62 protein-coding genes, 1 other RNA gene and 1 riboswitch (2 of these 64 running past the window's edge) are annotated in these 55,457 nt (G+C 56.1%); of the genes, 24 read left to right on the top strand and 39 right to left on the bottom strand.

Annotated elements, in window-relative coordinates; translation table 11 throughout:
- The 8 genes from CKX93_RS02565 to rsmI all read right to left on the bottom strand — a co-directional run.
- Positions 1-296, bottom strand: the start of a protein-coding gene (locus CKX93_RS02565) for a UDP-N-acetylmuramoyl-tripeptide--D-alanyl-D-alanine ligase (protein ID WP_076754958.1). Its footprint begins 1,036 nt before the window's first position; the window shows 296 of its 1,332 coding nt (coding positions 1-296); it begins with the start codon at positions 294-296; its stop codon lies off the left edge, out of view.
- Positions 293-1,804, bottom strand: a complete 1,512-nt coding sequence (locus tag CKX93_RS02570) for a UDP-N-acetylmuramoyl-L-alanyl-D-glutamate--2,6-diaminopimelate ligase (RefSeq protein ID WP_076754959.1) — start codon at positions 1,802-1,804, stop codon at positions 293-295. The genes CKX93_RS02565 and CKX93_RS02570 overlap by 4 nt, the downstream gene beginning before the upstream one ends.
- Positions 1,801-3,513, bottom strand: coding sequence for a peptidoglycan D,D-transpeptidase FtsI family protein (locus CKX93_RS02575; protein WP_076754960.1), 1,713 nt, complete (start codon positions 3,511-3,513; stop codon positions 1,801-1,803). Before CKX93_RS02575 ends, CKX93_RS02570 begins: the two co-directional genes overlap by 4 nt.
- Entirely contained in the window at positions 3,510-3,785 is a 276-nt protein-coding gene (gene ftsL / locus CKX93_RS02580) for a cell division protein FtsL (protein ID WP_076754961.1), read from the bottom strand. Before ftsL ends, CKX93_RS02575 begins: the two co-directional genes overlap by 4 nt.
- Positions 3,782-4,720 (bottom strand): 16S rRNA (cytosine(1402)-N(4))-methyltransferase RsmH, encoded by a 939-nt coding sequence (rsmH, locus tag CKX93_RS02585; protein WP_076755232.1) that lies wholly within the window; start codon positions 4,718-4,720, stop codon positions 3,782-3,784. Before rsmH ends, ftsL begins: the two co-directional genes overlap by 4 nt.
- Before the next feature lie 4 nt (positions 4,721-4,724).
- Positions 4,725-5,177: a division/cell wall cluster transcriptional repressor MraZ gene (gene mraZ / locus CKX93_RS02590; protein ID WP_076755234.1), complete on the bottom strand. Its 453-nt coding sequence runs from the start codon at positions 5,175-5,177 to the stop codon at positions 4,725-4,727.
- Positions 5,178-5,427: 250 nt separating this feature from the next.
- Positions 5,428-5,778, bottom strand: an RNA gene (gene rnpB, locus CKX93_RS02595) — RNase P RNA component class A.
- Between the two features lie 29 nt (positions 5,779-5,807).
- On the bottom strand, positions 5,808-6,653 hold the full coding sequence (gene rsmI, locus CKX93_RS02600; RefSeq protein ID WP_234982783.1) for a 16S rRNA (cytidine(1402)-2'-O)-methyltransferase: 846 nt from the start codon (positions 6,651-6,653) through the stop codon (positions 5,808-5,810).
- 163 nt (positions 6,654-6,816) lie between these two features.
- Here rsmI and CKX93_RS02605 point away from each other — a divergent pair, with 163 nt between their 5' ends.
- Genes CKX93_RS02605 through CKX93_RS02615 form a run of 3 tightly spaced genes read left to right on the top strand, consistent with a single transcriptional unit; the run spans position 6,817 to position 9,943 of the window.
- On the top strand, positions 6,817-8,181 hold the full coding sequence (locus tag CKX93_RS02605; protein ID WP_240076662.1) for a penicillin-binding protein activator: 1,365 nt from the start codon (positions 6,817-6,819) through the stop codon (positions 8,179-8,181).
- Positions 8,178-8,528 (top strand): YraN family protein, encoded by a 351-nt coding sequence (locus CKX93_RS02610; RefSeq protein ID WP_076754963.1) that lies wholly within the window; start codon positions 8,178-8,180, stop codon positions 8,526-8,528. Before CKX93_RS02605 ends, CKX93_RS02610 begins: the two co-directional genes overlap by 4 nt.
- Positions 8,525-9,943 carry an FAD-binding oxidoreductase gene (locus CKX93_RS02615; RefSeq protein WP_076754964.1) on the top strand — a complete coding sequence of 473 codons (1,419 nt, stop codon included), beginning with the start codon at positions 8,525-8,527 and terminating at the stop codon, positions 9,941-9,943. The genes CKX93_RS02610 and CKX93_RS02615 overlap by 4 nt, the downstream gene beginning before the upstream one ends.
- Here the strand turns inward: CKX93_RS02615 and CKX93_RS02620 are convergent.
- The 6 genes from CKX93_RS02620 to CKX93_RS02645 all read right to left on the bottom strand — a co-directional run bounded on the left by CKX93_RS02620 (position 9,936) and on the right by CKX93_RS02645 (position 14,638).
- Positions 9,936-10,322 (bottom strand): ClpXP protease specificity-enhancing factor, encoded by a 387-nt coding sequence (locus CKX93_RS02620; protein WP_076754965.1) that lies wholly within the window; start codon positions 10,320-10,322, stop codon positions 9,936-9,938. The two genes, CKX93_RS02615 and CKX93_RS02620, sit on opposite strands and share 8 nt — an antisense overlap.
- Positions 10,323-10,339: 17 nt before the next feature.
- On the bottom strand, positions 10,340-10,963 hold the full coding sequence (locus tag CKX93_RS02625) for a glutathione S-transferase N-terminal domain-containing protein (protein WP_076754966.1): 624 nt from the start codon (positions 10,961-10,963) through the stop codon (positions 10,340-10,342).
- 94 nt (positions 10,964-11,057) lie between these two features.
- Positions 11,058-11,792 carry a cytochrome c1 gene (locus CKX93_RS02630; protein ID WP_076754968.1) on the bottom strand — a complete coding sequence of 245 codons (735 nt, stop codon included), beginning with the start codon at positions 11,790-11,792 and terminating at the stop codon, positions 11,058-11,060.
- On the bottom strand, positions 11,792-13,177 hold the full coding sequence (locus CKX93_RS02635; protein WP_076754969.1) for a cytochrome b: 1,386 nt from the start codon (positions 13,175-13,177) through the stop codon (positions 11,792-11,794). Before CKX93_RS02635 ends, CKX93_RS02630 begins: the two co-directional genes overlap by 1 nt.
- Positions 13,177-13,773 (bottom strand): ubiquinol-cytochrome c reductase iron-sulfur subunit, encoded by a 597-nt coding sequence (petA, locus tag CKX93_RS02640; protein ID WP_076754971.1) that lies wholly within the window; start codon positions 13,771-13,773, stop codon positions 13,177-13,179. Before petA ends, CKX93_RS02635 begins: the two co-directional genes overlap by 1 nt.
- Before the next feature lie 115 nt (positions 13,774-13,888).
- Positions 13,889-14,638, bottom strand: coding sequence for a Nif3-like dinuclear metal center hexameric protein (locus CKX93_RS02645; protein ID WP_076754973.1), 750 nt, complete (start codon positions 14,636-14,638; stop codon positions 13,889-13,891).
- 62 nt (positions 14,639-14,700) lie between these two features.
- Between CKX93_RS02645 and CKX93_RS02650 the strand changes: the two genes are divergently transcribed.
- The gene (locus CKX93_RS02650; protein ID WP_076754974.1) at positions 14,701-15,870 is read left to right on the top strand and encodes a Do family serine endopeptidase; all 1,170 of its coding nucleotides are present in this window, start codon (positions 14,701-14,703) and stop codon (positions 15,868-15,870) included.
- Positions 15,871-15,897: 27 nt separating this feature from the next.
- On the opposite strand, the gene hisC is transcribed toward CKX93_RS02650, so the two are convergent.
- The 11 genes from hisC to CKX93_RS02705 all read right to left on the bottom strand — a co-directional run bounded on the left by hisC (position 15,898) and on the right by CKX93_RS02705 (position 25,074).
- Positions 15,898-16,944, bottom strand: coding sequence for a histidinol-phosphate transaminase (gene hisC, locus CKX93_RS02655; protein ID WP_076754976.1), 1,047 nt, complete (start codon positions 16,942-16,944; stop codon positions 15,898-15,900).
- A 31-nt stretch (positions 16,945-16,975) separates the two neighbouring features.
- A complete protein-coding gene (gene hisD, locus CKX93_RS02660; protein WP_076754978.1) occupies positions 16,976-18,280 on the bottom strand; it encodes a histidinol dehydrogenase in 1,305 nt (434 codons plus the stop codon).
- A gap of 18 nt (positions 18,281-18,298) precedes the next feature.
- Positions 18,299-19,363: a 3-deoxy-7-phosphoheptulonate synthase gene (locus CKX93_RS02665; protein ID WP_076754980.1), complete on the bottom strand. Its 1,065-nt coding sequence runs from the start codon at positions 19,361-19,363 to the stop codon at positions 18,299-18,301.
- A gap of 22 nt (positions 19,364-19,385) precedes the next feature.
- Positions 19,386-20,036: an ATP phosphoribosyltransferase gene (hisG, locus tag CKX93_RS02670; protein ID WP_076754982.1), complete on the bottom strand. Its 651-nt coding sequence runs from the start codon at positions 20,034-20,036 to the stop codon at positions 19,386-19,388.
- Positions 20,037-20,040: 4 nt separating this feature from the next.
- Positions 20,041-21,300 carry a UDP-N-acetylglucosamine 1-carboxyvinyltransferase gene (gene murA, locus CKX93_RS02675; protein ID WP_076754983.1) on the bottom strand — a complete coding sequence of 420 codons (1,260 nt, stop codon included), beginning with the start codon at positions 21,298-21,300 and terminating at the stop codon, positions 20,041-20,043.
- 48 nt (positions 21,301-21,348) lie between these two features.
- Positions 21,349-21,651 (bottom strand): STAS domain-containing protein, encoded by a 303-nt coding sequence (locus CKX93_RS02680; protein ID WP_084178606.1) that lies wholly within the window; start codon positions 21,649-21,651, stop codon positions 21,349-21,351.
- Positions 21,648-22,280, bottom strand: coding sequence for an MlaC/ttg2D family ABC transporter substrate-binding protein (locus CKX93_RS02685; RefSeq protein WP_076755240.1), 633 nt, complete (start codon positions 22,278-22,280; stop codon positions 21,648-21,650). Before CKX93_RS02685 ends, CKX93_RS02680 begins: the two co-directional genes overlap by 4 nt.
- Positions 22,281-22,314: 34 nt before the next feature.
- A complete protein-coding gene (mlaD, locus tag CKX93_RS02690; RefSeq protein WP_076754985.1) occupies positions 22,315-22,773 on the bottom strand; it encodes an outer membrane lipid asymmetry maintenance protein MlaD in 459 nt (152 codons plus the stop codon).
- 12 nt (positions 22,774-22,785) lie between these two features.
- Positions 22,786-23,568 carry a lipid asymmetry maintenance ABC transporter permease subunit MlaE gene (gene mlaE / locus CKX93_RS02695; protein WP_076754986.1) on the bottom strand — a complete coding sequence of 261 codons (783 nt, stop codon included), beginning with the start codon at positions 23,566-23,568 and terminating at the stop codon, positions 22,786-22,788.
- Entirely contained in the window at positions 23,565-24,368 is an 804-nt protein-coding gene (locus CKX93_RS02700) for an ATP-binding cassette domain-containing protein (protein WP_076754988.1), read from the bottom strand. The genes mlaE and CKX93_RS02700 overlap by 4 nt, the downstream gene beginning before the upstream one ends.
- Before the next feature lie 121 nt (positions 24,369-24,489).
- Complete coding sequence (locus tag CKX93_RS02705) at positions 24,490-25,074, bottom strand: hypothetical protein (protein ID WP_076754990.1); 585 nt, start codon at positions 25,072-25,074, stop codon at positions 24,490-24,492.
- Positions 25,075-25,162: 88 nt separating this feature from the next.
- Between CKX93_RS02705 and CKX93_RS02710 the strand changes: the two genes are divergently transcribed.
- The 13 genes from CKX93_RS02710 to CKX93_RS02770 all read left to right on the top strand — a co-directional run bounded on the left by CKX93_RS02710 (position 25,163) and on the right by CKX93_RS02770 (position 33,563).
- Positions 25,163-26,140 carry a KpsF/GutQ family sugar-phosphate isomerase gene (locus tag CKX93_RS02710; protein ID WP_076755241.1) on the top strand — a complete coding sequence of 326 codons (978 nt, stop codon included), beginning with the start codon at positions 25,163-25,165 and terminating at the stop codon, positions 26,138-26,140.
- 3 nt (positions 26,141-26,143) lie between these two features.
- Positions 26,144-26,671: a KdsC family phosphatase gene (locus CKX93_RS02715; RefSeq protein ID WP_076754993.1), complete on the top strand. Its 528-nt coding sequence runs from the start codon at positions 26,144-26,146 to the stop codon at positions 26,669-26,671.
- On the top strand, positions 26,668-27,240 hold the full coding sequence (gene lptC, locus CKX93_RS02720; RefSeq protein ID WP_076754995.1) for an LPS export ABC transporter periplasmic protein LptC: 573 nt from the start codon (positions 26,668-26,670) through the stop codon (positions 27,238-27,240). The genes CKX93_RS02715 and lptC overlap by 4 nt, the downstream gene beginning before the upstream one ends.
- Entirely contained in the window at positions 27,227-27,742 is a 516-nt protein-coding gene (lptA, locus tag CKX93_RS02725) for a lipopolysaccharide transport periplasmic protein LptA (RefSeq protein ID WP_084178607.1), read from the top strand. The genes lptC and lptA overlap by 14 nt, the downstream gene beginning before the upstream one ends.
- Positions 27,739-28,464 (top strand): LPS export ABC transporter ATP-binding protein, encoded by a 726-nt coding sequence (lptB, locus tag CKX93_RS02730; protein ID WP_076754998.1) that lies wholly within the window; start codon positions 27,739-27,741, stop codon positions 28,462-28,464. The genes lptA and lptB overlap by 4 nt, the downstream gene beginning before the upstream one ends.
- A gap of 22 nt (positions 28,465-28,486) precedes the next feature.
- Entirely contained in the window at positions 28,487-29,965 is a 1,479-nt protein-coding gene (locus tag CKX93_RS02735; RefSeq protein WP_076755000.1) for an RNA polymerase factor sigma-54, read from the top strand.
- Between the two features lie 45 nt (positions 29,966-30,010).
- Positions 30,011-30,334: a ribosome hibernation-promoting factor, HPF/YfiA family gene (gene hpf / locus CKX93_RS02740; RefSeq protein ID WP_076755002.1), complete on the top strand. Its 324-nt coding sequence runs from the start codon at positions 30,011-30,013 to the stop codon at positions 30,332-30,334.
- Between the two features lie 2 nt (positions 30,335-30,336).
- Positions 30,337-30,801, top strand: coding sequence for a PTS IIA-like nitrogen regulatory protein PtsN (ptsN, locus tag CKX93_RS02745; RefSeq protein ID WP_076755004.1), 465 nt, complete (start codon positions 30,337-30,339; stop codon positions 30,799-30,801).
- Between the two features lie 3 nt (positions 30,802-30,804).
- Positions 30,805-31,350, top strand: coding sequence for a hypothetical protein (locus CKX93_RS02750; protein ID WP_076755005.1), 546 nt, complete (start codon positions 30,805-30,807; stop codon positions 31,348-31,350).
- The gene (rapZ, locus tag CKX93_RS02755; RefSeq protein ID WP_076755007.1) at positions 31,347-32,213 is read left to right on the top strand and encodes an RNase adapter RapZ; all 867 of its coding nucleotides are present in this window, start codon (positions 31,347-31,349) and stop codon (positions 32,211-32,213) included. Before CKX93_RS02750 ends, rapZ begins: the two co-directional genes overlap by 4 nt.
- An 18-nt stretch (positions 32,214-32,231) precedes the next feature.
- Positions 32,232-32,624, top strand: coding sequence for a PTS sugar transporter subunit IIA (locus CKX93_RS02760; protein WP_076755009.1), 393 nt, complete (start codon positions 32,232-32,234; stop codon positions 32,622-32,624).
- A gap of 358 nt (positions 32,625-32,982) precedes the next feature.
- The gene (locus CKX93_RS02765; protein ID WP_076755011.1) at positions 32,983-33,246 is read left to right on the top strand and encodes a type II toxin-antitoxin system CcdA family antitoxin; all 264 of its coding nucleotides are present in this window, start codon (positions 32,983-32,985) and stop codon (positions 33,244-33,246) included.
- On the top strand, positions 33,246-33,563 hold the full coding sequence (locus CKX93_RS02770; RefSeq protein ID WP_076755013.1) for a CcdB family protein: 318 nt from the start codon (positions 33,246-33,248) through the stop codon (positions 33,561-33,563). The genes CKX93_RS02765 and CKX93_RS02770 overlap by 1 nt, the downstream gene beginning before the upstream one ends.
- A gap of 53 nt (positions 33,564-33,616) precedes the next feature.
- On the opposite strand, the gene CKX93_RS02775 is transcribed toward CKX93_RS02770, so the two are convergent.
- The 3 genes from CKX93_RS02775 to thiC form a co-directional block, all read right to left on the bottom strand.
- Positions 33,617-33,865 carry an AbrB/MazE/SpoVT family DNA-binding domain-containing protein gene (locus tag CKX93_RS02775; protein WP_076755015.1) on the bottom strand — a complete coding sequence of 83 codons (249 nt, stop codon included), beginning with the start codon at positions 33,863-33,865 and terminating at the stop codon, positions 33,617-33,619.
- Positions 33,866-34,446: 581 nt separating this feature from the next.
- Complete coding sequence (locus CKX93_RS02780) at positions 34,447-34,716, bottom strand: HPr family phosphocarrier protein (RefSeq protein WP_076755017.1); 270 nt, start codon at positions 34,714-34,716, stop codon at positions 34,447-34,449.
- A gap of 1 nt (position 34,717) precedes the next feature.
- Complete coding sequence (gene thiC, locus CKX93_RS02785) at positions 34,718-36,580, bottom strand: phosphomethylpyrimidine synthase ThiC (RefSeq protein WP_076755019.1); 1,863 nt, start codon at positions 36,578-36,580, stop codon at positions 34,718-34,720.
- Between the two features lie 45 nt (positions 36,581-36,625).
- Positions 36,626-36,725: riboswitch (TPP riboswitch) on the bottom strand.
- A gap of 132 nt (positions 36,726-36,857) precedes the next feature.
- Here thiC and CKX93_RS02790 point away from each other — a divergent pair.
- From CKX93_RS02790 to CKX93_RS02800, 3 genes are read left to right on the top strand one after another with little or no spacing between them, the layout of a single operon-like run.
- Positions 36,858-37,514, top strand: coding sequence for a protein-L-isoaspartate O-methyltransferase family protein (locus tag CKX93_RS02790; RefSeq protein WP_076755021.1), 657 nt, complete (start codon positions 36,858-36,860; stop codon positions 37,512-37,514).
- A 21-nt stretch (positions 37,515-37,535) separates the two neighbouring features.
- Positions 37,536-37,856, top strand: coding sequence for a rhodanese-like domain-containing protein (locus CKX93_RS02795; protein WP_076755022.1), 321 nt, complete (start codon positions 37,536-37,538; stop codon positions 37,854-37,856).
- Positions 37,857-37,897: 41 nt separating this feature from the next.
- Entirely contained in the window at positions 37,898-39,229 is a 1,332-nt protein-coding gene (locus CKX93_RS02800) for a TolC family outer membrane protein (RefSeq protein WP_084178628.1), read from the top strand.
- Here the strand turns inward: CKX93_RS02800 and waaA are convergent.
- A complete protein-coding gene (waaA, locus tag CKX93_RS02805) occupies positions 39,226-40,491 on the bottom strand; it encodes a lipid IV(A) 3-deoxy-D-manno-octulosonic acid transferase (RefSeq protein WP_076755025.1) in 1,266 nt (421 codons plus the stop codon). The two genes, CKX93_RS02800 and waaA, sit on opposite strands and share 4 nt — an antisense overlap.
- Positions 40,492-40,600: 109 nt before the next feature.
- On the opposite strand from waaA, the gene lpxL reads away from it, so the two are divergent.
- Complete coding sequence (gene lpxL / locus CKX93_RS02810) at positions 40,601-41,506, top strand: LpxL/LpxP family Kdo(2)-lipid IV(A) lauroyl/palmitoleoyl acyltransferase (protein WP_076755027.1); 906 nt, start codon at positions 40,601-40,603, stop codon at positions 41,504-41,506.
- 21 nt (positions 41,507-41,527) lie between these two features.
- Here lpxL and CKX93_RS02815 read toward each other — a convergent pair whose 3' ends face one another.
- Positions 41,528-42,208, bottom strand: coding sequence for a hypothetical protein (locus CKX93_RS02815; protein ID WP_143339908.1), 681 nt, complete (start codon positions 42,206-42,208; stop codon positions 41,528-41,530).
- A gap of 128 nt (positions 42,209-42,336) precedes the next feature.
- Positions 42,337-43,296, bottom strand: a complete 960-nt coding sequence (locus CKX93_RS02820) for a hypothetical protein (RefSeq protein ID WP_076755031.1) — start codon at positions 43,294-43,296, stop codon at positions 42,337-42,339.
- 99 nt (positions 43,297-43,395) lie between these two features.
- Here CKX93_RS02820 and CKX93_RS02825 point away from each other — a divergent pair, with 99 nt between their 5' ends.
- From CKX93_RS02825 to CKX93_RS02835, 3 genes are read left to right on the top strand one after another with little or no spacing between them, the layout of a single operon-like run.
- On the top strand, positions 43,396-44,694 hold the full coding sequence (locus CKX93_RS02825) for an O-antigen ligase family protein (RefSeq protein ID WP_076755032.1): 1,299 nt from the start codon (positions 43,396-43,398) through the stop codon (positions 44,692-44,694).
- Entirely contained in the window at positions 44,691-45,743 is a 1,053-nt protein-coding gene (locus tag CKX93_RS02830; protein ID WP_076755034.1) for a glycosyltransferase, read from the top strand. Before CKX93_RS02825 ends, CKX93_RS02830 begins: the two co-directional genes overlap by 4 nt.
- Positions 45,740-46,834, top strand: coding sequence for a glycosyltransferase family 4 protein (locus tag CKX93_RS02835; protein WP_076755036.1), 1,095 nt, complete (start codon positions 45,740-45,742; stop codon positions 46,832-46,834). Before CKX93_RS02830 ends, CKX93_RS02835 begins: the two co-directional genes overlap by 4 nt.
- Positions 46,835-46,889: 55 nt before the next feature.
- On the opposite strand, the gene CKX93_RS02840 is transcribed toward CKX93_RS02835, so the two are convergent.
- The 8 genes from CKX93_RS02840 to CKX93_RS02875 form a co-directional block, all read right to left on the bottom strand.
- Positions 46,890-47,651 carry a TylF/MycF/NovP-related O-methyltransferase gene (locus CKX93_RS02840; RefSeq protein WP_076755038.1) on the bottom strand — a complete coding sequence of 254 codons (762 nt, stop codon included), beginning with the start codon at positions 47,649-47,651 and terminating at the stop codon, positions 46,890-46,892.
- A gap of 81 nt (positions 47,652-47,732) precedes the next feature.
- Positions 47,733-48,641, bottom strand: a complete 909-nt coding sequence (locus tag CKX93_RS02845; RefSeq protein ID WP_076755040.1) for a mitochondrial fission ELM1 family protein — start codon at positions 48,639-48,641, stop codon at positions 47,733-47,735.
- A gap of 86 nt (positions 48,642-48,727) precedes the next feature.
- Positions 48,728-50,626 (bottom strand): polysaccharide biosynthesis protein, encoded by a 1,899-nt coding sequence (locus CKX93_RS02850; RefSeq protein WP_076755042.1) that lies wholly within the window; start codon positions 50,624-50,626, stop codon positions 48,728-48,730.
- Between the two features lie 157 nt (positions 50,627-50,783).
- On the bottom strand, positions 50,784-51,590 hold the full coding sequence (locus tag CKX93_RS02855) for a Wzz/FepE/Etk N-terminal domain-containing protein (RefSeq protein WP_076755043.1): 807 nt from the start codon (positions 51,588-51,590) through the stop codon (positions 50,784-50,786).
- Positions 51,591-51,720: 130 nt separating this feature from the next.
- Positions 51,721-52,800 carry a GDP-mannose 4,6-dehydratase gene (gene gmd, locus CKX93_RS02860; protein WP_076755045.1) on the bottom strand — a complete coding sequence of 360 codons (1,080 nt, stop codon included), beginning with the start codon at positions 52,798-52,800 and terminating at the stop codon, positions 51,721-51,723.
- Positions 52,801-52,869: 69 nt separating this feature from the next.
- Positions 52,870-54,288, bottom strand: a complete 1,419-nt coding sequence (locus CKX93_RS02865; RefSeq protein WP_076755047.1) for a mannose-1-phosphate guanylyltransferase/mannose-6-phosphate isomerase — start codon at positions 54,286-54,288, stop codon at positions 52,870-52,872.
- Between the two features lie 56 nt (positions 54,289-54,344).
- Positions 54,345-55,364 (bottom strand): UDP-glucose 4-epimerase GalE, encoded by a 1,020-nt coding sequence (galE, locus tag CKX93_RS02870; protein WP_084178611.1) that lies wholly within the window; start codon positions 55,362-55,364, stop codon positions 54,345-54,347.
- A gap of 41 nt (positions 55,365-55,405) precedes the next feature.
- On the bottom strand, positions 55,406-55,457 hold the final stretch of the coding sequence (locus CKX93_RS02875; protein ID WP_076755051.1) for an ElyC/SanA/YdcF family protein. The gene runs 761 nt beyond the window's last position; the window shows 52 of its 813 coding nt (coding positions 762-813); its start codon lies off the right edge, out of view; its stop codon occupies positions 55,406-55,408.

Raw genomic sequence — 55,457 nt, forward strand, 5'->3', positions numbered from 1 at the left:
CGCGCCGCGCATTGCTGCGCCCAAAAATGTGCCAGATCGGCCAATGCCTGACGGGTATCACTGACCAACACCTGCGGCCTACCCATTTCAACCGGGCGTGCGACCAGCAACCCTGCTGCCGGTAAATCCGCAGTGATGTGTTCATGCGCGTCAAAGCGTGGCCCGCTTAGGGCGATCAACAGCTCACCCGGCTGCGTTGTGCGGGTATCGGTGCTCACGCCAAATACTTCCACATCATCACCGACCAAACGACCACCAACCGCCGTCGCCACCTGACTGAGCAGTAGCCGCATCATGCCGCCACCTCGCTGAGCTCAGCAGCAATCGCGCGATCACTGAACGGCTGTTGCTGATCACCAATTTGCTGCCAGGTCTCATGACCCTTACCGGCGATCAACACCATGTCCTTGGGACCCGCTTGTGAGAAAGCCAAACGAATCGCCGCCTCGCGCTCGACTTCAACAAGCACCTCTTGGGGGCGGGCAAAGCCGCGCAAGATATCGCTGATAATGGCCTCGGGATCTTCATGACGTGGGTTATCGCTGGTGACGATCACCTGATCGGCATACTGCTGCGCCGCTTGCGCCATCAGCGGACGCTTTTTCACGTCGCGGTTACCACCGCAGCCAAACACACAAAACAAACGCCCCGGGCAATGCACTCTGGCGGCTTGTAACACCGATGCCAGAGCCTGCGGCGTGTGCGCATAATCCACAATCAGTGCCGGACCCTGAGCATGGCTGGGATACAACTCCATGCGCCCCGGGACGGTGGGAATACGGGCGATGCGATCCAAGGCATCACTGAGCGTCACATCCAAATGCAACAATGCGCCGAGCACGGCCAATAAATTCGAGACATTAAAGCGGCCCAAGAGGCGACTGCTGAGCTCACCCGAACCCCAGGGAGTGCTCACCTGAAAACGCAGGCCATCCGGAGTGAAACTCAAGTCACTGGCCACCAACTGTTCGGCCACGCCCGGATACGCCTGCAAGCCGTAACCCAAAACCGGCAAGCGGCCCTCGAGGTTTTCTGCGAGTTGGCGGCCAAAGGCATCGTCTAAATTCAGCACCGCCAGCTTCAGATTCGGCCAGCGAAACAGCCGCGCCTTAGCCTGACCATAGGCATCAACACTGCCGTGATAGTCCAAATGGTCATGGCCCAAATTGGTGAAGATCGCCACATCAAAATCCACGCCATTGACCCGATGTTGGGATAAGGCATGCGAGGACACCTCCATCACCAGCTGATGAATGCCGGCAGCGCGCTGCTGCGCCAGCAGGCTTTGCAGGGCGATGGCATCGGGCGTGGTCATACCAGTGGCGGGACTTAAATGACCATAAGCACCCACACCCAAGGTGCCCACCACGCCGCAGGGCCGCGTATCGCTATGCAACGCCGCAGCCAGACATTGGCTCACCGAGGTCTTGCCATCCGTGCCGGTCACGCCCACCACCTGCATGGCATGGCTAGGATGATCATAAAAAGCGGCCGCCATCAGGCCTACCCGCGAGGCCAGTTCAGGCACGGGCAACACCAGGGCGCCTAAAGCCTCCCTATCCATCGACCCCGCTCCTGCCGGATCAAAAAGCACACAGGCAGCGCCACGATCCAGCGCCTGCTGAGCATGCACCAAGCCATGCTCACGCGTGCCGGACAAAGCCAAAAACAACTCTCCAGCGCGTATCTGACGACTATCCAAACACAGGCCGCTGACTTGCACCTGATGAGCTTTCGCTAAGGGCACTGCCGCACCCAGCAAATCCGTGAGTGAACGACTGCGCTGTGTCATCACCGCCGTCATGCCGGCCCACCCCGGGACGGATCAGCGACCGTGCGCAACTCCGGCAAATGATCCGGGGGAATATCCAAAAGGCGCAAAGCGCCGCTCATGATGTTGCGAAACACCGGCGCTGCCACCTGACCGCCGAAAAATTCGTTGCCCGATGGCTCGTCAATCATGACCACCAGCGCCAAGCGGGGATCACTGGCTGGCGCCACACCGGCAAACAGCGCCTGATAACGCCCTTCCAAATAGCCACCCGGACCCGCTTTACGGGTCGTCCCGGTCTTACCGGCAATACGATAACCCTCAATCGCCGCGCGCCAACCCGTGCCCTCGCGACCCACCGATGACTCGAGCATCTGCATCACTAACTCGGCGCTCTCCACCGGCATCACCGTCTCAAATCGCGGGGCTGCTTCCGTCATCAGTAAACGCGGCTGCACCATTTGCCCCTCATGGGCCAAAGCCGCATAGGCCCGCGTCAACTGCAACAGGGTCACCGATACCCCGTAACCAAAACCCAGCACAGCACGATCGACCTCGCGCCAATCGATAAAATCCCGCAAGATGCCGCTCGCTTCACCGGGAAAGCCGCTGCCGGTGCGCTGACCAAACCCAGCACGAAACAAGGTTTGCCACATTTGCCGCGGCTCAAGCTGCAACGCCAACTGGGTGGCGCCCACATTAGAAGACTTGACCAACATAGTGCTGACGTCGATACGGCCGTAGTTACGAATATCGCGGACCGTATGGCTACCGACCCGCATCGTGCCGGGACTGGTTTCCAGCAGGCTACTGGGCTGCACCTGACCACTCTGCAAAGCTGCCATGACGATAAAGGGCTTGAGCGTCGAACCGGGTTCTAAAACATCAATAAAAGCGCGATTTCTGAAGCTGTCCGGATGCAAGGTCTCGCGGTTATTCGGATTCAGTGAAGGCTGATTAACCACCGCCAGCAAATCACCGGTGCGGATATCCATCAACACGGCCGAGCCAGCGCGGGCGCCATGGGCTTGGACCGCAGATTTCAGCTCGCGATAAGCCAAATACTGCAAGCGCTGATCGATGGTCAGCTGTAAGTTCTGGCCCGGTCGCGGCGCGCGAATATGTTCGACATCGCGGATCACCCGGCCATGCAAATCTCTGAGTACGCGCTTAGCGCCCGGTGCCCCAGCAAGCTGGGATTCAAACGCCAGCTCCAAACCCTCCTGACCCTCATCATCGATGTTGGTCACACCCAACAGCTGCGCCGCCGCTTCACCCAGCGGATAGTAACGACGATATTCACGCCGCAAACCCACGCCAGCGATGTTGAGCTCCGTCACTTGCGCAGCGACATCCGGGGTCACCTGACGCCGCAAATACACAAATTCGCGTTGGGCGCGGGAGCTCAAGCGTTCATTGAGCGCCGCCTCATCCATACCCAAAACCGCCGCCAAGGCACTTAAATCGGGTGCCTGCGCTAAAGTGATGCGGGGATTGGCCCACACGGCATCCACGGGCGTACTGACCGCCATGGGCTCGCCATGGCGATCTAAAATCATGCCGCGATGCGCTGGCAAAGACACTACCCGTAGCTGACGCGCATCGCCCTCGCCCTGCAGGAAATCGCGCTGCATCACCTGCAGATCAAAGGCACGCACAATGACCAAGGAAAAGCCAAGCGCAAAGGCGCCCAATACCAACCAACGCCGAGTCCGAACTTGATAGGCCGCCGGCTGTTTCATTGGCCCTCCCGCAGAATCACGCTGCTACCGGCTTGCGGCTTGCGCATCCCCAGACGCTGGGTGGCGACTTCCTCAATCCGCGCATGGGTTGCCCAGGTACTTTGCTCAAGCTGCAACTGCCCCCACTCGATATCCAAAGCATCACGCTCAGCGATGGCGCTTTGCAGTTGCACAAATAGCATGCGGCTTTGGTGTTTTTGACTCACCACAGCCACGCCACTGATTAGGCTGGCGCCCAAAAGCGCAAATAAAATGAGGCCGCGGGATTTCATGACAAACGCTCCGCCACCCGCAACACAGCACTGCGCGACCGAGGATTGGCAGCGACCTCCGCTTCACTGGGCCGAATCGCCTTACCCAAAAGCCGGAACTGCTTACCCGGCGCCTCGCCACGAATCGGCAAATGCCTGGGTAGGGTCTGACCCCGTGCTTCACGGCGCATGAATTGCTTGACGCGTCGGTCTTCCAAGGAGTGAAAACTGATCACCGCCAGACGGCCGCCAGGCGCCAACAGCGACGGCGTGCCGGCCAATGCCGCATCCAGCGCCGGCAATTCCTGATTCACATGCAAGCGAATCGCCTGGAAACTGCGGGTAGCAGGATGTTTGTGCAGCTCTCGATAAGGCATGGCCTCAGCAATCAATGCCGCCAGCTGCGCAGTGCGCGTGATCGGCGCTTCTTGCCTGGCTGCCAGCAAATGACGAGCAATACGCTTAGCAAAGCGCTCCTCGCCCAGATCCTTAAGCACGGTGACAATGTCTTTCTCAGACGCGGTAGCCAACCACTGCGCCGCCGATTCGCCCACGGCCGGGTTCATGCGCATATCCAAGGGACCATCCTGACTGAAACTAAAACCCCGCTCCGCACAATCCAGCTGCGGCGAAGACACACCCAAATCCATCAACACACCATCCACTCGCCCCAGCCAACCCTGCTCTGTGACAATCTCGGCCAACTGACTAAAAGAAGCCCGAACAAAAACAAAGCGTGGGTCCGCAGAAAATCGCTGCTCGGCAGCCTGCTGCGCCTCAGGATCCTGATCCAGGGCCAGCAAACGACCTTCGGAGCCCAGCCGCTCAAGAATCGCGCGACTGTGCCCACCGCGACCAAATGTGGCATCCACATAAATACCGTCCTGTCGCACTTGCAGCGCAGTCAGGACCTCTTCGAGCAAAACGGGGCGGTGCAGCTGCGCGACCGTCGCCATGGGCTTATAACGTGAGGGAATCGAGCGCAGCACCGGCATCATGGTCTTCGTCCTCTTCGCGGAACCAGACATCCCTGCTTTGCGCCCACTTCTCCTCATCCCACAATTCAAACTTGTTACCCTGACCCACCAAAACAGCGCGCTTCTCCAAACCGGCATACTCGCGCAGCGGCGGCGGCAACAAAATGCGGCCCTGGCCATCCAACTCCACTTCCGTGGCATGCCCAACCAGCAAACGCTGCAAGCGCCGCACCTGGCGGTTCATATTGGGACGAGACATCAGCGAGCGTTCAATGCGCTCCCATTCGGGCAATGGGTAAACCAGCAGGCAACCATCCCGATCCACCGTCAGCACCAACTGCCCACGGCAAAGCTCCACCAGGCTCTCGCGGTAACGCGAAGGCATGGCTAGCCGGCCTTTGACATCGACATTCAAGTTGGTTACGCCGCGAAACATCATGATCAGGGTTAAAAACCCACTTTTCCCCACAATTCCCCACCTCGGCACACTATAGGTAGGGAAACTCGTGGGTGTCAAGCAAAATCACGACCCAGCAAAGGAAAAATTCTGCTTTACCGACAATTACTTAGCGTCATTCGTTAGCTGGGGAACAGAGTGGGGAGAGATGGCGACAAAAACCCTCCATGAGGATCATGACCTTGTCCAAAACTGTTGATAATTTACTTTAATTGGCGGCAAAAAGTGCAAAGGGAGTTGGCCGATAAGCCGGGTTCTGTCGGGGGCAATCATTCCTCTGGGATGTGTGTCACCACACACCTCAAGCAGCCTACCCGGATGCCATGCGGGCCACATGAAAGCATCCCTATTTGGCCTTGCTCCAGACGGGGTTTACCCTGCCACGACGTGTTACCACGTGCGCGGTGCGCTCTTACCGCACCATTTCACCCTTACCTGTGCCTTGCGGCCATCGGCGGTATATTTTCTGTGGCACTTTCCATCGACTCGCGCCGTCCAGGCGTTACCTGGCGTCTTGCCCTATGGAGCCCGGACTTTCCTCTGCTGTCCTGACGACAACAGCGATTGCCTGGCCAACTCCCGACCCGATGTTACCATCCCCAAGCCGATTTAGGGTTTTTCCTGCAAAGCCCATTGATACAGTTGATTGCGCGACAGTCCGGTAATCTCTGCCGTCAGTCGGGCAGCGCTTTTCACTGGCAACTGCTGTAAACACAAACCCAGCACGCGGCGCGCCTCAGCCTCACCTGCAGCCTGCTCTCCCGGTTCATGACCGGCCACCATCACCACAAACTCACCGCGCTGGTGATCGGTGTCTGCCTCTAACCACAGGCATAAATCAGCCAGACTGCCGTCCTGGATTTGCTCAAAGGTCTTGGTTAACTCACGCGCCACCACTGCCCGGCGCTCTGCCCCCAAAGAGCTCGCCATATCGGCAAGAGACGCTTGGATGCGATGTGAGGACTCATAGAAAATCAGCGTGTGCGGAAAATCGGCCAGCACTTTAAGCCGCTCTTGACGGGCACTGGCGCGCGCCGGCAAAAAACCCTCAAAAAAGAAGCGATCCGAGGGCAGGCCACTGACCGATAACGCCGCAATCAAAGCGCTGGCGCCGGGGATGGGCGTCACCCGCACATCCGCCTCACGCGCTGCCTTCACCAACCGATAACCCGGATCACTGATCAAAGGCGTGCCAGCATCACTGATCAAGGCTAGGGTCTGCCCCCCTTTTAAGCGGTCAATGAGGCCGGGGACTTGCTGTTGTTCGTTGTGCTCATGCAAGCTTTTGCAGGCGGTGCGGATGCCAAAGTGCTGCAACAAACGCTGACTGTGGCGGGTATCTTCCGCCAAAATTAAATCAACCGCCTCGAGCACCTGACGCGCCCGCGGCGATAAGTCTTCTAGGTTCCCAATAGGGGTCGCCACCACATAAAGACAGGCCTGTTCGATTGACACTGCACACCCCGGTCAAGATACTGATACTCCGTGAAATACTCGCTCTCAGTCTAACCTGCTGCCCTGCCCCGGTCGACCCATATCCATGCATGCACGATTGCTCTTTCTGACCCCGCGCCTTGGCCTGCTTCTGCTCTTGCTGGCCTGGTTGGCTGGCTGCGCCGTGGCCCCACCCACTCCACGACCCGCCCCCGAACCAGTCGGGCTGGAGCCGCTGGCCGATGACGTGGCTTTTCGCACCCAACAAGTGGCTCTATTGCTGCCCTTATCCGGGCGTCTGGCGGCGGCCGGTGAAGCGGTACTAGAAGGCGTTAGCGCCGCGCATTTCAGCCTGCCACCCGCGCAGCGCGGTGAATTGCGCATTTACGATACGGGCGAGCGCCCCGAAGCCACTTGGCAACAGTATCAACAAGCCGTCGGCGATGGCGCCACACTCGTGATTGGCCCGCTGGATCGCGCTGCGGTCGACGACTTAGCTCGCCGGGATAGCTTAAGCGTGCCCGTGATCGCCTTGAACCGCAGCACGCTGCCGGGACCCTATCCACGCGGCCTGCATCAATACGCTTTATCGCCCGAGGATGAAGCCTCACAAGTAGCCTTGCGCGCCGCCCAACAAGGTCTATTTGATGCGGTCATCATGGCCTCACGCGATGAGTTGGGCGAGCGCATCGTCGATGCCTTTAGCGCCCGGTATCGCCAGCTGGGGGGGACGATTCGTGACGTGCAGTTCTATGTACCCGGCGGCGTCGATTTTCGCGACACCATTGTCAGCGGCCTAGAAGTCATCGACCCGCTGCCCACCCACAGACAACGCGCTGATGCCCATCGCATGGAACCCGAGGAAATAGAAACCCTGGTCGCCCGTCTGGATTGGATGGACATCGCTTTAGATGAGAACTGGATGGAGAATCCCAATATCATTCGCCTAATGCGTGGCGGTATTACTGCTGAAGAACTATCAGAGCAGTTGATGAGCGCGGTGACAGAACCCGAGGTAGAGACGCAAATGCAGCGCCTAGAGCGTTTAGATAATCCGCCGCCCAGACGTCAGGACGTGGACATGGTGTTTTTGGTCGGCGATACCCGGCAGGCCCGCCTGATTCGTCCGCAGCTGCGTTACTACCATGCCGGCAATCTGCCCGTACTCAGCACCTCACAGGTATATAGCGGCCGGCCCGATGCCCGTGCTGATGCGGATTTGGACGATATTATTTTCGCCGATATGCCGTGGCTGGTGGATCCCAACCACGCGGCCCGTTTGGACTGGTTGGAAGACTTATCACCCAGCGCCCAGCAACGCCGGCGTCTAGTGGGCTTGGGCCACGATGCCTTAATGCTGGGCTGGGAGATTGACCGCCTGAACTTACACACCGAGCAAAGCTTTGCGGGACTGACCGGGCGCTTATGTTTGGATGATCAAGGCTGGATTCGTCGTGAGCTTAGCTTTGGACAATTCCGCCGCGGTGTACCGCAGCCGGCACGCACGCCGCCTCAAGGGTTCTACCAACCCTTTGAGGGGCAGCCATGAACACCAAAGAACGCGGCGATCAGGCGGAGCGACGCGCCCTAGAATTTTTCATCGGACGTGGCTGGAAACCCCTCACCCAACAGTATCGCTGTCGCCAAGGCGAGATCGATCTCATCCTACAAGACGCAGACACACTGGTCTTTGTCGAAGTGCGGCAGCGCAGCCGTACCAGTTTTGGCGGCCCAGCCGAGAGCATCACGGCGACTAAGATCCGGCGCCTGTGGCTGGCGGCTCAACACTACTGCCAATCCATACGTTGGGATGGCCCCTGCCGCTTTGATGTCTTGACCATTGATGCCGACCAGCAGCTACATTGGCTACCCGACGCCTTTGAGGCCTGTGCATGAACGCCACTTCGTTCGCCGCGCAACCCGCAGCGCCGCTGAGTGCGGCCATTATTGCTGACCTGCAAGCCGCGGTGGGCGCAGCCAATCTCATCACCGATCCGGCAGAGTGCTGGACTTATGGCGGCGACAATTCCCGCTTACATGCCCTACCACAGGCTGTGGTGTTCGCCACCAACACCGAGCAAATCGCCGCCTTAGTGAAAACCTGCCGGCGCCATCGCCTGCCTTTGATTGCCCGTGGCCGTGGCACCGGCACCACGGGTGCCGTGGTGCCCGATCAAGGCGGCGTGATCTTATCGCTGGAGCGCATGAATCAAATCCTCGAGGTCGATGCCGCAAACCGCCTACTCGTCGCTCAACCCGGTGCTACCAATCAGGAAATTCAACAGGCCGCAGCGGCTGCTGGCTTTTTCTGGCCACCCGACCCCACCAGCAACGCCTATTGCTCGCTCGGCGGCAACTTGGCTTACAACTCTGCAGGACCACGCGCCGTTAAATATGGCACGCCCCGCGAAAACACCTTGGGCCTGACTGCGGTTACGGGTACGGGCGAGATCATGCGCACCGGCGTCTACACCACCAAGGGCGTGGTTGGCCTAGATTTAACACGGCTGCTGATTGGCTCGGAGGGCCTATTGGGCATCATCACCGAGGCAGTATTAAAACTTACGCCCCTACCGCCCGCCAAACGTCTTTTGGCTGCGGTATATGAAGACGTTAGCAGCGCCGCCGAGGCGGTCTCCGCCATCATGGCCCAGCCGGTGGTGCCCTGCGCCCTTGAATTCATTGATGCGCAGTGCATTGAGATGATCCGCGACTATGCCCAGGCGGATTTGCCGCGGCACGCTGGCGCCATGCTCATGATCGAAGTCGATGGCGAGGCTGAGCAGCTCACACAAGCGGCTGACCGCGTCGCTGAGGCCGCCCGCGTTGCCGGTTGCATGGACATTCGCATCGCTCAGACCGAGGCGGAGACGGCGGATTTATGGGCCATGCGCAAAGCCCTATCTCCAGCGCTGCGGCAGGTTGCTCCGAAAAAAATCAATGAAGACGTCGCCGTACCCGTGTCACACCTGCCCAAGCTAATCCAGGGCCTGGAGGCGCTTTCCCAAACCCACGGGATTCGCATCGTCAGTTTTGGCCATGCCGGCAACGGCAATATCCACGTCAACCTGTTACTCGATCCTGAAGACGCCCAGCAAATGCAGGCCGCAGAACCCTGTTTGGCAGCGGTCTTTGCGCTGGTGATGCAGTTGCGCGGTACGCTGTCTGGGGAACACGGGGTGGGGCTGGCGAAGCGGGATTATGTGCACTTGGAGTTATCACCCGAATCACTGCGCCTCATGCATGACATCAAGCGCTGTTTTGATCCGGATAATATTCTCAATCCGGGCAAAGCCCTGCCGCCTATTTAACCACGCGCAAACTGGGGCCTGACTTGGGCGCCGGTTTATCCTCCGCGCCCTCGCCGGGCGGCGGTTCATCGCCGTCTTGCGGGGTAAACATCATACCCTGGCCATTCTCCCGCGCGTAAATTGCCAGCACTCGCTCCACCGGGACAAACACGTTCATGGGGCGACCGGCAAAGCGCGCGCTAAAACTGACCTGATCATTTTCCATGGCCAAGCCGTTGACTGCCATCGGCGCGACATTGAGCACGATACGGCCCGCTTCGACATACTCTAGGGGCACCACCACATCATCAGCAGCGTCCACCAACAAATGTGGCGTCATCTGATTATCAACAATCCAGGAATAGATGGCACGAATCAGATAAGGGCGACTGGAGGTCATCAACACACACCCCCAGCCTAACGTAATTCGCGTTCGGCTTCGGTCAGACTCAGCTGAAAGGCCTCACGATTGAACATGCGGCGAGCGTAATCACGGATTTCTTGGGGCAATTTCTCATCAGCAATCCCTAGGCTGGGCAGGCGCCACAACACCGGACTAATGGCCGCATCGACCAAGCTAAACTCCTCGCTGAGGAAGAACGGCTTTAAACCAAAAACCTCACTCGAGGAAGCCAGGCTCTCAAATAAGGCTTTGCGCAGCTTAGAGGCGGCGCGATCCCCGACCTCCAAGACCTGCTCTACACCGCGCCACCAGTCTTGCTCGATGCGATATAAAGCCAGACGCGCCGTTGCCCGAGAGACCGGATCCACGGCCATCAGCGGCGGATGCGGAAACCGCTCGTCGAGATATTCTTGAATGACCTGTGTACCGTATAAAACCAGATCACGATCCACCAGGGTGGGCACCGTGCCATAAGGATTAATTTGATAGAGGTCCTCGCGCATGGTCACTTCATCCATTTGGATGATGTCCACCGTGATGTCTTTTTCTGCCAGTACAATTCTGGCGGCATGACAGCGCAGGCAGGCGGGTGCCGAAAACAGCGTCATAACAGATCTGCGATTAGCAACCAGACTCATGCTTGGCTTCCCCAAAGCATCCCATCGAGCGGGCCACGCGGCCAGTCAATCAATGAGATCACGGACATCCCTGTCCCTTGTTGACGCGTCCGCTTCAATGCACGTCGCGCCAGTATTCTTTCTTCAACAGGTAGGCCACAAAGGTGAACAGAATCAAAAAGGCAATCACCCACATCCCTATTTGCGTACGCTCAAGCCGCACCGGCTCACCTATGTAAGTCAGGAAAGCAGTGATATCGCGGACCACCTGATCATACTCTTCGGTGCCCAATGCCCCCTGAGAGACCATTTCAAGCTGTGGTTCTTCCAGACTACCTGCATTGCGCTGCCATCCCTGGAGATTCCATAACACGTGTGGCATACCCATATTTTCAAATGCCGCATTATTCACGCCCAAAGGACGGCTATCATCCAGATAAAAGCTGCGCAAGACGGTATAGATCCAGTCCGGACCGTGAAGACGCGCCGTCAAGGTCAGGTCGGGTGCCGGCTGAGCAAACCACTCCTCAGCATCCGAAGCGCGCATGGCAATATGCACCTGATCACCTATCCCGGTGGGATCGCCTTCCATATTGGTGGTGTGAATCAGATTCTCTACCACAAAATCGTCACTCAAACCCAAGTCACGCCCAATACGGTTGTAGCGCGCGAACTCCAAAGAGTGGCAACCGACGCAATACTGAAAGAAAAAGCCCGCCCCGCGCTGCAAAGATGCCTGATCCTTCAGATCGATATTCGCGCGATCCAGTGGCACAGAGGGACCCGCAGCGATGGCCGTACCAGCGCCCAGCAGGCTGAACAAAAACACAAGTGTCAGAAGCTTTTTCATCACGCAGTCACCCTTTCCGGAACCGGCTTTTCTTCATTCAATTGGGTATACAGCGGACCCAGCAAACATAGAGCCGCATAAGCAGTGGGCAACAACCACCATGTGGCGACCATGCCAAACTCAGCCGCACCAGCCTGCAGTCTCATGAAATCCCACAAGGTGTAGGCGCCGACAATCACCGCGAAGGAGATCCAACTAAAGGCAGCTGACCGCGGCTTGCTGTGGAACCAGATCACATAGAAGAAGGCCAAGTAAAGAATGGTGAAGCGCAAGCTCATCTCCGCATACAGCGGCTCCACAGCCTTCAGACCCAACCAACCCAACACGGCAAAGGAAACGCCAAAGATGATCAGGTTGGCTTTATGGATGCTGCTGCGATAGCGCCAGGATCGAATCGGGTTGCGATCCAGCCAAGGCAGGAAGAACAGGATCAGCACAGCGCCAAACATCAACAGCACACCCAAGAACGGGTCAGGCACCACACGCAACACGGTGTAGAAAGTCCCAAAGTACCAAACCGGGTGGATCAGCTCGGGTGTCACCAGTGGGTTTGCCTGCTCGTAGTTGGCGCGTTCGATAAAGAAGCCACCGGCATCCGGGGCGAAGAACACAACGCCAAAGAACAAGATCAGGAACACGCCATAACCCACAAAGTCTTTGTAGGTGTAGTACGGGTGGAAGGGGATGCCGTCCAGCGGCTTGCCATTCTCATCTTTGAACTTCTTGATTTCCACACCGTCGGGATTGTTGGAACCCACGGCATGCAAAGCAACGATGTGCACAAACACCAGCATGATCAATACCAGCGGCAAGGCCACCACATGCAAGGCAAAGAATCGAGTCAACGTTGCATCAGAGATCAAAAAGTCACCGCGAATAAACGTCACCAGATCGCCACCGATAAACGGTATCGTGGCAAATAGGTTCACAATCACCTGGGCGCCCCAATAAGACATCTGACCCCAAGGCAACATGTATCCCGCAAAGGCCTCAGCCATCAGCACCAGGTAAATCACCACGCCGATCACCCAGACCAGCTCACGTGGCGACTTATAAGAGCCGTATAACAAAGCCCTAAACATATGCAGATACACCACAATGAAAAAGGCCGAGGCCCCCGTGGTATGCATGTATCGAATAAACCAGCCCCACTCGACATCACGCATGATGTATTCGACCGAGGCAAAAGCCAGATTGGCATCTGGCTTATAGAACATGGTCAGAAAGATTCCGGTGACAATCTGAATGACCAGCACCAGCACTGCCAGCGAGCCGAAGTAGTACCAGAAGTTGAAATTTTTCGGCGCATAGTATTCCGCGAGGTGCTCATTCCACACCTTGGTCAGCGGATAGCGCGCATCAACCCATTCGAGCAAAGCTTTCATCAGGCAGCTCCTTCTTCGTCTTCGCCAATCAATAGCAGCGTGTCAGACAGATAGCGATGCGGAGGAATAACCAGGTTGGTCGGTGCCGGCACATTACGCCATACGCGACCCGCCATATCAAAACGTGAACCGTGGCAAGCGCAGAAATACCCACCGCGCCAGTTTCCACCCAGATCAGCCGGCGCCACTTCCGGACGATAGGAAGGCGAGCAGCCTAAGTGGGTGCAAATACCAATAAGCACGGAGTATTCAGGCTTGATGGAGCGCGTCGCATTCTGCGCATAGGCTGGCTGCTGTGCCACATTAGAATCGGGATCCGCCAATAGCGGACGGTTCTCCTCCAGCGAGGCGATCATCTCGGGCGTACGGTGAGTCACCCAAACGGGTTGACCACGCCAGCCGACTCGAACCAGCTGACCGGGCTCAACTTGCGCCACATCAAACTCGACTGGTGCGCCTGCCGCCTGTGCTCTTGCACTGGGCTGCCAAGTCGCCAGGAAGGGATAGGCCAAGGCCACAACCCCTGCACCCCCAACAACACCAGTGGCTCCAACCAGCAGTCGACGCCGACCCTGGTTCACGCCTTCATTTGCCATGCCATTCTCCCGTTAAAACCGTAGTGACCCAGCGGGACTTATAAAGCAGTTAAGGATTGCCTAATAAGCCCACGAGGTCAAGGGTCAAGCCGTTTTCAAAACGCAGTTTATTGATTCAAATAGGGTTTTCAATATCAATGAATTCATGAGAAATCGCTAATGCGCTACCCAAGTGCTCGCCCAAGGCTTGGGGGCCGCCGCGCTCGGTGGCGTGATGCCCCGCGGAAAAGTAGTGAATACCCGCCTCACGAGCCACATGCACGGTTTGTTCGGAGACTTCGCCACTGATATAAGCATCCACCCCTAATGCAACCGCTTGATCGATCATGCCTTGCGCTGCCCCGGTACACCACGCCACCCGTCGGATCTGCTCTGGGCCGCCCTCGATCCAGGTTGGAGCGCGCCCCAAGCGATGCTCAATGCGCTGCGCGAACTCAGCTGCGGCCATAGGGCTGGGCAAATGCCCGGTATTACCGATACCGTCCTCGCGCAGGACGCTCTCGGTCACGAGACCCAAAAGCTTTGCCAGTTGCGCGTTATTGCCCAACTCAGGATGCGCATCTAACGGCAAGTGGTAGGCCAAGAGACTGACATCGTGATCCAAAAGCAGTTTCAAACGCTGGCGCTTCATTCCCACCACGCGCGCATCCTCGCCCCGCCAGAAATAGCCGTGATGCACCAAAATAGCATCCGCCCCCGCATCAATGGCGCGCTCAATCAAGGCCTGACTGGCGGTAACACCGGTAATCAAACGCCCCACCTGACCCCGGCCCTGCACCTGTAAGCCATTGGGACAATAGTCTTTGAAGGCACGCGCATTAAGCAGCGTGTCTATATGGTCAACAAGATCAGTGAGTGCCGGCATGCGCGAGGGAAAACGGGTTTAGATTTGGTCTCAGTGTATACGCTCTATGATATCGTAATGCCATGACGCGAATCAGCCCTTTTTTGTTGCAGATGACGGCTATCGGCATTGCCGTGGCGGCGCTGATCTTGGCCATCAGCCCTGATCAGAGTGCAAGCCCCGAGGCCCCGCCGGCGGTGGTTGAAGTCCGCCAGAGCGAACCGGTCGCGCTGAGCGCTCAGCAAGGCCCGGTTTCCTATGCCGAGGCGGTGAATCTTGCGGGTCCGGCAGTGGTCAATATCCACACACGCAAGACCGTGGTGCAACAAGCCCACCCCTTCGCTGATGATCCTTTCTTCCGGCATTTCTTTGGCGACCGTTTTGGGCCCCCAACGCAACAGCGCGAGCAAACCAGTCTCGGCTCTGGCGTGATCATCAGCGCCGCCGGCTACATGCTCACCAACAATCACGTCATCGAGGGCGCCGACGAGATCCAAGCCACCCTCGCCGATGGCCGCAGCTTCCCGGCGCGCATCGTCGGCACTGACCCGGAAACCGATCTAGCGGTGCTGCGCATCGACACGGGCAACGAACCCCTGCAAAGCATTGTCATGGGCCGCTCCCGAGACCTTCTGGTCGGAGATGTGGTGCTGGCGGTAGGCAATCCCTTTGGCGTTGGCCAAACCGTCACCTTAGGCATTGTCAGTGCCACCGGCCGCAGTCGCCTGGGGATCAGCACCTATGAAGACTTCATCCAAACCGATGCGGCCATTAACCCCGGCAACTCAGGCGGCGCACTGATCAACGCCCACGGCGAGCTCATTGGCGTTAATACTGCCATCTTCACCCGCTCCGGCGGTTCACAGGGTATTGGCTTTGCCATCCCCATTGACCTGGCCCGCGACATCATCACCCAAATTATTCAATCGGGCACAGTAGTGCGCGGCTGGCTGGGTATCGAAGTCCAAGAAATCACGCCACAACTGGCGCGCTCTTTTGGGCTAGAAGATACGCGCGGCGTGATTATTGCGGGCCTACTCGCCAACGGTCCGGCGGCGCGCGCTGGCATCCGCCGCGGTGATGTATTAACCCACATGGATGGTGACCGCATTACCGATGGCCAAGACGCACTGAATTTTATTGCCCGTAGAAAACCCGGTGAAACTTTGCAAATGCAGGGCCTGCGCAACGGCCAAGCCTTTCGCGCCGAGGCTGAAGTCGGGCAAAGACCCCGACCCCAAGTGCAGCGCTAGCGTCCGCTTAAGTCGCTAAAATTTGGCTTAGAGGCTCTGTTTGAAGGCGGTCAAAAACGCCGCATTCTCCTCAGGCGTGCCAATGGTGACGCGCAAACAATCAGCCAATAAGGGATTTTGTTTTGAGACATTTTTGATCAAGATGCGCCGCTCGCGCAGCCCCTCAAAAACCGCATCAGCCCGCCCCAGCGGCACGCGCACGAGAAGAAAATTAGCCTCGCTGGGAAATACCTCAACACCAGGAAGCGCCGCCAAAGCCGCGCTCAAAGCTGCCCGCTCCGCGCGAATCAAACCGGCCTGCTCATGTAGAACCGCATTATGTTCCAGCGCAAAGCTGGCTGCTGCCTGAGTCAAGACATTGATGTTATAGGGAAGGCGCAGCCCATCCAGCGCTTGAATCCATTCACCCGGCCCCGCCAAATAACCCAAGCGCAGACCGGCCAAACCCAATTTAGACACTGTGCGCATCACCATCAGCTTCCCCTGCCCCACCTCAGACAAAAAACTATCATCAGCAAACGGCCCATAGGCCTCATCGACCACCACCAAACCGGGAGCTGCCTGAATTAAGGCCTCGACATCGGCTCGCGGCCAACGATTACCGGTGGGATTATTCGGCCATGCCAAAAACATCACTGCCGGCGCCTGATCTTCAATCGCCGCTAGCATAGCCGGCATATCCAAGGAAAAATCTGGCTGCAAAGGCACGCCCGTATAAGGCACATCCAGCCACTGCGCAATCAACCGGTACATCACAAAACCCGGCTCCGGCGCCAGCACCCCACGACCACTGCCAGCCATCGCCATCAGCAAAATTTGAATCAATTCATCCGAGCCATTGCCCAGCATCAACCCCGCAGTTTCAGGCACGCCCATCACCGCCCGCAGTTGCTGGGTTAAGGCCTCAGCGCGGGGGTCGGGATAGCGATTCAGCTCGGCCTGCGCCAGCACTCGGCCCAGCTGCGCCTGCATATCTGCGGGCCAGTGATAAGGATTTTCCATCGCATCCAGCTTGATCATGCCGCGACTATCGGGCACGGAATAAGCTCCCTGAGCCAATAGCTCAGGACGCATCAAGTCACTGGGTTGCAACCCGCTCACCCGACTAACGGGCTTTCACGCGGTATTCCGCGGAGCAGGCATGCGCCTCCAGACCTTCACCGCGCGCCAGTGTGGCTGCGGTGCGCCCCAAATCCGCTGCGCCCTCGGGTGAACAGAAAATCACGCTAGAGCGTTTCTGAAAATCATAAACCCCCAAAGGCGAGGAAAACCGCGCCGTGCGTGAGGTCGGCAACACATGATTCGGCCCGGCACAATAATCCCCCAAAGCCTCGGGCGTATGCCGTCCCAAGAACATGGCCCCAGCGTGACGAATCTTTGCCGCCAGCGCCTCGGGATCAGCCACCGATAGCTCCAAATGCTCGGGCGCAATATGATTGGCAATCTGCGCCGCCTCATGCAAATCCGCCACTTGAATCAAGGCGCCGCGCCCGGCCAGCGAGGCGCGAATAATATCGCCCCGCGGCATAGTCTCGAGTAAGTGATCCATGGCATCCGCCACCGCATCCAAAAAGGTCGCGTCGGGGCTCAATAAAATGGCTTGCGCCTGTTCATCGTGCTCAGCCTGAGAAAACAAATCCATGGCAATCCATTCAGGATCGGTTTGCCCATCACAAATGACCAAGATCTCCGATGGACCGGCGATCATATCGATGCCCACCGTGCCAAAAACCAAGCGCTTGGCCGCCGCCACATAAATATTGCCCGGACCCACGATCTTATCCACCGCCGGCACGCTTTGCGTCCCATAAGCCAAAGCCGCCACAGCTTGCGCGCCGCCGATGGTGAAGACGCGATCCACGCCCGCCACGGCGGCAGCGGCCAAAACCAAAGGATTGACCATGCCATGGGGCGTGGGCACCACCATTACCACTTCCGGCACACCCGCCACTTTGGCCGGCACTGCGTTCATGATCACGGAAGAAGGATAAGCCGCCTTGCCGCCGGGCACATAAAGCCCGACCCGATCCAAGGGCGTCACGGTCTGACCCAGCACCGTGCCATCTTCTTCGGTGTACTGCCAAGCGGCCATTTTTTGCCGCTCAGCATAGCGCCGCACCCGCTCAGCCGCTCGCTCCAAAGCCTCGCGCTGCTCCACCGGTAAACTCGCCAGCGCCTCGGCCAGTCGGCTGGCCGGTAACTCCAAATCCGCCATGGTGGTCACATCGAGGTGATCAAACTCGCCGGTATATTCGATGACCGCCGCATCCCCCTCAGCGCGCACCCGCGCGAGGATCTCGGTGACGGTGTGCATCACCTGTGCGTCAGCCACACCCTCCCAAGCCAGAAGCGCATCCAGGCGGGCAGCAAAGTCCTTGCTGCGACTATCGAGTCGATGAATCTGCGGCATCTCGCTAGACCCTTAAAGTTAAGCGGCAGCGTGTAAGCGGCGCTCGCGCACCCCAGCAGCCAGCTCCCGCAAGACCGAAGCGGTGTCATCCCAGCTCATGCAAGCATCGGTAATACTCTGACCATAAACCGGCTCCCGATCGGCTGACCAGTCCTGACGTCCCGCCACCAAATGGCTTTCCAACATCACGCCCATGACGCGGCGATCACCATGCCCCAGCTGACGGGCCACGGTAAGCGCTACCTCGACTTGGCGCGCCGGATCCTTGCGGCTATTGGCATGGCTGCAATCCACCATTAAATTCGGCGGCAAACCCGCATCTTCCAACGCCTGGGCGGCATCATCTAAGCTGGCCGCGTCGTAATTCGGCTGACGACCACCGCGCAGAATAATGTGACAGTCACTATTACCGGCAGTCGAGAAAATCGCCGAACGACCGGCCTTAGTCACCGACAAGAAATGATGCGGCCGGGCGGCGGAGCGAATCGCATCAATAGCCACCTGCAGACTGCCATCGGTGCTGTTTTTAAAGCCCACCGGGCAAGATAGACCCGAGGCCAGCTCACGGTGCACCTGACTTTCGGTGGTGCGCGCGCCAATAGCGCCCCAAGCCACCAGATCCGCTACATATTGCGGGCTGATCAAATCCAAATATTCAGTGGCCGCCGGCATGCCTTGGCTGGCCAAATCCAACAGCAGACCACGCGCCAAACGCAGGCCCTTATTGATCTCGAAACTGCCGTCTAGATCCGGATCATTAATCAACCCTTTCCAACCGACAATGGTGCGCGGCTTCTCAAAGTAGACGCGCATGACGATTTCTAAATCCGCGGACAACTCATCGCGCAGGGCTTTTAAATGCCCGGCGTATTCCATCGCCGCTTTGACGTCATGAATCGAGCAGGGTCCGGCGATCACCAACAAGCGGTCGTCCTCGCCAGCCAAAATATTTTTGATCGCCGCGCGCGAAGCGAATACCGTCTGGGCCGCTGCGTCGCTAATGGGCTGCTCTTCATGCAGGGTCTGGGGCGCCAGAACCTCTCGGATATTCAAAATGCGCAAATCGTCAGTGGGGTGTTTCATGCTGTGTTTCCAAACCGCTTTCTTAAGATGAACTGCGCCGGGTCTCAACTGCCGACTGCAGCGCCTGTATCAAACGCTTAATGCGCGCTGACTTCATTTTCAAGGACGCCTTATTCACCACCAGGCGCGAACTGACCTCGGCGATGGTCTCCACCGGCTCAAGTCCATTGGCTTTGAGGGTGTTGCCGGTATCCACCAAATCCACAATGCAATCCGCCAAGCCTACCAGAGGCGCCAGCTCCATGGAGCCGTAGAGCTTAATAATCTCTACTTGCTCGCCCTTGGCTGCATAAAATCGCCGTGTGGTCTCGACGAACTTGGTGGCCACCCGCAGCCGCCCACTTTTGGCAGCAAAGCCCACAGGACCAGCCACCATCAAACGACAGCGGGCAATCTCTAAATCCAGCGGCTCATAAAGCCCCTCGCCACCATGCTCCATCAACACATCTTTACCAGACACACCGACATCCGCGCCGCCATACTGCACATAAGTCGGCACGTCCGTGGCACGAATCACCACCAACTTCACCTGCGGATCATTGGTGTCCAAAATCAGCTTGCGGCTGGTCTCTGGGTCATCTTTGGGGACAATATCGGCAGCCGCCAATAGCGGCAGCGTTTCTTTAAAAATACGACCTTTGGATAAAGCAATGGTTAACAGCGGTGTTGTCATCGGCTTAACCCGGCACACGGCGAATCGCCGCGCCCAACTGTGCGAGTTTTTCCTCAATACACTCATAGCCGCGATCGATGTGATAAATCCGATCGACCTGAGTTTCACCCTTGGCCACCAGCCCCGCCAAAATCAGGCTGGCTGAAGCACGCAAATCGGTGGCCATCACCGGTGCGGCCATCAACTGCGGCACGCCAGTGACAATGGCTGTATTGCCCTCGATACGAATATCCGCGCCCATTCGCTGCATTTCCAGCGCATGCATAAAGCGATTCTCAAACACCGTCTCAGTGATCGCCCCCGTGCCCTCAGCAATCGCATTCATGGCCACGAACTGGGCCTGCATGTCCGTTGGGAAAGCCGGATAGGGCGCCGTGCGCAGGCTCACCGCTTTGGGGCGACGTCCGCGCATATCCAGCTCAATCCAGTCATCTCCGGTATTAATCTCAGCCCCGGCTTCTTCGAGTTTTAACAGTACCGCATCCAAAATCTTAGGCTGCGTGTGCATCGTGCGCACCCGCCCCCCGGTCATTGCCCCCGCCACCAAAAAGGTCCCGGTTTCAATCCGATCCGGCAAAACCTCATAACGACAACCATTGAGGCGTTCCACGCCCTCCACGGTAATGATGTCGGTGCCGGCGCCTGTAATCTTCGCGCCCATGGCAATCAAACAATTCGCCAAATCCACCACCTCAGGCTCGCGCGCCGCGTTTTCAATCACCGTCACGCCTTTAGCCAAGGTTGCTGCCATCATGAGATTCTCGGTACCGGTCACGGTAACGATATCCAATACCAAACGCGCTCCCTTAAGCCGCTGCGCACGTGCTCGGATGTAGCCACCTTCAACTCGGATGTCAGCGCCCATGGCCGCCAGCCCATCCAAATGGACGTTGACCGGTCGCGAACCAATGGCACAGCCCCCAGGCAGGGACACTTCGGCCTCACCATGACGCGCCAGCAATGGCCCTAATACCAAGATAGAAGCGCGCATGGTACGAACTAACTCATACGGGGCGATGCATTCGCGCAAGGTGCTGGAGTCGACTTCGATGCACATATGCTCATCAACAGTGAGCGAGACGCCCATACGCCCCAAGAAATCCATGGTGGTGGTGACATCTTGCAGATGCGGCACATTACCCACCAACAGCGGCCCGTCACACAGCAGCGAGGCCGCCAAAATCGGCAGCACCGCATTTTTAGCGCCGGATATGCGAACGTCGCCTGCTAAGGGCTGCCCGCCAGTGATCATCAGTTTATCCATGGGGCCAGAATAATAGCCGAAAGCAGTCGCCTGAGGCGACCTCAGCGCTCAGGCTGGGGCAAATAGCGGCTGCAGATTGGCCAACTCAACCAATGCCCGCATGTGTTCGGGCATCTGCGCAAACCTGAGTGACACCGACCGCGCCAGACAAAAACGTTGGCATTCCAACAAAAAAGCCACGCCAGCTGAATCCATACGGGTTGCCCCAGAAAGGTCAATTTGGGCCTCGCCTTTGAGTCGCTGCAAGCGCTCGGGGGCTTGCTTCCATAGGTCAGGGACGCTGTGACGCGTCAGCTCACCACTCAAGGCCAGCACGTCTTCGCCGCCCGCCTGCCATTGGCCCTGGCTCACTGGCGCGCCGCCTCCGTTGCATCTTCAATCAGTGACTCATCGCCCTGTTCCAAACGAGCGATCAAACGATCCAATCCCTGACGCTCGATTTCCGCGCCAAAATTGGTGCGGAAATTCCCCACCAAGCTCAGCCCCTCGACCGTCAGATCAAACACCTTCCACTCACCGTCAACAGGGCGCAGGCTGTAGATCACCGACACATTCGACTGCCCTTGACCCATGACGATCTCGGTGGCCACCTGCGCCATACGTTCATCTTGGTGACTGCGATGCGACAAGACCCGAATGTCTTTGTCCAAATGATCGGCCATCTGCAGCGTATACGTGCGCACCAACATGCCGCGGAAGGCGTTTACAAAGCGCTCACGCTGCTCAGGCGTGGCCGAGCGCCAATGACGCGCCAAAATCAATCGCGACACCCCCTCAAAATCGATAATCGGCAGGATGATTTCTTCCACCACACCATACAAAAATTCTGAGTCATTGCGGGTGCGCTCGGCGTCTTCGCGCAGGGTCTCAAATACCTGCTGAGACGCGTGCTCGATCAAAGCCACGGTCTCATTTTTGGCCCACGCGCTGGTGGTCACAGCCATACTGAGCATGCCAGCCAGCAACCATACCCAGCCCATTTTGATCACCACTTGCACGTGCTTTTCGCTCCCATTAATTGCTGGTCATATTGACCATAAACTGACCGATCAATTCTTCCAAAATGACCGCAGACTGGGTAAACAGCAGGCGATCACCCTGCGCCAGCACCGCGTCCTCACCACCTGGCTCCAAAGAAACATACTGTTCCCCCAAAAGTCCGGCGGTATAGATGCTGGCCTGCGTATCTGCTGGCAATTGATCGTATTGACCATTGATGCGCAAAGTCACGCGCGCCTGAAAACGCTCAGGGTCATAACGAATATCCGACACGCGACCGACGCGCACACCGGCCATGGTCACCGGCGCCCGGACCTTCAAGCCGCCGACATTATTGAAGTAGCCATGCACCTCATAGCCCTGAGCATTGCGATGCTCTGTGATATTGCTCACTTGGAAAGCCAAGAAGAACAACCCGGCCAGACCCAGTGCCACAAAGAGTCCGACCACAATCTCCAGCGTACGTGTACTCATTGATTCATCCTGTCAGATGTCACCGAACATCAGGCCGGTGAGAATAAAGTCTAAAGCCAGAATCGCCAGCGCCGAATGCACCACCGTGCGCGTCGTTGCCCGACTCACCCCCTCAGAGGTAGGGGCCGCATCATAACCCTCAAACACCGCAATCCAAGACACCACCACACCAAAGACCACGCTCTTGATCACGCCGTTCATGATGTCATCGTAGTAATCCACACTGGACTGCATTTGCGACCAATAAGCGCCGCCATCCACACCCAAAGCGCCCACACCCACCAAATAACCGCCCATGATGGCTACCGCACTAAAAATTCCGGCCAACAGCGGCATGGCAATCACCCCCGCCAAAAAGCGCGGTGCCAAAACCCGCTTATACGGATCGACCGCCATCATCTCCATGCTGGAGAGCTGCTCGGTGCTCTTCATCAAACCAATCTCGGCGGTCAGTGCCGAACCCGCGCGCCCGGCAAATAACAAGGCGGTGACCACGGGACCCAGCTCACGCACCAAGGACAAAGCCACCATCGTGCCCAAAGCCTCGGCCGCGCCGAAACGCACCAGAGTGATATAACCCTGATAACCCAGCACCATGCCCACAAATAAGCCCGACACAGCGATGATCAACAGCGATAAAACGCCCACTGAATAAAGCTCGCGGATCAACAGCCCGGGGCGCGGCAACATGCTGCCCATGCTGATCAAGGTGCGCGCTAAAAATAGATGGCCGCGCCCCAAACGCTCGAGAATCCCCAAACTCCAGGCGCCGAGTTTTTGCAAAGCGTCGATCAAGAGCGATTCTCCCGCATCAATTCCTCAAGATAATCAGGCGCCGGGTAATGAAACGGCACAGGCCCATCGGGCAACCCATCCAAAAACTGCCGTGACCAGTCCGTGGCCTCAGCGCGCAGGTGCTCGGGCGAGCCCTGATCAACGACCTTACCGTCGGAAATCAAATAAATCTGATCGGCGATTGAGCTGGTTTCGGCGACATCATGCGAGACGATAATACTGCTCATACCCAAGGCATCATTCAGGCGTCGAATCAGGGTGACGATCACCCCCATAGTGATGGGATCTAAACCCGCGAATGGCTCGTCATACATCATCAGCAAGGGATCCAAAGCAATCGCCCGGGCCAGAGCCACGCGCCGCGCCATACCGCCGGAGAGTTCGCTGGGCTGCATTCGCGCCGCGCCTCTTAGCCCCACCGCCTCCAGTTTCATCAGCACCAAAGTGCGGATCATCGACTCGGGTAGGTGCGTATTCTCACGCACCGGAAACGCCACATTGTCAAAAACATTCAAATCGGTCAGCAAAGCTCCGCTTTGAAACAGCATGCCCATGCGCCGACGTAAAGCGTAAAGATCACGCCGCGACAGACGATGGACATCTTTACCTTCAACCAGGATCTGTCCCTGATCAGGGCGCAGCTGTCCACCAATCAGCCGCAGCAGCGTGGTTTTTCCGCTACCGCTGGGGCCCATAATCGCCGTCACCTGCCCCTGCGGAATGGTGATATCGATGCCGTCAAAAATCTTGCGATGGCCGCGGCTAAAGTGCACATCGCGAATCTCAATCCAAGGGTTCATGGATCACTTAAAAGGAAACAAAGTTGCCGCTCATGTTCAAGCCCCCAACCCCAAGCTGTCAATGGGGCACCACAAATGGGGTACGACCCCATTTGAAATTTCAAATGGGGTCGTACCCCTTTTAAGCTAAGCCCAACAAACTGAGGATCGCCTCAGCCTGATCCAAAGCTGCCGGAGACGCATCGATAAACAAGACAGCCTCCTCGCTCTCGCAGGCCCCAGCAAAGGCCTCAATCTGCGCCCGCAAAGCGCGCAAATCAGAAAAATCCGCCTGCTTTAAGAGCCCGACAGGCCCGCAAGACACAGCCCCCGAATCAGCAGTCCAAACCCGATGCGAAGCCTCAGGCGCCGCGATTGACCAAACCGGCACGCCCGACGCCAGCAAAACCGGCTCGCCAGCGCATTGCACCAACCCCACCAGCTGCGGCCCCAAAACAGCCCTAGCCGTTTCCAATGCCGCCAACTCGAAACTCTCCGGCTGCTCCAACTGCAGATAAAACCCAAACCCCTCGGACACCTCAGATCGCCACTCTTGCCAGTCATCGCGACTGGCCGCCTGCCAGCGCTGCTGCGGCAGCAGCACCTGGGCATACTCATTGGCATAAAACGGCAACTGCCAATCCTCGGGAAGATCCGCGGGATAAAACCCATTTTGGAACTGTGGTCCAGCCCAGTCCCAACCACCGACACGGATTTTCGGCTGCATGTCTTCTCCTGATGAATGCATGACATGATACGCATTTTGCGCGCAATTTCATGACGACCAGACCACAAATAAGGTAATGTTGATGGCCATGGAATTGCATGCTGACTCAACCCTGAAATTGGCCCAGGCCGTACTCAAGACCGAAGCCCAAAGTATTTTGGACTTACTGCCTCGCCTCGACGAGAGCTTTGTACGCGCCTGTGATTTTTTATTGCATTGCCAAGGCCGCGTCGTCGTCACAGGAATGGGCAAATCCGGGCACATCGGCAGCAAAATCGCCGCCACCCTAGCCAGCACCGGCACCCCCGCGTTTTTCGTGCATCCCGGCGAGGCCAGTCACGGCGATTTGGGGATGATCACGCCCACCGATGTGGTCCTCGCCCTATCCAATTCCGGCGAGACCGATGAGATCCTCACCATCGTGCCCCTGATTCGTCGCCAAGCCGTGCCCTTGATCGCCATGACCGGCAACCCCAACTCCAGCCTCGGTCGCGAAGCCAGTGTCCACTTAGACATCAGCGTCAAAGAAGAAGCCTGCCCATTGGGCCTTGCGCCCACCTCCAGCACCACCGCCACTTTAGCGATGGGCGATGCGCTGGCCGTGGCTTTACTCGAAGCGCGCGGCTTTACCGCCGATGATTTTGCCCGCTCCCACCCGGGCGGCCGCTTGGGTCGCCGCCTATTGCTGCATGTGGCGGACATCATGCACAAAAACCAGCGCATCCCCCGCGTCAGCGAAGATGCGCCTATGGCCCAAGCGCTGATGGAAATCACCAAAAAAGGCCTAGGCATGACCACCATCACCGATCCCCAAGGGCAGCTCCTTGGCGTCTACACCGATGGTGATCTGCGCCGCAACCTAGACCAAGGCATGAACGTGCATGACATTCGTATCGGCGATGTGATGACTCGACAATGCAAAGCCGCTCGCCCGGATATGCTGGCCGTCGAAGCATTAAAACTCATGGAGGACCACGCCATCAGCGCCCTGCCCGTGGTCGATGCTCAAGGCCAGCTGCTCGGCGCGATACATATGCATGACTTGCTGGTGGCGGGAGTGGTTTAAACGATGAGCCAAAACCTCCTAGAACGCGCTCAAGCCGTGCGCCTACTGATTTTGGATGTCGATGGTGTACTCACCGACGGCAGCCTCTTCATCGGCGATGATGGTCAACAATATAAAGCCTTTAACAGCAAAGACGGGCATGGCCTGCGCATGCTGATGGATGCTGGCATCGAAGTGGGCATCCTCACCGGACGCCAATCCGATGTCGTGCTCCATCGCTGCCGCGACTTAGGCATCCAACACATCATCCAAGGCCGCCGCGACAAACTCGATGCCCTAACCGGCCTTTTAGAAGCGGTCGGCGTTAGCGCCGAACAATGTGCGTTCATGGGCGATGATCTGGTTGATTTACCGGTGATGCGCCGCGTCGCTTTGGGTATGGCAGTAGCCGATGCCACCTTGCAGGTTCGCGAACACGCGCATTGGGTCAGCCACTACCCGGGCGGACGTGGCGCGGTCCGCGAGGCCTGTGAGTTCCTTTTGGAAACACAAGGTCGATTGGAGGCGGCACTGGCACCGTATTTGTCATGAAGAAACGTCGCGGCTTGTTTCTCGGAGTCATTCTTGGCTTGGCGCTCGTGGTGTGGCAACTGCAAACCCAAGAGCAGCCGGCTCAGCTGTTGCTGCTGGAGAGAGATGCAGACACCGACCCCGTGGAGTTTTTCCTAACCCAGTTCCACAGTTGGGTCATGGACGAACAAGGCCAGCTGGTGCGCGAGATCACCGGCACGCGGCTCGAGCAATACCAAACCGAAGGTGACGGCAGCATTTGGAACCCCATCATGGTGTTATACGGCGAAGAACCTGCGCCCGCCTGGACCGTCCAATCCGAGACCGCCTGGGTTTCCCCAGAAGGCGATGAGATCTTGATGCAAGGCGCTGCCACCATGCGTCGACCGGGCGCCGAGGGCTTTGAGCCGGTGACCGTGAATAGCTCTGAGGTCACGGTATTCCCCGATCTGCAGCAAGCCACTACCCGGCAACACGCGCACATCATCACCCCCACTCGTGAAACCCAAAGCATCGGTATGAGCGCGGATCTAAGCAAAGACACCTTGGATATGGATGAGCGTGCGAGGACTATTTATGTGCCGCAATAAATCCTCTCTCTTCGCTGTCTTGGCCTTGGCCCTACTCACCGCCGCGCAAACCGTGTGGGCGCAAAACCAAAATCAGCGCCAACTGCCGATCTACATCGAGTCCGACAGCGCCACTCTAGATGATCAAACGGGTCTGGCGGTCTACCGCGGCAACGTCGTGATCACCCAAGGCGACACCGTCATCACTGGCGATACCGTCAAGGTATTCGCGCCGCAGCGCCAGATCGAATGGATGACCTCTGAAGGCCAGCCAGCCACCCTGCTGACCTTGGATGAAGAGGGCCAAGAAACCCGCGCCAATGCCGAGCACATGGAATATCGCCTGCAAGAAGAGTTGGCCATACTCACGCGTCATGCCGTGGTCTGGCAGGGCGAAGATGAAATTCGCGGTGATCGCATCGAGTACTTTTTAAACACCGAACAAATGCAGGTCTATGGCGGCCCCACCGGGCGCTTCCAAGGCGTGTTCAAGCCACGCGAAGAAGCCGAGGCCGCGCCATGAGGCACTTAGTGGCCACAGATTTGGTGAAGCGTTACCGCTCCGCGACCCCGGTCAATGGCGTGAGCGTCGATGTCAAAAGTGGCGAAGTTGTGGGCTTGCTGGGCCCCAATGGCGCTGGCAAAACCACCTGTTTTTACATGATCGTCGGGCTGGTTCCCTGCGATGGTGGACAGATTCTCTTGGATGGCGAGGATATGACCGCCCTGCCCATGCACACCCGCGCTCGCCGGGGTCTGGGTTACTTACCCCAAGAAGCCTCGGTGTTTCGCAAGCTGTCGGTGCGCAACAACATCATGGCGGTATTGGAGTTGCGCCAGGACTTAGATCGGGCCGAGCGCGAAGCCAAGCTCGAAGCCTTGCTCGAGGAATTTCAGATCGGGCACCTGCGCGATAACATCGGTATCAGCCTCTCTGGCGGTGAACGTCGGCGCGTGGAAATCGCCCGCGCCCTAGCCATGGAACCCGCCTTTATCTTGCTGGATGAGCCCTTTGCCGGCGTCGACCCGGTCTCGGTGATCGAGATCCAGCGCATCGTCACACATCTCACCAGCCGGGAAATCGGCGTTCTCATTACCGACCATAACGTGCGTGAAACCCTAGGCATTTGCAGCAGAGCTTATATACTCAGTGAAGGCCGTATTATTTGTGAGGGCGATACCCAGGCGGTGCTGGCCGATCCGCAGGTACGCCGCGTCTATTTAGGCGAACATTTCCGGCTTTGAATATCACGTAATCCACAACCCTATGCTCAAATCCTCCGTCCAGCTCCGCCTCGGTCAAAATCTGACCATGACGCCGCAGTTGCAACAGGCCATCCGCCTGCTGCAACTCTCGACGCTGGAACTTCAGGCCCAAATCCAGGAGACCCTCGAGACCAACCCCATGCTCGAAGCCGAGGATGGCAACGAATCCGGGGCCGAAACAGACGAAGATTCCTTAGAAACTTCGGCATTACCCGGCGCCGAACCAAGCGATCACTATGATGCCAGCGGCAACCCCGAAGCCGAGGTCATTCCCGAAGAGCTTCCCGTAGACAGCCAATGGGACGATATTTACGACATGCCCGTGAGTTTTGGCTCGGCGGACAGCGAGCAAACATTGGACGTTTTCGAGAACCAAACAGGCCCGGGCGAAAGCCTGCAGGATCACCTGCTCTGGCAGCTCAATCTATCTCCCATGAACGACCGTGACCGCAGCATCGCCATCACGCTCATCGATGCGATTAACGACGACGGCTATTTAGGCGAGCCGCTGGAGAATATCTATGCGGGCCTGATGGCTCAGGGCATGTCGGACCTGGAGATGGATGAAGTCGAGGCCGTGCTGCGCCGGGTGCAGTATCTCGATCCGGTGGGCGTGGGCGCCCGCAGCCTGGCCGAGTGTTTGAGTTTGCAGCTGCTGCAATTTGATGCCAGCACGCCACATCTAGATCTGGCGCGCACCATGGTCAGTGATTATCTCGATCAAATCGGCGCCCGCGACTTTCGCCGCGTGCAAAAACAGCTGGGCATCGACGATGAGGTTCTCAAAGCCGCTATCCAGCTGATTCAAAGCCTGAACCCGCGCCCCGGCGCCCTAATCAGCAGCACCTCGACCGAATACGTCATTCCCGATGTCTTTGTGCGCCGTGTGGGCGGGACTTGGCGCGTTGAACTCAATCCCGACATTGCCCCGCGCCTGCGCATCAATCCCTTGTACGCCAGCTTTGTGCGCCGCGCCGACACCAGTCAGGACAACCAATATCTGCGCGATAATTTACAAGAGGCGCGCTGGTTCATCAAAAGCCTACAAAGCCGCAACGAGACCCTGCTGCGCGTCGCCACCGCGATTGTCGAACATCAGCGCAGCTTTCTCGAAAAGGGCGATGAGGCCATGAAACCGTTGGTACTGCGCGACATCGCCGAGCAACTAGAGATGCACGAATCCACCATCTCGCGCGTCACTACCCAAAAATTCATGCACACACCGCGCGGCGTGTATGAATTCAAACACTTTTTCTCCAGCCACGTCGGCACAGCCGATGGCGGCGAATGTTCAGCCACGGCCATTCGTGCGATGATTCGTAAGCTGGTGGCTGAAGAGCCGCAGGGCAAACCGATGAGCGACAGCAAGATTGCGCACATTTTGGTGGACCGCGGCATACACGTAGCAAGACGGACAGTGGCCAAGTATCGTGAGGCCATGGACATCCCACCATCCAATGAGCGCAAAAGCCTGCTTTAGGCCGCACTCATTCATTCATGCAGTTCCAAAAGAAAGGAGTTCATCATGCAGATCAACGTTACCGGTCATCACGTCGAACTGACCGATGCGCTGCGCAACATCATCAACGAAAAATTCGAGCGCCTGGAGCGCCATTTTGACAATGTCATCGACGTCCATGTGGTTCTCACCGTCGAAAAACTGCAACAAAAAGCCGAAGCAACGATTTTGGTGTCCGGTAACCGCATTCATGCCGAAGCCAGCAACACCGATATGTATGCGGCGATCGACGCCATGATTGACAAGCTGGATCGCCAGGTCGTCAAGCACAAAGAAAAACTCAAAGACCATCACCGCGCCGAAGGCTCGCATCGCAATCATCTGGAATGACTATGAATCTTGCTGCTTTACTGGATCCAGAGCGTATTGCCCACCTGCCTGAGGTGAGCAGCAAAAAACGCGCCCTGGAAATGCTCAGTGACATGCTCTCCAAAGCCATGCCGACACCTGATGGTGAGGACATCTTTGATAGCCTGTTGGCGCGCGAGCGCCTTGGCAGCACGGGCCTGGGCCATGGGGTAGCCATTCCCCATGGTCGCATGGCCGGGCTCGAAGAGGCGGCTGCAGCTTTGATCACTTTAGATACGCCGGTGGATTACGATGCCCCCGATGGCGAGCCAGTGGATATTCTGTTTGCCCTGATCGTGCCGGAAGAAAGCACTGAAGAACACCTCCAGATCTTGGCGCAGCTGGCCAAAATGTTCTCCGACAACCAAATCCTGTCCAATCTGCGCGAGGCTTCCACGCAAGAAGCGCTGCTCGCCCTCATCCAACACTGGAGCGAGACCCAGGTCTAGCCCGTGAGCAGCCCCTGCGCCAAAGCGTTGACCCTGCATGGCGTGTTCTTGCGGGTCTTTGAGCAGGGCGTGTTACTCACCGGCGCCAGCGGTATTGGCAAAAGCGAGCTCGCCCTGGAGTTGGTGAGCCGTGGCCATGCGCTCATCGCTGATGACACCCCAGAGTTCACCGCTGAGGCCGATCAAGTCATCGGCCGCTGTCCGGAGCTCTTACAAGGCTTTATCGAGGTCCGTGGGCTGGGGATACTGCACTTGGGCCGCCTGATGGGGGAGAATGCCATCGCCAAGCAACAGCGGCTGGATCTGCTGATTGAACTGATCTCCCCGGCTGCTGCCAAAGTCGATAATCGCTTAAGCGCCAAACAAGAGGACCGCGAGATTCTCGGCAGACCATTCCCCGTGTGGCAGCTGTCCATGGCCTCCGGCCGCAACCTCGCGGTGATGGTCGAGATGGCGGCGCGCTCCCATGCGCTGGCGCAAAGCGGGTATGATGCCGCCAGCGATTTGCAAAACCGTCTGCGCCAACAGCTAAGCACCGATACCCCATGAGATTGTTCATCATCAGCGGCTTGTCCGGATCCGGCAAAACCATTGCCTTACACGCCTTGGAAGACGCCGGCTTTTACTGCATGGACAATCTGCACCTCGGTCTGGTGAGCGGTGTGGAGCGCGAGTTGCTCAACACCGAACCCCACCTCTATGAGGACGCAGCCATCGGCATCGATGTGCGCAGCGGCCTGGAAAAACTCTCCAAACTCGATCGCATCATCGCCGAGATGCGCGGCATGGGCGTCGATTTGCATCTCATCTTTCTCAAAGCCGACAACGAGACCCTGCTGCGCCGCTTTAGCGAAACCCGCCGCAAACACCCCCTGTCTCGCGATGACACGCCGCTGTTAGACGCCATTGAGCGGGAACAGCAGCTACTCTCACATGTGGCGGATATGGCAGATCTGGTGATCGATACCACCCCCTTAAATGTCCACCAACTCACGCAGCTGATTCGTGAGCGCACCGGCATGGGCAAGGACAAGTCCAAAGGCCTGTCGCTGCTCATCCAATCCTTTGGCTTTAAGATGGGTGCGCCTTTGGATTCGGACTTTGTGTTTGATGTACGGTGCCTGCCCAACCCCCACTGGGAACCACCGCTGCGCAAGCTCACCGGCCATGACCATGAGGTCATTGAGTTTCTGCGCCGCCATGAGTCGGTCGAGCAAATGCACCAGTCATTAAAAGACTTCCTCAGTCAATGGATACCGGTTTTTGAGAAGGAAAACCGGCGTTATGTCACGGTTTCGGTCGGTTGTACTGGCGGACAGCACCGCAGCGTCTATTTAGTGGAGCGTTTGGCCGATCATTTCCGTAAACTACGCGGCCATGTGGTGACGACACGTCACCGAGAACTGTCTTAAACAAACCCGAGTTGTCTCATGTCTGTTGGTCTGTTGCTCATAACCCATAACCAAATCGGTGAAGACTTATTGCACACTGCCGCCTCGATGATGGGCGAGGTGCCGCTGGAGACGCGCTGTTTGCCGGTCTCTCAAAGCGAGGACCCGGATCAGCTGTACGAACAAGCCATGGAAGCCTACGAGGCGCTGCACACCGGCGATGGCATGTTAGTCCTCACCGACATGTACGGCTCAACGCCCAGCAACATCGCCAATCGGCTGCTGCACCAACCCAAGGTGCAAGTCATCGCCGGCGTCAACCTGCCGATGCTGGTGCGCATCCTCAACTACCCCAGCCTGCGCCTCCACGAACTCGTCAACAAAGCCCTCAGCGGCGGCCACGACGGCATCCTCCTCTGCGAACGCCCCTAAAAACGGGGACAGATTTATTTTTGGGGTACGACCCCCAATAATGGGGACAGACCCCTTTTTTGAGAGCAGCGGTAATTCCTAGTTGGGGCTTTGGCGGTTATCCGTCGCGAGCCGCCGTGAATCCATCCTTGGAGGCTTGACTGCCGCATCCCTGCGGCAGACACTCGCGCCGCGCCAACCCCCCAAATCCCCTAGAGCCCCCGGCCGAAACATGGGGTCAGACCCCTCGCAGACGTCAGAAACATGGGGTCAGACCCCGTTTTCTGAAGTGGACGGTAGCGCCGCCGATTCGACGATAGACGATGTTGAAGATGCGGGTTATGATATGCACATATATCCATGCGCATAATGTATCACTATGCCAATCCCAAAAAGTCTTGAGCGTAACGGCCGTGCAAAACCGGCAAAACGCGCCACCAACCTGAGCCTCAGCACCGATGTTCTTCAGGCTGCAAAAGATCTCGACATCAATATTTCGCAAGTTTGCGATAGCTACCTGCGCGAGTACGTGAGGACTGAGCTCGAACGCCACTGGCGCAAGCAACATGCAGAGTTCATCTCGGCGTACAACGCGACCATCGAGCGAGAAGGTTTACCGTTAGAAGAGTGGAAGAGTTTCTGATGGCGCGCTTCGATGTCTACCTCAACACCGGTAAGCATGCCAAAACCACTCCGTATTTGTTAGATATCCAGAGCGATCTTCTTGATGAGCTTGATAGCAGGGTGGTCATCCCATTACGACGACTCAGTGATTTCCCCCAAGTAAGACTCCCGACGCGGCTGACGCCAATCGTAGCCATTGAAGGCAAGGAGTTTATTATCGAGACTCCGAAAATGGGTGCGGTGCCACGCTCGGTATTAAAATCACCTATTTCAACACTCGCTGATGAGCAAACAGTAATCACAGCCGCTCTCGATTTCCTATTCCAAGGCTACTAGCTATGGCGAATACCCGATCCCCAACTGAGTAAAACCATCACTCCGAGCGGATTTCATGCCTTACGCTCAGCGAGCCGTTTCCGAATTGCAGCATCCATCTCTTCAGGCGTTAGCGCCTTTTGCTTGCGCTTGCCAAGCCGTCCAAAGACCTCATCCACACGACGCGTAACTGGCTTAAGCAGGACTTCACCAGACTTGGTTAGGGTGAAATCCACTTTGTCGCCCGTTTGCAGCAACAGATGTTGCCGGATGTCCTTCGGAATGGTGATCTGGCCTTTCGTCGTGAGTGTGGCCGTGGTCATGGCAATATCCCTTACTTTTCAAATAAATCTTACTTAGTTGTAAGAAGGAAAAACCAGTGGATCAACAGAGCACTGTTAAACCGGTGAAACAACTACTCTAGAAGGCTCACACCACTTACAGATTCCAGATTTTACGAGCCTTGCTTCCGAGATTTACGAGATAATTTTCTGGGATAAATCTTACCCCAACCACCACAAACCCAAAGGGTTAATGCCGAATTGCCATACCTGACTCTTCGAGCGACAAGCCCTTGTGGACGCGCTTACCGAGCGGAGCATAAAACGCAAACGCATCTCAATGAAACGATTAAGTCTCTAATCCGCATAGGTTTTGTGACCCTCGCAATATTTTTGTTTCATCATTTTTGAAACGAAAAGGCTAAAGGAGGCTAAAGGGGACGGATTTATTTTTGGGGTACGACCCCAAACGGGGTCTGACCCCTTTTTTTCTGCAGTCGGTCGGCTTGCCTCCCACACAGGGCTTGGCTGATTAACGGCGCGCGAGTGTCTGCCGCAGGGATGCGGCAGTCAAGCCTCCAGGGATGGATTCACGGCGTCCCGCGCGAGTTAACAGCCAAGCGCTACTCTGGTTCGCCAAACCGATCGTTAATCAACGCCTCACAAGCATCCAGCGCCGCCTCAGCGTCTTCCCCCTCAGCCATCAAGGTCACGCTACTGCCGCGACTCGCCGCCAGCATCATCACTCCCATGATGCTCTTACCATTGACCCGCTTCTCGCCCTTCTCCACAAAGAGCTCCGAGACAAAGCCACTGGTCAGGTTGACGAACTTCGCCGCGGCCCGAGCATGCATACCCAGCTTATTGATAATCGTAATTTCCCGCGTAACCACCCTATACCTCGCGATAGATCTTTGCCCCACCCTTGCGAAACTCGATGGCTTTTTCCTGCATGCCCTGCTGCGCCTTGGCGTAATCGCGCACATCCTGCGTGATCTTCATCGAGCAGAAATGCGGCCCACACATCGAACAAAAATGCGCGACCTTGTGCGAGTCCTTAGGCAGCGTCTCATCATGGAATTCACGCGCCCGCTCCGGATCCAAGCCCAGATTGAACTGGTCCTCCCAACGAAACTCAAAGCGCGCCTTGGACAAGGCATTATCGCGAAGCTGCGCGCCCGGGAAGCCCTTAGCTAGGTCCGCCGCATGCGCTGAGATCTTGTAGGTAATGATGCCCTCACGGACATCCGCCTTATTCGGCAGCCCCAAATGCTCCTTGGGCGTCACATAACAGAGCATCGCCGTGCCATACCAACCGATATTGGCCGCGCCAATACCCGAGGTGATGTGGTCATAGCCCGGCGCAATGTCGGTCACCAGCGGCCCCAAGGTGTAAAACGGCGCCTCGAAACAATCCACCAGCTCCTTATCGACATTCTCCTTCACCCAGTGCAGCGGAATATGCCCCGGGCCTTCGATCATCACCTGCACATCATGCTCCCAGGCGATCTTGGTGAGCTCACCCAAGGTCTCTAACTCGGCAAACTGCGCCGCATCATTGGCATCAGCAATACTGCCCGGACGCAGACCATCACCCAGCGAGAACGACACATCATAGGCCTTCATAATCTCGCAGATTTCCTCGAAATGCGTGTAGAGGAAGTTCTCTTCGTGATGCGCCAGACACCACTTGGCCATGATCGAGCCACCACGCGAGACAATCCCTGTCACCCGCTCAGCGGTCAGTGGCACATACCGCAAAAGCACGCCGGCATGGATGGTGAAATAGTCCACGCCCTGCTCGGCCTGCTCAATCAAAGTGTCCTTAAACAGCTCCCACGTCAGGTCTTCAGCCTTGCCATCCACCTTCTCCAGCGCCTGATAAATCGGCACCGTACCAATGGGCACGGGGCTGTTGCGCAAAATCCACTCGCGGGTCTCATGAATATTCTTGCCAGTGGACAAATCCATCAGCGTGTCACCACCCCAACGACAGGACCACACCAGCTTCTCAACCTCCTCTTCAATACTGGAGGTCACCGCCGAGTTGCCGATATTGGTGTTGATCTTCACCCGAAAGTTACGACCAATAATCATCGGCTCCAGCTCAGGGTGATTGATGTTCGCCGGAATAATCGCCCGGCCGCGCGCCACTTCATCGCGCACAAACTCGGGGGTGATCTCATCGGGAATCTGCGCCCCCATAGACTCACCACGATGCTGACGCAAAAGCGCTGCATAGCGGGGGTCATTGCGAAGCTCCTGCAAACGGCAATTCTCGCGAATCGCAATAAACTCCATCTCCGGGGTGATGATGCCGCGGCGGGCATAGTGCATCTGCGAGACATTGCTGCCGGCCTTGGCGCGACGCGGCGCGCGGATATGCTCAAACCGCAGCTTGGCCAGCTCGGGATCAGCGGCGCGCTTTTGTCCAAAGGCCGAAGTCGGGCCGGCGAGCTGTTCGGTATCGCTGCGCTCCTCAATCCACGGCGAGCGCAAGGCTGGCAGCCCCGCCAGCAAATCGATCTCCACCTCAGGATCCGAATAAGGCCCGGATGTGTCGTAGACAGTGATCGGTGGATTGATCTCCACACCATCAGAAGTATGCGTCTCAGCCTGGCTGATCTCACGCATGGGCACGCGCACATCGGAGCGCGAGCCACTCACATAGATCTTGCGCGACTTAGGAAAGGGCTGGGTGATGTCCGCAGAAAGCTGCGCGGTTTTTCGAACAAAGTCTTCTGGGATGGCGCTCATCGCATGTCCTCTCTGGGGGCGGAGAGTGAGAGCGCAAACACCGAAAAAGCGTGCTTGAAGCTTCCCTCCGCCGGCATGATCCGGTTCAGGTTCCAAGGGACTGTCTCAGTCTGCGGCTATACCCCAGACACCCCTAGCTTCCATGAGCCCCACACTAGCCCTGAATGGGCAGTTTTGCAAGCGCCATTCCTTGGGTACAGCTTGCGAGAAACACGGTTTGCTGGGTACTCTTAGCAGGTTACGAGCACCTGCCTATCAGGCAGAGGACATTAACGACATGAACTTAGAGCAAGCGCGCTTTAACATGGTGGAACAGCAGATCCGCACTTGGGAGGTGTCGGACCAAAGCATTCTCGAGACCATGGAGGCTATTCCGCGCGATCATTTTGTGTCCCAAGCGCAAAAAAACCTCGCCTACGCCGAGCTGCAACTGCCCATCGGTCATGGTGAGACGATGATGTGGCCCACCATCGAGGCCAAACTGCTGCAGGCTCTGGAGATTCGCCCCAGTGATCACATCGTTGAGGTGGGTACGGGTTCGGGCTATCTCACTGCGCTACTCGCCAAGTTGGGCAACCGCGTTGAATCCTTGGAATACCACGAGGACCTGAAACAACAAGCGGCCGAGCGACTGAAATCGCTGAATATCAATAACGTGAAACTGCGCAAAACCGATGCGCTAGGCGACTGGAAGGGCGACCTGCCTTATTACGATGTCATTGCTGTCACTGGCTCGATGCCTGTGGATGCCCGTGTGTTTGCCAAGCGGCTCGCGATTGGTGGGCGCTTATTTGTCGTGCTCGGTGAGCCACCGGTGATGCGCGCCACCTTGATTACGCGCGTCGCCGACAAAGAATTCACCCAGCAAGGACTGTTTGAAACCCGTCTCAAACCCCTCATTGGCCTCGAGCCAAAGCCCGATTTTGTCTTTTGAACGCCCAATAAAGGCCTGTTAATGAAACGCTTTACCGCTACTGAACTGCGCGAGTATCTGGACTCCGCTCCTAAAAAACCCCTGCTGATCGATGTGCGTGAGCCTTGGGAGTACGAAATCGTTAAGATCGAAGGCTCTAAGCTACACCCTCTAGGCCGTCTGCCTGAGCTTTTAGATGAGGTCGACTCCACAGATGAAGTGGTCTTGATTTGTCATCATGGCAATCGCTCCCGTTATGCCGCGCATTTTCTGCAACAAAACGGCATCCCGAACGTGATTAACCTCGAAGGTGGCGTTGATGATTGGGCGCGCAGTGTCGATACCAGCTTGGCCACCTACTAAGTGCAACATTACCCATATTAGCGTATGCTAATGGAATGAACATGGCGAAACGCATCACCCGCAAATCTCTGGCACTGGGACTGGCTTTGTCTTTGTCGGTATTCGCCTTGCCAGCGCATAGCATCGACTTGTTTGATGTGTATCGCCAAGCGCTTGATCGCGATCCCGAGCTGCGCCGCGCCGAAGCAGAGTTCCGAGCCGCACAGCAGCTTCGCCCACAGGCAAGATCTGCCTTGCTGCCGCAACTTGATGCGGGCGCCGGATACTCAGCGATTGATCGAGATCCGCAGGGCGCCGAACGCTTTGATTACCGGTCATTGAATTATGACCTCACACTGAATCAACGCATTTTTGATCAGCGCGTCTTCACCGGCGTGCGCCAAGCCCGCTTATTAACTTCAGAGGCTCAGGCGTTTCGTGACGCCGCTCGCCAAGGGCTGATCCTGCGCGTTGCCGAAGCCTACTTCGGTGTGCTCTCCGCCAAAGACAATCTCTCTTTTGCCGAAGCTGAAAAAGAAGCTATTGGCCGCCAGCTAGAACAATCCGAGCGGCGTTTCGAAGTCGGTCTGATCGCCATTACCGACGTCAAAGAAGCCCAAGCCCAATTCGATTTATCTGTGGCAGAAGAAATCGCCGCGCAAAACCGTCTTGATCGGGCACGTGAGGACCTCGCGGTCATCACGGGTCAGTATTACGAAGCCATGGCGCGACTCTCTGAGCGTATGCAACTGGTCAGCCCCGAACCCGCCGATAAACAGCAGTGGGTCGAAACGGCCCTCGAACAGAACTTAGCGCTGGCCGCGCAGCGCTTGGCTACCGAACGCAGTGCCGAAGAAATTAAACGCCAACGGGGCGGACACTTACCCACGCTGAACTTGAGCGCCAGCTACCGCGATGAAGAGATTCGCAACCCCAGCAGCGGCGTTCCCGATAATATTAGAGATTCAAAGGGCACTGAGATCGGCTTGCGCCTTAATGTGCCCATTTTCGCTGGTGGTAGCACCGTGGCGCTCACCCGCGAAGCCCGCGAAAACTTTGAAGCCGCTCAAGAGAGCCTTGAACTGCGCCAACGCCAAACCGTGCGTGAAGCCCGCAACGCCTTCCAATCGGTCAATGCCGGCATCTCCCGCGTCCGCGCCTTAGAGCAGGCATTGGAATCTACCCGCGCTGCATTTGAAGCAACCCAAGCGGGATTTGAGGTTGGAACGCGTACCGCCGTTGAAGTCCTACTAGAACTGCGCCAGGTCTTTCGCGCCGAGCGTGATTTTGCTGAGGCGCGCTATGCGTATCTGCTCGACACGTTGCGCCTGAAACAAGCCGCGGGCGTTCTCACGGAAGAAGACCTCATCGCCATCAATAACTGGCTGGACTAGGCTCGTGAAGCCACAAAGCTGAGAATCCGGTCCACCGCCCCGCGATTGGCTTTTAACACCTCTTTGGCGGCCGTAATCATCTCTAGGCGTGCGACCTGGTTAGCCAAAAGCCACAACAAACTGCCGGCGAGAGCCTCGGAATCCGCGACCTTTTTCGCGCCCCCACGGGCTTCCAACGCAGCATAGATGCTTTCAAAGTCCGCGATATCTGGACCAGTAATAATCGGCACTTGCTGCGCGGCCGCTTCTAAGGGATTATGACCGCCCGCAGACACCAAGCTGCCGCCAATAAACGCAGCATCCGCAATGCCATACATCAGCAGCAGCTCCCCCATGCTATCGATCAGCCAGGCTTGATGCTCCGACGTGGGATTAGCGTGTGCGCTTCTAGAGACATAACTCAGGCCTGCCTCATCTAAAGACTGAGCGGCATCTTCAAAACGCTCGGGGTGCCGCGGCACCCAAACCAGCAAAGCATCGGGCATCTCCATCAAGACCGCCTGATGTGCCGCGATCACCACGGCCTCCTCGCCCCCATGCGTGCTGGCGGCAATCCAAATGGGTCGCGCGCCCAATTGGTCACGCAGCTCTAGCGCCGCCTCGCGCAAATTCGGGTCAATCGCCAGGTCAAACTTAATATTGCCAGTAACCTTTACGGCCGCGGGATCCACACCCAGCCCAATAAACGCCTGTCGATCACTCTCATCACGAGCTGCGATGCCACTAACCGCCGCTAATACCGGGCGTAATAAAGCCGAAAACCGGCAATAACGCCGAAAGGATCGCGGCGATAAGCGCGCATTAAGCAAGAACACCCGCACCTCGCGCTGATAACAAGCGATCAGCAAATTTGGCCAGATCTCAGTCTCCATCACCCACAGCTGATCCGGCTGCACCCGCTCCAAAAATCGCCGCACGGCGCCAGGCAGGTCATACGGCAGGTAATGGTGCTGCACCTCATCACCCAGCTGGCGCTCAAGCTCCGCCGCTCCAGTAGGAGTCGTGGTCGTGACGATGACCTCAAGCTCCGAATGCGAAGCCATGTGCGCGCGAATTAAGGGCACAGCCGCCATCACCTCGCCCACGGAGACGGCATGCACCCACAAACGCCCATGAGAGGCCGAGTCATATCGAGGAACATATCCAAAACGCTCAGCAATGCGCTGCCGATAAGCCGGATTGACCCGCCCCCGCCAATACAGCCGCAGCAGCACCCAAGGGGTGAGCACATACAGCAGCAAGGAATAGAGCTTCAGGGCCATAAACAAAAAACGCGCGTGGGCATCAACGCGCGCATCTTAGCATGCAGCCTGTAAAAGCTCTGGATGTTAAACTCCATTCACATGCTTTTTGAGCCCTTAATGTCTTCTCGTGAACCTTAGCTTACTGCACCCAAAACACTGGCCCTTGTGGATTGCGGCTGGCATATTTCGGCCACTAACTAGAGTGCTTCCATGGCGATCCCAAATCAGTATTGGTAGAGCGATTGGGGCCACTATCTATTATTTAGCCCCCCATCGTCGGAGAATTGCACTAACCAACCTACAACTTTGCTTTCCCGAAAAAACCGACACAGAGCATACCCAACTCGCGAAAAAGCATTTCAAGGCAATGGGCCCGGCTATTTTTGAAACGATGTTGAGTTGGTGGGGTGCAGACAAGCAACTGCTATCATTGGCACACTTTCAGGGCCTCGACCATCTCATCGATGCCAAAAACCGGGGCAAAGGCGTATTGCTGGTCTCCGCGCATTTTGCTCCGTTAGAAATCACAGGCCGCTTACTGGCTATGCAGGTGCCGTTTGCTTTCATGTATCGCCGCGAACGAAGTGCGCTCTTGGAACATTTTTTTGCTACCTATCGGGTAAAACACTATCGAAAGGCAATTCGCAGCGATGATATCCGGGAAGCGATAAAGTTATTAAAGGGGGGCGAAATTGTCTGGTATACCCCCGATCAAGCCTATCAGGGACCACGCCACTTAAACGTGCCTTTTTTTAACGTCCCCGCAGCCACCAACTCCGCAACAGCGCGCATCGCTAAGGCTACTGGTGCAGCTGTGATACCGTTCTTCGGCTATCGTCTCTCCGATCAAGAGGGCTATCGACTTGAAATCCTCCCAGCTCTGCAAGGTTTCCCAGGTGGAAACCTTGAAGCTGATACGGCGCGCATTAATCGGATTATTGAGGAGGCGGTGAGAAAGCACCCAGAGCAGTATTTTTGGACGCATCGGCGTTTTCGCTACCCGCCTGAGTCTGGACTGACAACCCCTTACTGAAGTTAACCGAGGCGAAGCCTCTCAGCGCCAATGCTCATCAATCCAGGGCGTTGGCTTAACCGTTTTATAAAACCGCTTATACCACGGCACTGGCGACCCCCAACGACCAGCGATAGCATCTGGGGGATTCGGGTTTCCATGAAATGTGATGATTTTAGCACCGGCAGGGATCTTGGTGGGCGCGATAAAACTGTTCAAAACCCCACCAGGCATGCAATGGTCTTTGAAGCTGATCACCCATTCTTTGGGCAACCAGGCGATGTTGTCCCAGCCCAATGTCTCGGGGATGTAGTTCTGTTCTGAGTCAAAGCGCTTATAGATAGCCGGTGCATCCCGGCGCCAGTTCTCAAGCAACTCTGGGAACTGGCCCATATTGAAGCAAATCACCGACCCCTGACCAAATAGTCTTCCAGGCTTTGACCAGTTCTCTGGCATGACCAATTTGTCTGAGAACGTGAATAAGTCGTCGATGTTATCCACGATCACCACATCAAGATCGATAAGCAGTGTTTTGCCCTTGAGGTCATGGTACTCAGCATCGAATAAAGCCAGCTTACGCCAGCACTGACAACGCGGCAGATACTCGGCCGTCGGCTCCTCAAACTCTGGCAGCGGAAAAATCTCCACGCCATCATCAATCCCCTCAGCGTCTTCCGTGATGCAGATGAACCTCAGAGGCAGTGTGACGTGGCGCTTACACATGTTGTGCAATTTGTTCACATACTCGGGACCATACTTGGTACCAAATTTGAGACAAACAACATTCACTGGATCCATTAATTCTTTCCCCAAAAAATCATTCTGGTAAGCATCACAAAATTACAGGCCAATCAGACCGCATCCTTTGGCTCATATGCATGATGCTCTGGCCTGAAAGAGCCATCGATGCGGCAATGTGTGAATAAGCCTGTGCCCTGTGCAACCTTGAAGTTTTTGCGGCGCCACCAACCCCCAGCTAAACATATTTCGGGTGCCTGAAAACCGTTAGGAGTGCGAGACCTTGATGGATGAGCATCCACATATTTCATTAACACATCTAAAAAAAATGATCGCCTCATCATGACGCATTGATCGGAGAATTCCAGAGCTCGACTACGCACCACCAGGAATTCCTCCCCACTAAGCGTTCGCGTGCGATGAATATCCTCTGGAAAGAACTTTTCAGGGGACTCCTCAATAAAGATACTACTCCCGACGAGACGACGCGCCTTAATGGGCCGCAGAGAACGAAGAAATCTTTTCTTGGTTGACTCTGGAAAACCCTGAGGGCCAACCTCATGGAATTCAGGCTGCCACTCAGGGGATGCATGCCTTATAGGGTAATAACGGCAGTACCTGTCAACCAGACAGAACCCTTCGCCAACTCGCCAACGATGCTGAAGCCGAACAACATGTGCCACCTCAGACCGCAGCAATTCAAGGGCCCCCTCGAGGTGCTTCTTAGCAAATTCAGTTCCCACTACCAGAGGGTTATCATTCTGCAACAAAATCACATACGGAGTATCTAGGCTCTCAGCGAGGCGCTTCATTCCCCCAGCAATACCCTGATTAACGCCCCCATTAACCTGCCAACCGAACTCTCTTGCCAGTTCCCTGTCAGCTTCTGAGATATCTGAGAAGAAAATCAACCGCTTACCAAACAGATCTAGAAAATCAGCCGTGTTCTGGTAGGACGTGAGACTCCCTCGCAGTGTCTCATGGGCTTTCCACGACAATATGCCAAGTCCCAGATCTTTGAACATCGCCATTCTTATTTTTGAGCCATTATCCGTTAAATGCTGTAGTGACATGATGCTCCGCGCCAAACTTCAACACAATGCTGCAAACTCACTGGATGAATTTTAGAAAAGAGGCAATAATGATAGCGCTTACTCCCACACGCATGCCTGATGCTCAGCAAAGCTCCCCGTGAAAATATGCCTTCTGCGTTAGCAGTGCTCAGAGACTGGCATGTACCAGCCCTCCTCCTATTGTACGTATTCCTTATCCCATTGGGTGAGTCGAGTCTCGCCGTCATATTGTTTTTCGCCATCGGCGGCTCCCTCCTTCTTTATCATGATGGCAAAGAGCTCTTCGAAGAATACCGTGACTGGATTTATCTATCACTCGCCCTATCAATCCCAATTGCAATCTCCCTACTCACTGCTGTGCGTTTCGAAAAAACGCTTATTTCCTTTATTGTCTTCTTTGCGCATGGACTAGCAGGAATCTATGTCTTCGTATGGTGCGCAAGAAATTGGACACCCAATTTCCTTCTCTACGGGATTGTGACCATCCTGAGTTTCTGGATGGTAACCGCGCTGCCAAATCTGCTAAGCGGTAATCTAGTGATGGTTTGGCAGGAATGGTTAGGTGCGCTAACAGGATATATCGGCAGCAATCGAAACCCGGGAGCATTGCTCTCGCATTTTTCCCCGATATATTTTGAAGCTCTATATCGAGCTTCACTGAGACTGCGAAACCGAGTTCCGTGGCTCCTGGCAATCCCCTACTTACTGGTAATACTTTTAGCTGGCAACCGCACCAGCTGGATGATTGTGAGCCTTGTGATCGTCATTTTCCTCGTGAGATTACTGGTGCTTCGGCACTTCTCCATACGGGCAGCGATTGCATCATTCTTTGTCGTGGGATTAACGCTGTTTCTCACCATGCAGTACTTCCCACATTTTGAACAACGACTAATGCGCAGCCTGCAAGCTTTTCAGGGGAATATTGAAAGTATTAACTATGCAGGTTCCTCTCGAGTTGAGATTTGGCAAGGAGGGATGAGCCTTGCCAAGGACAGTCTACTAACGGGCAAAGGAACATATGCGTTTGGCCTGTTGAATTACGAACGAGGTTACGTGCGCAACAACTGGGGCCACGCGCATTTATATTGGTTAGAAGTCTTGGTGGCCACAGGGTTATTAGGCCTTCTCTTGTATTTGGCCGTATTCACATACCTAGTCAATCGGCTTTTTTGGCACATTCCCTGGAGCAGTTCTGCCTTTTCTGTGATGCTGACCGCCGTGGCAATGATCCTCCCCTTTAATCCGAATTGGGACTTTTATTCCTCTAGGGTAGCCTCCCTAATATGTTTCACCCTGATTCTGGGTTTTGCATTTATGTATGGAACACAGTCCTCTCGATCCCAGCACAACACTAAGCCTTCCTGTCACAAACCCAGCGATCAGGAGTCGCTGCAATGAAGATCCTAATGCTCCTTCCCGAACTAGATGAGGGCGGAGTGGAGCGCCATGTCATCATGCTCTCTGACGCTATGCAGCAAGCAGGGCATTCTGTGGATATTGCATCTTGGGGAGGGAAGCTTGAAAAACAACTACCCCGAGGAATCCAACACTACAAAGTCAGAGTACATAGCAAAAATCTCCTTACCTTGTATTGGACTGCGCGAGAAATATCGCGTCTTGTTAGAAAAAATGGGTATGACGTCATCCATGCCCATGCGCGTGCACCCGCATGGGCCGCTATGTGGGTGTCGAGAGCCACTAAAACACCCTTGGTTGTAAGCGCCCACTGCAGCTATGGCAACAAATCTAAATGGATCTATAAGCCCCACCGCAGCGCGTCAGCTGTAATTTGCGTCAGCGAATCGGTACGCCAAGATATGACCACATGCTTTTCCGACAACGCGATTGTGATAAGAAACGGGCTTCCACCTGCGCCATCATGGGAAACGCCAATCAAAGCGGAAGCAACAAAACTTTTGTTTATAGGACGACTCGCGTCAGTTAAGGGTCTTCAGGATGCGTTACATGCACTAGCGCAAGTTCGGTCAGAAAAGCTTTGGACCCTAGATGTCGTTGGGGATGGCCCGATGGAACAAGACCTCAAAAATTTGACAAAAGAACTGGGTTTAAAAGATAAAGTTCATTTCCATGGGTTTCGTGATGACACGGACCAATGGATGCTAAACAGCGATTGCCTACTCTTCCCAAGCTATCGTGAGGGTCTGTCTCTCACCTTAGCACGGGCAATCCAAATGGGGATGCCTGTATTGGCATCCAATATCCCATCCGTAAAAGAGCTCAGCGCTGGAGAAGCCTACTACCCAGAGCCCGGGGATATTCCAGCATGGAGCACTGCTTTAACCTCCTTGGTAGAGGGGCAAATGCCCCAGAGTGACTTTATTCCTAAAAAAATACCCACTGTGACACAAATGGCTGCCAATACCCTGGGAGTCTATGCTGGTGTTTTAAACAGGAGTGACGCAAAGGCGAATGGTGAGCTCTCGTGAAGATCTTGCATTACGTTGATGACAAAAACCTATCATGGGGCAAACCTTGGATCGATCTGCTACTAGCCATGGGGGAAATGAACCCGTCATTGGACCAGCATGCCGTTTGCCGACCCGACGGCACTCTAAAAGAGCTTTTAATCGAAAATGGGATTTCATGTTCGACCTATAAGCCTGCAACCCCTTGGGCCCCGGCATTGTGCACGAATTTCAAAAAACTGGTTCAAGAAATTGGTCCAGACCTAATCCATACACGACTCTCTTCTGCGGCAGCAATTGCTGGTTATTGGGCCCCCCGGATGGGGATTCCAGTCATTTCCACAATTGACAAATATCCGAAAAAAAAATACTACGCTCGTTCTGATTTGATAATTGCAAGCTCCAGCGGGTCCGCCCGACATATGATCGAGCAAGGAACATCGACTGAAAAAATTACCGTTGTAACCAATGCAATCGATACAGAACACTACAAGCTCAATCCTGATGTTCGAGAAGCATTCAGACTTTCTGAGGGCGTCGGTGATGATGAAATAATTATTCTGGCGATGGGTCGGTTTGTAGCCTGGAAGGGGTTTGACCTACTCATCAAGGCTTTAGGACGGTTGCCTGATTTATCAAAAGTCAGGTTCTGGCTCGTGGGAAGCGGTGAGCTAGAATCACAGCTGAAAAGACTGGCTGAAAAAGAACTTTGTTCTTGGAAACTTCAATATAAGTTTTTTCCTTTCGATCTGGATATTCGAAGGTTCCTGTGGTCAGCAGATATCTTTGTTCAACCCTCTTATCATGTCCCCGGGTCTGGCGGCCCGGAAACCTTCAGCCTAGCGTTGCTTGAGGCGATGGCGGCTGGCGAAGCAGTGATAGCGTTTGATTGCGGCGGAGCACCTGACGTCATCAAGCATGACTTCAATGGCTGGCTCACTCCACCCGGAGACATAGCGCAATTAACTTCAGCCCTGAAACACGCGATATTGCAACACCCGAGTATCGAAATAAGAGAACAAGCAAAAGAAACAGCTCTGCATAATGACGCTGTTGTCGCGGCACAAAAGCACTTGAACATCTATAAGGATATATTTACAAAGAATAGCTGAAATTTTTATTAAAAATCGGGATGCTTTTCCCAAAACTTCGATTCAAATATAAAACCTACTTATTTTGAGAAAATTTTACTCCCATCCTCCCATCTGAATCCACGTATTGGAGAAACGGACGATTACCCATCTCTTCAAAATACTCATCGGTGGCTCGTTTAGACCCTGCCCAGTAACCGTAATCGTCGATGATAATTATCCCGCCGTGAACCAATCGAGGATATAAGACTTCTAGCTCCTTTCGGGTGGATTCATACCAGTCAGTATCCAATCGAAGGAGGGAAATTGTGTCCGGAAGGTTATAATTATCACCCAATGTCTTTATCACGTCACCGGGGACGAATCTAATATTTTCTCCCAAAAGGCCGCAGTGATCGAAATTTTCGCGAACTGCATCCAAAGACGCATAACACCAATCGTTGTAGTCCCCCCTTGCTCGCGATTCATAAGTCTTTAATGCGAGCTTGCCTGTAGTCAGACGAGTGTCAGCTTGGGATGGCTTGGTCATTCCCAAGAAGGTATCAAAGAGCCAAATTTTTTTAGTTGGCGCATATTGCCCGAAGACCCATGCTGCGATCAGCGCATTACCTCCCCTCCAGACCCCGCACTCAACGAAATCTCCCGGGATATCATTCTGCGCCACATACTTGCATGCCATCATCGTGGCATAGAGCCTCTGATCCGAAACCATCGACCACTTCTTTCTTTTGACCATGGCGATGAATTCTAGATCGGTTTGCGCAAGCTCAACTGGCGCATCTTCCAGTTCTGGCTTTTTCAACTTGCGAGCAAAGAAACCGGATATATTTTTTATCATTTCACTTTCCAAAAGAGCCTTTCAGATCTAAAAGAAATCGCTGCTAAGGCCAAAATGTTGTGTTGTTTACCGGCCGCAAACTCATTGCATTAGGAGTGATCTACAAATCAAATCAGCCACGCGCCGAGACTCCCAAAGTTGTGCGAAGCTTAGGTTGGACATTTTTGCATAAGAATTGTCAATAGTCTGCACCCAAGCATCATCCACCAAGCGCTGCATCTCGGTGACAATGCGGCAGCGGCGCTTGTGCGCTTTGGGGTCTAAGCGCAGCAAACCCACTAGGGTGCCCGAGGTCAGCGCTTCAAACACCATCGACACGCTGTCCTCGCTGGCCCAAACCTCGCCGGCCTTGGCCAGCTGCTCGGGCAGCCAGTTGCCGTCGACCTCGTGTGGCTGTATCAAAGGCACCCTGGCGAAGCGACTAGCGAGCTCGTTGAGCAATGCCTCATCGGTGCGCCGTGACGTGGCTATGCGCCAGTGTATCCCGGGTCTCGTTAGCACTTGCTCGATCTGATTCACGATGCGCGCGCGGTCCCAAATATAGTTCTCGCAGGGCCCGCCAATGAGGATCAGCCCCTGAGTCGCGTCATGCGAATCGGAGGGGATGACACGGTTCAAAACGCCAATGGTTTCGATCACGTTGTGGCGCGGGCTGACGCGGTCATGCCTAGGGACCACGCAGAGGTCGAAAAGCCCAATGGGGATCCCCGGCTTCATCAAGATGATGCTTTTGGCTTGCGCTCTGCGCGCGGCGTAAACCACCGCCAACTGCGTGGCACTGCCGGCCCCCATGACCCAATCAGGCTTGGGCAGCTGGGCGAAGCTACCGCGCACCGCTGACAACGACTGCCAGCGGCTTTTCACCTCAATCCAGTGCACTTCGACGGAGATTTGCTGCTCGAGCGCCGCCACCAAGCCCTTGAGCTGGTTCAAATGCCCGATGATCCCATCCGTAATCACCCAAATGGGGACAGATTTATTTTCCCGCATCACGCCGCTTACCAAAAAGGGGACGGATTTATTTTCTCACACCGAGGCGGTCGCCGCAGCCCTCACCACTCAGAGCGAGTTGCCGGCTAAATCTTCGTGTCGCGCGACGCGTCACCGACATCGGAAAAAATAAATCTGTCCCCTTTTTTGGTGGTGAGGTGGTCGACGAGCGGATACGCGGTGGTATAGCCGTGCACGGCCTCGCTGAGCAGGGTGCGCAGCTGCTCGGCGTCGTGGGTGCGCACCGCTGTGTCGAAGGCGTTGATGAAGCGCGCGAGGGTGGCCGGGTCCAGGCTCGACTCTAGTGCGCGCATGATCTTGGCATGCTGCGTCGGCTGCACCTCATCGCCAATCAAAAGCTCTTCATAGAGCTTTTCGCCGGGTCGAAGGCCCGTGTATTCAATGGCGATCTCACCATCGGGCTCATCGATCGAGCGCACACTCAAGCCCATCAAGCGGATCATGCGACGCGCCAGATCGAGAATCTTCACCGGCTCGCCCATGTCCAACACGAATACATCACCGCCATGCCCCATCGCACCTGCCTGGATCACCAGCTGCGCGGCCTCGGGGATCGTCATGAAAAAGCGCGTGATCTCAGGGTGCGTCAGTGTGACCGGACCACCGCTGCGGATCTGCGACCGAAATAACGGCACCACAGAGCCCGAGGAGCCCAAAACATTGCCGAAGCGCACCATGGTGAAGCAAGTGTCCGGCGACTGGCTGGCTATCGCCTGCAAAATCAGTTCAGCAAAGCGTTTGGTGGCGCCCATCACATTCGTGGGACGCACGGCTTTATCCGTCGATACCAGCACAAAATGCCCCACTCCGGCCTCCAAAGCCGCCTGCGCCGGCGCGTAGGTACCGAAGATATTGTTGCGCACGCCCTCGATGACGTTATGCTCAACCAGTGGCACATGCTTATACGCGGCCGCATGATAAATCGTGTCCACGCCATAGCGCTGCATGATGCGCCGCATATAATCCTGATCCTGCACATTGCCCAACAACCCGATGATGCCCTCGGAACCCTCCTGCGCCTCTCCAGCCAGGAGCTCGGTCTCGATCTCAAACAACGCGAACTCGGAGGCATCCACGAGCAGCAGCTGCCGCGGTCCCAACTGCAGAATCTGACGACACAACTCAGAACCAATGCTGCCGCCAGCACCCGTCACCATCACGACCTTATCGGCAATGCAAGCGCTGAGCAGAGACTCAATAGGTGGCACAGGGTCGCGCCCCAGCAAGTCCTCAAGCTCAACCTCGCGAATATCATCGAGGCGAGCGCGACCCGAGGTGATGTCCTCGAGGGTCGGCACGGTGTAGACACGAAGCGCGTGCGGCTCCAAACCATCCATGATTTGTTTGCGCTGCGGCCGAGTGATGTTCGGCAGCGCTAAAAGTACATCCGTCAACTGATATGAGCGGATGAGACCATCCAGCTCGCTGGGGCTGAACACAGGCAGCCCATTGACACGCGCGCCCTGCAATGTCGGCTCATCATCCAGAAAACACACCACATTCAGTTCAGGGTGTTTTTCCAAAAGTAAAGAAAGCTGGAACCCAGCCGCGCCGGCCCCATAGATAGCGGCCTTCTTTGATTTTCTCTGGCTGTGGCCGCCACCGGAGAGATAGTCACGAGCAATCCACCGGCTCAGCGTAATTGCCAAGGCCAGAAACAGCGGATACAAAAAGACAACGGTGCGGGGAAGTCGGTTTTCCGAAAGAAACATTAACGCAGTGAGTAACAAAGTAGAGACCACGACCACCTGCAGGGTCATGCTCACCAGTTCCTTGCCCATGTAGCGAGTGATCGATCGGTACAGCCCCACCCAGTGGGCCGTAACCAGCGTCAGAACCAACAGCAGAACCACCCACTGCGCGCCGCCAATTTGGGCTAACAGATTGGGCGTCCAAGTCTCATACCGCCATGCCAACGCCGCCCAAAGCGCCACCACCATAGCAATAGCGTCGAAGCCCAACATCAGAGCTTGCTTGGACCAGCGCGGCAGATTTATCAGCTTTTGACGCATACAAAAATGGGGACAGATTTATTTTTTTATAAATGGGGACGGATTTATTTTCTCACATCGCGGAAGTAACCGCATCTGCCGCCGCCGGAAAATAAATCTGTCCCGGGTTTTACCTCGCTTTTCGTGCGTTGGCGAAAAACTGTGTCACGAAAACTAGGAAGATACCCAGCATCACCCCAAGCACGGCCGCCAAAGCTATGATGAGCCGAGGTTGCGTCCCGACGGGCCCGCTGCGCAACGCCAAGTAGTCTAACTCTGTATCTCGAGATGCCTCATTAAGAAACTGGTTTATCGATTGCTCAACGCCCTGCACCGACTGCCTCAAGCTAATCAATTGTTGGTCAATAAGGGAGACTCTCTGCAGAGCCAGCATGGCGAAGGCGTCTTGACGCTCATCCATAATCCGCAATTGTTGCCGACGCTCTGCTTCAAGAGCTTGGATATTCTCGCTAAGGAGTGCTCCGCGCGCCTGCTTCTCACTGAGACGAGCATTTACCCGTGCAGTAAATGTGGGGAGGTAATAATCCGCAATCTCGTTGACTGCTGACTGATGCAAATCCCGCACTTGCTCAGCTTGATCGAGTTGCGCTGTTGTTTTCAAAACGAGGCGATTGTCACCTTGTCTTTGGATCGAAACCCCAAGATCGACACCAGAGAGTTTTTCCGGAAATACAACCTCAGAAAAATGAAACACCGCATCAGCGGGTGGCCGCACCGGATCGGGCGCCTGCGCGACAGTAATAATTGTCTGATACTCATACAGCGTCGGCTGGGTCAGCGCATAGCCAATCCCACTCAGAAATATCACCAAGGCAGTGCCAATCGCCGTCCACTTGCGGGAGACCAACATCTCCCATAGCTCATAGAGGTCAATCTCATCGTCATAAGTAGCAGGAGGCGTATTCTGTGCGGACATATTTTGCATTCAAAAATGGGGACAGATTTATTTTCTCACATTGCGGAGGTGACCGCATCTGGCGCCGCCGGAAAATAAATCTGTCCCGGGTTTTCGGGAACTTCGCTGGAAAATAAATCTGTCCCGGGTTTTATTCGTGGTAGTCCTTGGGGGTGTAGCCGTGGCGCTTGATAAGCTCGTCGCGCTCAGCGGCTTTGAGGTCCTCTTGGACCATCTCGGCGACCAGCTCTTCGAAGGTGATGCCCGGGGTCCAGCCGAGCTTTTCTTTGGCTTTGGTGGGGTCGCCTAGCAGGGTTTCCACCTCGGTTGGGCGGAAATAGCGCGGGTCGACTTTGACGATGTCTTTGCCGTTAAAGCTGCCAACCTCATCGATGTCGGCACCGCGCCAGCTGATATCCATGCCGAGCTCTTTGGCGGCGGCATTCACAAAATCCCGAACCGAAAACTGGATGCCGGTGGCGATGACGAAGTCCTCGGGGGCGTCTTGTTGCAGCATGCGCCACTGCATCTCGACGTAGTCTCTGGCGTGGCCCCAATCGCGCTTGGCGTTGAGGTTGCCGAGGTAGAGACAGTCCTGCAGGCCGAGCTTGATGCGGGCCAGAGCGCGGGTGATTTTGCGCGTGACAAAAGTTTCGCCGCGGATCGGCGATTCGTGGTTAAACAAAATGCCATTGCAGGCGTAGATGCCGTAGGCCTCGCGGTAGTTGATGGTGATCCAGTAAGCGTAGAGCTTAGCCACAGCGTAGGGGCTACGCGGGTAAAACGGCGTGGTCTCTTTTTGCGGGATTTCTTGGACGAGGCCGTAGAGCTCAGACGTACTGGCTTGATAGAAACGCGTCTTTTTCTCCAGCCCCAGAATACGAATCGCTTCAAGAATTCTTAGCGCGCCCAGGGCATCGGAGTTGGCGGTGTATTCGGGTTCTTCGAACGAAACCGCCACGTGGCTTTGCGCCGCGAGGTTATAGATCTCATCCGGCTGCACTTTTTGGATGATGTGCAACAGGCTCAGGCTGTCGGTCATGTCCCCGTGGTGCAAAAAGAGCTTGGCGCCGGGGGTATGCGGGTCCTGGTAGAGGTGATCAATGCGGTCGGTGTTGAACAAGCTGGTGCGGCGCTTAATACCGTGAACCTCATAGCCTTTCTCCAGCAGGAGCTCGGCGAGGTAGGCGCCGTCTTGGCCGGTAATGCCTGTGATGAGTGCTTTTTTCATAGTCTTTTCACTGATGGGGTACGACCCCAATGAAGGTTATCAATGTGAAAAATAAATCTGTCCCGGGTTTTACTCATGGCGGCCGTAGGTGTCGTCGAAGCGTTCAATGTCGTCTTCGCCGAGGTAGCTGCCGGATTGGACCTCGATCATCTCAAGCGGGATAGTGCCGGGATTTTCTAAGCGATGCATGGTCCCCAGCGGGATGTAAGTGGACTGGTTCTCACTGAGCAAAAAGCTTTCCTCGCCGCAGGTCACACGCGCCGTGCCCTTGACCACAATCCAATGCTCGGCGCGGTGGTGGTGGCGCTGCAAACTCAGGCTCGCGCCCGGTTTCACCGTGATGCGCTTGACCTTAAAACGCTGGCCCTCGTCGATGCAATCATACTCGCCCCAAGGGCGGGCGGCGTGGCGATGTTCGGTCGCCTGAGGGATCTTGGCTTTTTCCAGATCGGCTACCACGGTCTTCACATCTTCGGCGTGCGATTGGGCCGCCACCAACACGGCGTCGGGCGTGTCGATGATCAGCAGATTCTCGGTACCCAGCGCCACAACCGGGCGATGCGGAGCATGGATGTAGGTGGATTTGGCCTGGTGCGCAGTGCCATGGCCAATGACGCGATTATCGTTGGCATCAGCGCTGGCCAGATCCGCCACAGCGTTCCAGCTACCGACATCCGACCAGGCGCCGCTGAACGGTACCATGACAATGTTCGCGTGTTTTTCCAGCACCGCATAATCGATGGATTCCGAGCGACAGCCGGCAAAGGCGGCCTCATCCAAGTGCAGGAAATCGCCGTCGGCATGCTGAGCTTGAACGGCCTTGCTGACCGCTTCAAGGATGTCCGACGCGTGTTGTTCCAGCGCCTCAATCAAGGTCTTGGCCTTGACCAAGAAAATGCCCGCGTTCCAAAAGTAGCTGCCCTCAGCCAGATAGCTCATCGCAGTCGCGGCATCGGGCTTTTCCACGAAGCGGATGACTGGTTTGGCCTTCTCTTCTGATGAGGGCTGGATTTGGATATAGCCATAGCCGGTGTGCGGCTGGCTGGGGGTGATGCCGAATGTGACGATCGCGCCTTGTTTGGCAGCTTCAGCGCCTTCGGTCACCGTCTGACAAAAGTGCGCGGCATCTGGGACATGATGATCGGCGGGCAGGAAGAGCAGGAGCTGCTCGGGGTCGGCATTCAAGGCTGCCGCCGCCATCGCCGCCGCCGTGTTGCGTCCCACCGGCTCAAGAATACTGCGCACTTTGGTACCGGCAGCCTCGGCACAATCGCGCACCAAAAACCGATGCTCACTGTTGGCGACAGTCCAGACGGTGCCGCCCGGCGCCAGGCCCGCGACTCGCTCGAATGTGGCCTGCAGCAGGCTTTTCCCGGCGATCAGCGGCACGAACTGCTTCGGCAGGCTCTGCCGGCTTAGCGGCCATAGCCTTGTGCCTGAACCTCCGCAAAGCACCACCGCTTGAATTTGTGCCACTTCCGACTGCATGAATCATTGCCTTTTTACTGATGGGGTACGACCCCGAGTAGAATCACACCCCGATTTTACCTGGGGTCGACCCCCATTTTTTGGTTTTGCTGGAAATGCCAAGTGCTCGCGCACATATCCTCAAGCGTACGCTGCGCCGTCCAGCCCAGTAAGGCACGCGCCTTATCGGCCTGAGCAAAGCAGCTAGCCACATCCCCAGGTCGCCGCGCTGCTATTTTATAGGAAATCGACTGACCTGAAGCCGCTTTGAAGGCGGCAATCATTTGTAAAACGCTAAAACCCTGACCTGTGCCCAGATTAATCGCATGCCAACCGCGCTCCTGAGCTAAAAATTGTAAAGCGGCCTGATGCCCCGCCGCTAAATCCATGACATGGATGTAATCGCGCACGCCGGTGCCATCGACCGTGTCGTAGTCACCGCCAAAGACCTGCAGCTCAGGCAGCTGGCCGGCCGCCACTCGAGCGATGAACGGCATAAGATTGTTCGGCGTGTCATTGGGATCCTCGCCGATCAAGCCGCTGGGATGAGCGCCCACCGGGTTGAAATATCGCAGGCAAGCAATGCGCCACTGTGGATCGCTGAAGCTCAGATCCTTCAGCATCTCCTCAATGTGCAGCTTGCTGCGCCCGTAGGGGTTGGTCGCGCTGGTCGGATGCGCCTCGTCTAGCGGCAGGTATTGCGGCTCGCCATACACCGTGGCGCTGCTGCTGAACACTAGGGTTTGGGTGACCGCAGCGGCCTGCATCGCCTTGAGCAGGCTGATGGTGCCGGTGACGTTATTGTCGTAGTAGTCGACCGGCTTGGCCACAGACTCGCCCACGGCCTTGAGGCCCGCGAAGTGCACGACCGCCTCGATGGCGTGGTGCTTTAACGTGTGAGTCAGCTGCTCGGTGTCGCGCACATCGGTCTCGATAAACACGATCGGTTTCTGCGCGATCGACTCGAGACGATCTTTGACCTCGACTTTGGCGTTCACCAGATTGTCGACGATCACCAGCTCATGACCGCCAGCCAGCAGCACGGCCGCCGTGTGCGAGCCGATGTAACCCAAACCGCCAGTCAGCAAAATCTTCATAATTGGGGACAGATTTATTTTTCCACTTATTGGGGACAGATTTATTTTTCAACCACATCCACTCTACCAGAAAATAAATCCGTCCCCATTTCG

Origin of the sequence: Ectothiorhodosinus mongolicus (assembly GCF_022406875.1) — a bacterium.
Lineage (GTDB): Bacteria > Pseudomonadota > Gammaproteobacteria > Ectothiorhodospirales > Ectothiorhodospiraceae > Ectothiorhodospira > Ectothiorhodospira mongolica.

Bases quoted from the DNA above. Each gene is read 5' to 3' on its own strand.
- CKX93_RS02570 (WP_076754959.1), bottom strand. From the start codon at position 1,804: ATGACGGCGGTGATGACACAGCGCAGTCGTTCACTCACGGATTTGCTG.
- CKX93_RS02575 (WP_076754960.1), bottom strand. From the start codon at position 3,513: ATGAAACAGCCGGCGGCCTATCAAGTTCGGACTCGGCGTTGGTTGGTA.
- ftsL (WP_076754961.1), bottom strand. From the start codon at position 3,785: ATGAAATCCCGCGGCCTCATTTTATTTGCGCTTTTGGGCGCCAGCCTA.
- rsmH (WP_076755232.1), bottom strand. From the start codon at position 4,720: ATGGCGACGGTCGCGCAGCTGCACCGCCCCGTTTTGCTCGAAGAGGTC.
- mraZ (WP_076755234.1), bottom strand. From the start codon at position 5,177: ATGTTTCGCGGCGTAACCAACTTGAATGTCGATGTCAAAGGCCGGCTA.
- CKX93_RS02610 (WP_076754963.1), top strand. From the start codon at position 8,178: ATGAACACCAAAGAACGCGGCGATCAGGCGGAGCGACGCGCCCTAGAA.
- CKX93_RS02615 (WP_076754964.1), top strand. From the start codon at position 8,525: ATGAACGCCACTTCGTTCGCCGCGCAACCCGCAGCGCCGCTGAGTGCG.
- CKX93_RS02620 (WP_076754965.1), bottom strand. From the start codon at position 10,322: ATGACCTCCAGTCGCCCTTATCTGATTCGTGCCATCTATTCCTGGATT.
- CKX93_RS02625 (WP_076754966.1), bottom strand. From the start codon at position 10,963: ATGAGTCTGGTTGCTAATCGCAGATCTGTTATGACGCTGTTTTCGGCA.
- CKX93_RS02630 (WP_076754968.1), bottom strand. From the start codon at position 11,792: ATGAAAAAGCTTCTGACACTTGTGTTTTTGTTCAGCCTGCTGGGCGCT.
- CKX93_RS02635 (WP_076754969.1), bottom strand. From the start codon at position 13,177: ATGAAAGCTTTGCTCGAATGGGTTGATGCGCGCTATCCGCTGACCAAG.
- petA (WP_076754971.1), bottom strand. From the start codon at position 13,773: ATGGCAAATGAAGGCGTGAACCAGGGTCGGCGTCGACTGCTGGTTGGA.
- CKX93_RS02645 (WP_076754973.1), bottom strand. From the start codon at position 14,638: ATGCCGGCACTCACTGATCTTGTTGACCATATAGACACGCTGCTTAAT.
- CKX93_RS02650 (WP_076754974.1), top strand. From the start codon at position 14,701: ATGACGCGAATCAGCCCTTTTTTGTTGCAGATGACGGCTATCGGCATT.
- hisC (WP_076754976.1), bottom strand. From the start codon at position 16,944: ATGCGTCCTGAGCTATTGGCTCAGGGAGCTTATTCCGTGCCCGATAGT.
- hisD (WP_076754978.1), bottom strand. From the start codon at position 18,280: ATGCCGCAGATTCATCGACTCGATAGTCGCAGCAAGGACTTTGCTGCC.
- CKX93_RS02665 (WP_076754980.1), bottom strand. From the start codon at position 19,363: ATGAAACACCCCACTGACGATTTGCGCATTTTGAATATCCGAGAGGTT.
- hisG (WP_076754982.1), bottom strand. From the start codon at position 20,036: ATGACAACACCGCTGTTAACCATTGCTTTATCCAAAGGTCGTATTTTT.
- murA (WP_076754983.1), bottom strand. From the start codon at position 21,300: ATGGATAAACTGATGATCACTGGCGGGCAGCCCTTAGCAGGCGACGTT.
- CKX93_RS02685 (WP_076755240.1), bottom strand. From the start codon at position 22,280: ATGGGCTGGGTATGGTTGCTGGCTGGCATGCTCAGTATGGCTGTGACC.
- mlaD (WP_076754985.1), bottom strand. From the start codon at position 22,773: ATGAGTACACGTACGCTGGAGATTGTGGTCGGACTCTTTGTGGCACTG.
- CKX93_RS02700 (WP_076754988.1), bottom strand. From the start codon at position 24,368: ATGAACCCTTGGATTGAGATTCGCGATGTGCACTTTAGCCGCGGCCAT.
- CKX93_RS02705 (WP_076754990.1), bottom strand. From the start codon at position 25,074: ATGCAGCCGAAAATCCGTGTCGGTGGTTGGGACTGGGCTGGACCACAG.
- CKX93_RS02710 (WP_076755241.1), top strand. From the start codon at position 25,163: ATGGAATTGCATGCTGACTCAACCCTGAAATTGGCCCAGGCCGTACTC.
- CKX93_RS02715 (WP_076754993.1), top strand. From the start codon at position 26,144: ATGAGCCAAAACCTCCTAGAACGCGCTCAAGCCGTGCGCCTACTGATT.
- lptC (WP_076754995.1), top strand. From the start codon at position 26,668: ATGAAGAAACGTCGCGGCTTGTTTCTCGGAGTCATTCTTGGCTTGGCG.
- lptA (WP_084178607.1), top strand. From the start codon at position 27,227: ATGTGCCGCAATAAATCCTCTCTCTTCGCTGTCTTGGCCTTGGCCCTA.
- lptB (WP_076754998.1), top strand. From the start codon at position 27,739: ATGAGGCACTTAGTGGCCACAGATTTGGTGAAGCGTTACCGCTCCGCG.
- CKX93_RS02735 (WP_076755000.1), top strand. From the start codon at position 28,487: ATGCTCAAATCCTCCGTCCAGCTCCGCCTCGGTCAAAATCTGACCATG.
- hpf (WP_076755002.1), top strand. From the start codon at position 30,011: ATGCAGATCAACGTTACCGGTCATCACGTCGAACTGACCGATGCGCTG.
- ptsN (WP_076755004.1), top strand. From the start codon at position 30,337: ATGAATCTTGCTGCTTTACTGGATCCAGAGCGTATTGCCCACCTGCCT.
- rapZ (WP_076755007.1), top strand. From the start codon at position 31,347: ATGAGATTGTTCATCATCAGCGGCTTGTCCGGATCCGGCAAAACCATT.
- CKX93_RS02760 (WP_076755009.1), top strand. From the start codon at position 32,232: ATGTCTGTTGGTCTGTTGCTCATAACCCATAACCAAATCGGTGAAGAC.
- CKX93_RS02765 (WP_076755011.1), top strand. From the start codon at position 32,983: ATGCCAATCCCAAAAAGTCTTGAGCGTAACGGCCGTGCAAAACCGGCA.
- CKX93_RS02770 (WP_076755013.1), top strand. From the start codon at position 33,246: ATGGCGCGCTTCGATGTCTACCTCAACACCGGTAAGCATGCCAAAACC.
- CKX93_RS02775 (WP_076755015.1), bottom strand. From the start codon at position 33,865: ATGACCACGGCCACACTCACGACGAAAGGCCAGATCACCATTCCGAAG.
- thiC (WP_076755019.1), bottom strand. From the start codon at position 36,580: ATGAGCGCCATCCCAGAAGACTTTGTTCGAAAAACCGCGCAGCTTTCT.
- CKX93_RS02790 (WP_076755021.1), top strand. From the start codon at position 36,858: ATGAACTTAGAGCAAGCGCGCTTTAACATGGTGGAACAGCAGATCCGC.
- CKX93_RS02795 (WP_076755022.1), top strand. From the start codon at position 37,536: ATGAAACGCTTTACCGCTACTGAACTGCGCGAGTATCTGGACTCCGCT.
- CKX93_RS02800 (WP_084178628.1), top strand. From the start codon at position 37,898: ATGGCGAAACGCATCACCCGCAAATCTCTGGCACTGGGACTGGCTTTG.
- waaA (WP_076755025.1), bottom strand. From the start codon at position 40,491: ATGGCCCTGAAGCTCTATTCCTTGCTGCTGTATGTGCTCACCCCTTGG.
- CKX93_RS02815 (WP_143339908.1), bottom strand. From the start codon at position 42,208: ATGTGTAAGCGCCACGTCACACTGCCTCTGAGGTTCATCTGCATCACG.
- CKX93_RS02820 (WP_076755031.1), bottom strand. From the start codon at position 43,296: ATGTCACTACAGCATTTAACGGATAATGGCTCAAAAATAAGAATGGCG.
- CKX93_RS02825 (WP_076755032.1), top strand. From the start codon at position 43,396: ATGCTCAGCAAAGCTCCCCGTGAAAATATGCCTTCTGCGTTAGCAGTG.
- CKX93_RS02830 (WP_076755034.1), top strand. From the start codon at position 44,691: ATGAAGATCCTAATGCTCCTTCCCGAACTAGATGAGGGCGGAGTGGAG.
- CKX93_RS02840 (WP_076755038.1), bottom strand. From the start codon at position 47,651: ATGATAAAAAATATATCCGGTTTCTTTGCTCGCAAGTTGAAAAAGCCA.
- CKX93_RS02845 (WP_076755040.1), bottom strand. From the start codon at position 48,641: ATGCGGGAAAATAAATCTGTCCCCATTTGGGTGATTACGGATGGGATC.
- CKX93_RS02850 (WP_076755042.1), bottom strand. From the start codon at position 50,626: ATGTTGGGCTTCGACGCTATTGCTATGGTGGTGGCGCTTTGGGCGGCG.
- CKX93_RS02855 (WP_076755043.1), bottom strand. From the start codon at position 51,590: ATGTCCGCACAGAATACGCCTCCTGCTACTTATGACGATGAGATTGAC.
- gmd (WP_076755045.1), bottom strand. From the start codon at position 52,800: ATGAAAAAAGCACTCATCACAGGCATTACCGGCCAAGACGGCGCCTAC.
- CKX93_RS02865 (WP_076755047.1), bottom strand. From the start codon at position 54,288: ATGCAGTCGGAAGTGGCACAAATTCAAGCGGTGGTGCTTTGCGGAGGT.
- galE (WP_084178611.1), bottom strand. From the start codon at position 55,364: ATGAAGATTTTGCTGACTGGCGGTTTGGGTTACATCGGCTCGCACACG.